The 57,671-nt window shown below is 50.3% G+C and carries 55 protein-coding genes and 1 other RNA gene (2 of these 56 running past the window's edge); 26 read left to right on the top strand and 30 right to left on the bottom strand.

Translation table 11 applies throughout. From position 1 onward, the window contains the following. From K7B67_RS05445 to rnpB, 13 genes are all read right to left on the bottom strand, one after another. Nucleotides 1-484, bottom strand: partial view of a D-alanine--D-alanine ligase gene (locus K7B67_RS05445; RefSeq protein WP_276576718.1) — the 5' end (the start) only. The gene continues 569 nt to the left of window position 1, outside the view; the window shows 484 of its 1,053 coding nt (coding positions 1-484); its start codon is at nt 482-484; its stop codon lies off the left edge, out of view. A gap of 2 nt (nt 485-486) precedes the next feature. Next, nucleotides 487-1,974, bottom strand: a complete 1,488-nt coding sequence (gene murC / locus K7B67_RS05440; protein WP_252179351.1) for a UDP-N-acetylmuramate--L-alanine ligase — start codon at nt 1,972-1,974, stop codon at nt 487-489. Continuing rightward, a complete protein-coding gene (gene murG, locus K7B67_RS05435) occupies nt 1,964-3,064 on the bottom strand; it encodes an undecaprenyldiphospho-muramoylpentapeptide beta-N-acetylglucosaminyltransferase (protein ID WP_252179350.1) in 1,101 nt (366 codons plus the stop codon). The genes murC and murG overlap by 11 nt, the downstream gene beginning before the upstream one ends. Then, on the bottom strand, nt 3,061-4,248 hold the full coding sequence (gene ftsW / locus K7B67_RS05430) for a putative lipid II flippase FtsW (RefSeq protein WP_252179349.1): 1,188 nt from the start codon (nt 4,246-4,248) through the stop codon (nt 3,061-3,063). Before ftsW ends, murG begins: the two co-directional genes overlap by 4 nt. After that, nucleotides 4,245-5,600: a UDP-N-acetylmuramoyl-L-alanine--D-glutamate ligase gene (murD, locus tag K7B67_RS05425; RefSeq protein WP_252179348.1), complete on the bottom strand. Its 1,356-nt coding sequence runs from the start codon at nt 5,598-5,600 to the stop codon at nt 4,245-4,247. Before murD ends, ftsW begins: the two co-directional genes overlap by 4 nt. A 26-nt stretch (nt 5,601-5,626) precedes the next feature. Beyond that, entirely contained in the window at nt 5,627-6,709 is a 1,083-nt protein-coding gene (gene mraY, locus K7B67_RS05420; protein ID WP_252179347.1) for a phospho-N-acetylmuramoyl-pentapeptide-transferase, read from the bottom strand. Nucleotides 6,710-6,711: 2 nt separating this feature from the next. Beyond that, entirely contained in the window at nt 6,712-8,187 is a 1,476-nt protein-coding gene (gene murF / locus K7B67_RS05415; RefSeq protein ID WP_252179346.1) for a UDP-N-acetylmuramoyl-tripeptide--D-alanyl-D-alanine ligase, read from the bottom strand. Further along, entirely contained in the window at nt 8,184-9,710 is a 1,527-nt protein-coding gene (locus tag K7B67_RS05410; RefSeq protein WP_252179345.1) for a UDP-N-acetylmuramoyl-L-alanyl-D-glutamate--2,6-diaminopimelate ligase, read from the bottom strand. Before K7B67_RS05410 ends, murF begins: the two co-directional genes overlap by 4 nt. Next, nucleotides 9,707-11,488, bottom strand: a complete 1,782-nt coding sequence (locus K7B67_RS05405; protein ID WP_252179344.1) for a penicillin-binding transpeptidase domain-containing protein — start codon at nt 11,486-11,488, stop codon at nt 9,707-9,709. Before K7B67_RS05405 ends, K7B67_RS05410 begins: the two co-directional genes overlap by 4 nt. Beyond that, the gene (ftsL, locus tag K7B67_RS05400) at nt 11,485-11,781 is read right to left on the bottom strand and encodes a cell division protein FtsL (RefSeq protein WP_252179343.1); all 297 of its coding nucleotides are present in this window, start codon (nt 11,779-11,781) and stop codon (nt 11,485-11,487) included. The genes K7B67_RS05405 and ftsL overlap by 4 nt, the downstream gene beginning before the upstream one ends. Before the next feature lie 13 nt (nt 11,782-11,794). Continuing rightward, complete coding sequence (gene rsmH / locus K7B67_RS05395; RefSeq protein WP_252179342.1) at nt 11,795-12,727, bottom strand: 16S rRNA (cytosine(1402)-N(4))-methyltransferase RsmH; 933 nt, start codon at nt 12,725-12,727, stop codon at nt 11,795-11,797. A gap of 24 nt (nt 12,728-12,751) precedes the next feature. Next, on the bottom strand, nt 12,752-13,207 hold the full coding sequence (mraZ, locus tag K7B67_RS05390; protein ID WP_252179341.1) for a division/cell wall cluster transcriptional repressor MraZ: 456 nt from the start codon (nt 13,205-13,207) through the stop codon (nt 12,752-12,754). Between the two features lie 409 nt (nt 13,208-13,616). Further along, nucleotides 13,617-13,995: RNase P RNA component class A (gene rnpB, locus K7B67_RS05385), an RNA gene on the bottom strand. Nucleotides 13,996-14,191: 196 nt separating this feature from the next. On the opposite strand from rnpB, the gene ugpB reads away from it, so the two are divergent. From ugpB to K7B67_RS05365, 4 genes are all read left to right on the top strand, one after another. Continuing rightward, complete coding sequence (gene ugpB / locus K7B67_RS05380; RefSeq protein ID WP_252179340.1) at nt 14,192-15,499, top strand: sn-glycerol-3-phosphate ABC transporter substrate-binding protein UgpB; 1,308 nt, start codon at nt 14,192-14,194, stop codon at nt 15,497-15,499. 110 nt (nt 15,500-15,609) lie between these two features. Beyond that, nucleotides 15,610-16,491 carry a sn-glycerol-3-phosphate ABC transporter permease UgpA gene (gene ugpA / locus K7B67_RS05375; protein WP_252179339.1) on the top strand — a complete coding sequence of 294 codons (882 nt, stop codon included), beginning with the start codon at nt 15,610-15,612 and terminating at the stop codon, nt 16,489-16,491. After that, entirely contained in the window at nt 16,491-17,351 is an 861-nt protein-coding gene (gene ugpE / locus K7B67_RS05370; RefSeq protein ID WP_252179338.1) for a sn-glycerol-3-phosphate ABC transporter permease UgpE, read from the top strand. Before ugpA ends, ugpE begins: the two co-directional genes overlap by 1 nt. Continuing rightward, entirely contained in the window at nt 17,352-18,503 is a 1,152-nt protein-coding gene (locus tag K7B67_RS05365) for a sn-glycerol-3-phosphate import ATP-binding protein UgpC (protein WP_252179337.1), read from the top strand. Between the two features lie 236 nt (nt 18,504-18,739). Here the strand turns inward: K7B67_RS05365 and K7B67_RS05360 are convergent, their stop codons facing one another. Further along, a complete protein-coding gene (locus tag K7B67_RS05360; protein ID WP_252179336.1) occupies nt 18,740-19,360 on the bottom strand; it encodes a hypothetical protein in 621 nt (206 codons plus the stop codon). 255 nt (nt 19,361-19,615) lie between these two features. Between K7B67_RS05360 and K7B67_RS05355 the strand changes: the two genes are divergently transcribed. After that, on the top strand, nt 19,616-21,157 hold the full coding sequence (locus K7B67_RS05355) for a hypothetical protein (RefSeq protein ID WP_252179335.1): 1,542 nt from the start codon (nt 19,616-19,618) through the stop codon (nt 21,155-21,157). A gap of 6 nt (nt 21,158-21,163) precedes the next feature. Here the strand turns inward: K7B67_RS05355 and rsmI are convergent, their stop codons facing one another. Further along, complete coding sequence (gene rsmI, locus K7B67_RS05350; protein ID WP_252179334.1) at nt 21,164-22,000, bottom strand: 16S rRNA (cytidine(1402)-2'-O)-methyltransferase; 837 nt, start codon at nt 21,998-22,000, stop codon at nt 21,164-21,166. Between the two features lie 224 nt (nt 22,001-22,224). On the opposite strand from rsmI, the gene K7B67_RS05345 reads away from it, so the two are divergent. From K7B67_RS05345 to grcA, 5 genes are all read left to right on the top strand, one after another. Continuing rightward, nucleotides 22,225-24,138, top strand: coding sequence for a penicillin-binding protein activator (locus tag K7B67_RS05345; protein ID WP_252179333.1), 1,914 nt, complete (start codon nt 22,225-22,227; stop codon nt 24,136-24,138). Beyond that, nucleotides 24,110-24,496, top strand: coding sequence for a YraN family protein (locus tag K7B67_RS05340; RefSeq protein ID WP_256484736.1), 387 nt, complete (start codon nt 24,110-24,112; stop codon nt 24,494-24,496). The genes K7B67_RS05345 and K7B67_RS05340 overlap by 29 nt, the downstream gene beginning before the upstream one ends. A 170-nt stretch (nt 24,497-24,666) precedes the next feature. Further along, a complete protein-coding gene (locus K7B67_RS05335) occupies nt 24,667-25,251 on the top strand; it encodes a phosphoheptose isomerase (RefSeq protein WP_252179331.1) in 585 nt (194 codons plus the stop codon). A gap of 50 nt (nt 25,252-25,301) precedes the next feature. Next, entirely contained in the window at nt 25,302-25,874 is a 573-nt protein-coding gene (locus K7B67_RS05330) for a BON domain-containing protein (protein WP_252179330.1), read from the top strand. 154 nt (nt 25,875-26,028) lie between these two features. Then, nucleotides 26,029-26,412, top strand: coding sequence for an autonomous glycyl radical cofactor GrcA (gene grcA, locus K7B67_RS05325; RefSeq protein ID WP_346658257.1), 384 nt, complete (start codon nt 26,029-26,031; stop codon nt 26,410-26,412). Between the two features lie 88 nt (nt 26,413-26,500). On the opposite strand, the gene K7B67_RS05320 is transcribed toward grcA, so the two are convergent. From K7B67_RS05320 to K7B67_RS05280, 9 genes are all read right to left on the bottom strand, one after another. Next, nucleotides 26,501-26,713, bottom strand: a complete 213-nt coding sequence (locus tag K7B67_RS05320; RefSeq protein WP_252179329.1) for a YgdI/YgdR family lipoprotein — start codon at nt 26,711-26,713, stop codon at nt 26,501-26,503. 161 nt (nt 26,714-26,874) lie between these two features. Next, nucleotides 26,875-27,477, bottom strand: a complete 603-nt coding sequence (locus tag K7B67_RS05315; protein ID WP_252179328.1) for an NAD(P)H-dependent oxidoreductase — start codon at nt 27,475-27,477, stop codon at nt 26,875-26,877. 96 nt (nt 27,478-27,573) lie between these two features. Further along, nucleotides 27,574-28,035, bottom strand: a complete 462-nt coding sequence (locus tag K7B67_RS05310; RefSeq protein WP_346658256.1) for a ClpXP protease specificity-enhancing factor — start codon at nt 28,033-28,035, stop codon at nt 27,574-27,576. 100 nt (nt 28,036-28,135) lie between these two features. Then, the gene (locus tag K7B67_RS05305; RefSeq protein ID WP_252179327.1) at nt 28,136-28,771 is read right to left on the bottom strand and encodes a glutathione S-transferase N-terminal domain-containing protein; all 636 of its coding nucleotides are present in this window, start codon (nt 28,769-28,771) and stop codon (nt 28,136-28,138) included. Between the two features lie 244 nt (nt 28,772-29,015). Beyond that, on the bottom strand, nt 29,016-29,834 hold the full coding sequence (locus tag K7B67_RS05300; protein ID WP_252179326.1) for a MetQ/NlpA family ABC transporter substrate-binding protein: 819 nt from the start codon (nt 29,832-29,834) through the stop codon (nt 29,016-29,018). A gap of 38 nt (nt 29,835-29,872) precedes the next feature. Then, nucleotides 29,873-30,529 (bottom strand): methionine ABC transporter permease, encoded by a 657-nt coding sequence (locus tag K7B67_RS05295; protein ID WP_252179325.1) that lies wholly within the window; start codon nt 30,527-30,529, stop codon nt 29,873-29,875. Further along, the gene (locus K7B67_RS05290; RefSeq protein WP_252179324.1) at nt 30,519-31,550 is read right to left on the bottom strand and encodes a methionine ABC transporter ATP-binding protein; all 1,032 of its coding nucleotides are present in this window, start codon (nt 31,548-31,550) and stop codon (nt 30,519-30,521) included. The genes K7B67_RS05295 and K7B67_RS05290 overlap by 11 nt, the downstream gene beginning before the upstream one ends. Before the next feature lie 237 nt (nt 31,551-31,787). Continuing rightward, the gene (locus K7B67_RS05285) at nt 31,788-32,510 is read right to left on the bottom strand and encodes a sulfite exporter TauE/SafE family protein (RefSeq protein WP_252179323.1); all 723 of its coding nucleotides are present in this window, start codon (nt 32,508-32,510) and stop codon (nt 31,788-31,790) included. Between the two features lie 88 nt (nt 32,511-32,598). Further along, entirely contained in the window at nt 32,599-33,186 is a 588-nt protein-coding gene (locus tag K7B67_RS05280) for a thymidine kinase (RefSeq protein WP_252179322.1), read from the bottom strand. 271 nt (nt 33,187-33,457) lie between these two features. Here K7B67_RS05280 and K7B67_RS05275 point away from each other — a divergent pair, with 271 nt between their 5' ends. Both K7B67_RS05275 and K7B67_RS05270 read left to right on the top strand, forming a co-directional pair. Further along, entirely contained in the window at nt 33,458-34,375 is a 918-nt protein-coding gene (locus K7B67_RS05275; RefSeq protein ID WP_252179321.1) for a pseudouridine-5'-phosphate glycosidase, read from the top strand. Between the two features lie 95 nt (nt 34,376-34,470). Then, entirely contained in the window at nt 34,471-35,319 is an 849-nt protein-coding gene (locus K7B67_RS05270; protein WP_252179320.1) for a S1-like domain-containing RNA-binding protein, read from the top strand. Here K7B67_RS05270 and mmsB read toward each other — a convergent pair. Beyond that, entirely contained in the window at nt 35,316-36,272 is a 957-nt protein-coding gene (gene mmsB / locus K7B67_RS05265) for a 3-hydroxyisobutyrate dehydrogenase (RefSeq protein WP_346658272.1), read from the bottom strand. The genes K7B67_RS05270 and mmsB overlap by 4 nt on opposite strands. Nucleotides 36,273-36,509: 237 nt before the next feature. On the opposite strand from mmsB, the gene hpaR reads away from it, so the two are divergent. Then, nucleotides 36,510-36,932: a homoprotocatechuate degradation operon regulator HpaR gene (gene hpaR, locus K7B67_RS05260; RefSeq protein WP_256484735.1), complete on the top strand. Its 423-nt coding sequence runs from the start codon at nt 36,510-36,512 to the stop codon at nt 36,930-36,932. Nucleotides 36,933-36,977: 45 nt separating this feature from the next. On the opposite strand, the gene K7B67_RS05255 is transcribed toward hpaR, so the two are convergent. From K7B67_RS05255 to K7B67_RS05240, 4 genes are all read right to left on the bottom strand, one after another. Then, a complete protein-coding gene (locus tag K7B67_RS05255; RefSeq protein ID WP_252179317.1) occupies nt 36,978-37,184 on the bottom strand; it encodes a hypothetical protein in 207 nt (68 codons plus the stop codon). 118 nt (nt 37,185-37,302) lie between these two features. Next, nucleotides 37,303-38,121, bottom strand: a complete 819-nt coding sequence (gene djlA / locus K7B67_RS05250; protein WP_252179316.1) for a co-chaperone DjlA — start codon at nt 38,119-38,121, stop codon at nt 37,303-37,305. Then, nucleotides 38,118-38,792 carry an N-acetylmuramate alpha-1-phosphate uridylyltransferase MurU gene (gene murU / locus K7B67_RS05245; protein ID WP_252179315.1) on the bottom strand — a complete coding sequence of 225 codons (675 nt, stop codon included), beginning with the start codon at nt 38,790-38,792 and terminating at the stop codon, nt 38,118-38,120. The genes djlA and murU overlap by 4 nt, the downstream gene beginning before the upstream one ends. After that, entirely contained in the window at nt 38,789-39,826 is a 1,038-nt protein-coding gene (locus tag K7B67_RS05240; RefSeq protein ID WP_252179314.1) for a phosphotransferase, read from the bottom strand. Before K7B67_RS05240 ends, murU begins: the two co-directional genes overlap by 4 nt. A 288-nt stretch (nt 39,827-40,114) precedes the next feature. Here K7B67_RS05240 and K7B67_RS05235 point away from each other — a divergent pair, with 288 nt between their 5' ends. The 11 genes from K7B67_RS05235 (at nt 40,115) to K7B67_RS05185 (ending at nt 54,170) form a co-directional block, all read left to right on the top strand. After that, nucleotides 40,115-42,958 carry an LPS-assembly protein LptD gene (locus tag K7B67_RS05235; protein ID WP_252179313.1) on the top strand — a complete coding sequence of 948 codons (2,844 nt, stop codon included), beginning with the start codon at nt 40,115-40,117 and terminating at the stop codon, nt 42,956-42,958. A gap of 2 nt (nt 42,959-42,960) precedes the next feature. Next, entirely contained in the window at nt 42,961-44,250 is a 1,290-nt protein-coding gene (locus tag K7B67_RS05230; RefSeq protein ID WP_252180529.1) for a peptidylprolyl isomerase, read from the top strand. Between the two features lie 129 nt (nt 44,251-44,379). Then, nucleotides 44,380-45,366, top strand: coding sequence for a 4-hydroxythreonine-4-phosphate dehydrogenase PdxA (gene pdxA, locus K7B67_RS05225; protein ID WP_252179312.1), 987 nt, complete (start codon nt 44,380-44,382; stop codon nt 45,364-45,366). Between the two features lie 88 nt (nt 45,367-45,454). After that, nucleotides 45,455-46,261: a 16S rRNA (adenine(1518)-N(6)/adenine(1519)-N(6))-dimethyltransferase RsmA gene (rsmA, locus tag K7B67_RS05220; protein WP_252179311.1), complete on the top strand. Its 807-nt coding sequence runs from the start codon at nt 45,455-45,457 to the stop codon at nt 46,259-46,261. A gap of 33 nt (nt 46,262-46,294) precedes the next feature. After that, on the top strand, nt 46,295-47,101 hold the full coding sequence (locus K7B67_RS05215; protein WP_252179310.1) for a symmetrical bis(5'-nucleosyl)-tetraphosphatase: 807 nt from the start codon (nt 46,295-46,297) through the stop codon (nt 47,099-47,101). A 79-nt stretch (nt 47,102-47,180) separates the two neighbouring features. Then, nucleotides 47,181-48,398 carry a type II secretion system F family protein gene (locus tag K7B67_RS05210; RefSeq protein ID WP_252179309.1) on the top strand — a complete coding sequence of 406 codons (1,218 nt, stop codon included), beginning with the start codon at nt 47,181-47,183 and terminating at the stop codon, nt 48,396-48,398. A gap of 222 nt (nt 48,399-48,620) precedes the next feature. Beyond that, the gene (locus tag K7B67_RS05205) at nt 48,621-48,920 is read left to right on the top strand and encodes a type II toxin-antitoxin system RelE/ParE family toxin (RefSeq protein WP_252179308.1); all 300 of its coding nucleotides are present in this window, start codon (nt 48,621-48,623) and stop codon (nt 48,918-48,920) included. A gap of 3 nt (nt 48,921-48,923) precedes the next feature. After that, a complete protein-coding gene (locus K7B67_RS05200) occupies nt 48,924-49,205 on the top strand; it encodes an addiction module antidote protein (protein ID WP_252179307.1) in 282 nt (93 codons plus the stop codon). Nucleotides 49,206-49,480: 275 nt separating this feature from the next. Beyond that, nucleotides 49,481-50,875, top strand: a complete 1,395-nt coding sequence (locus tag K7B67_RS05195) for a hypothetical protein (protein WP_252179306.1) — start codon at nt 49,481-49,483, stop codon at nt 50,873-50,875. 99 nt (nt 50,876-50,974) lie between these two features. Further along, nucleotides 50,975-52,438 carry a hypothetical protein gene (locus tag K7B67_RS05190; protein WP_252179305.1) on the top strand — a complete coding sequence of 488 codons (1,464 nt, stop codon included), beginning with the start codon at nt 50,975-50,977 and terminating at the stop codon, nt 52,436-52,438. 103 nt (nt 52,439-52,541) lie between these two features. Further along, entirely contained in the window at nt 52,542-54,170 is a 1,629-nt protein-coding gene (locus K7B67_RS05185) for a hypothetical protein (protein WP_252179304.1), read from the top strand. Nucleotides 54,171-54,246: 76 nt separating this feature from the next. On the opposite strand, the gene K7B67_RS05180 is transcribed toward K7B67_RS05185, so the two are convergent. After that, nucleotides 54,247-55,971, bottom strand: coding sequence for a hypothetical protein (locus K7B67_RS05180; RefSeq protein ID WP_252179303.1), 1,725 nt, complete (start codon nt 55,969-55,971; stop codon nt 54,247-54,249). Between the two features lie 585 nt (nt 55,972-56,556). Here K7B67_RS05180 and K7B67_RS05175 point away from each other — a divergent pair. Further along, complete coding sequence (locus K7B67_RS05175) at nt 56,557-57,390, top strand: hypothetical protein (protein WP_252179302.1); 834 nt, start codon at nt 56,557-56,559, stop codon at nt 57,388-57,390. 128 nt (nt 57,391-57,518) lie between these two features. Continuing rightward, a protein-coding gene (locus tag K7B67_RS05170; RefSeq protein WP_252179301.1) for a hypothetical protein crosses the window boundary here: on the top strand, nt 57,519-57,671 show its 5' portion. It continues 678 nt past the right edge of the window; the window shows 153 of its 831 coding nt (coding positions 1-153); it begins with the start codon at nt 57,519-57,521; its stop codon lies beyond the right edge, outside the window.

Below are 57,671 nucleotides of genomic sequence, written 5' to 3'. Positions count from 1 at the left end.
AAGCCGGTAATATCTCCGCACAGCTATCCAGGTTTTCGGACTGCTCAATCAGCATAAAATCCGGGGTGGGTAAACCAACGGCCTGCCAGAGCAGCTTGCTTCTGTATTTATCCATAGCCAATGCGGAAGACATAATGTCACTGCCCGCATAGGGTATATCCATTTGATCAAGCAGCCCCTGCACCGTACCATCCTCACCACGGGGACCATGCAGGGCGATAAACACGCGATCAGGTTTCTGTTCAACCAGCTGACTAACCAGCCCGTCCACCGGATCAATAAGGCAACAATCTATGCCAGAGGCTTGCAAGGCTTCGAAGATGCGTGCACCTGATGCGAGACTCACCTCCCGTTCAGCCGAACAACCACCCAGCAGTACCGCTACTTTGCCGAATATTTTTCCAAGCTCATGGCTGTCCACAAGCTCAACAAGCTCATGGCTGTCTGTATCAATAACTGTCTGCCCCTGTTTCTGGCTATACATCTTCAAGCTACCCTTCCATCCTGAGTTGTGTCATCCAGTTTTTCACCCAGCTCTGTCGTCAGCCTCACCGCCAAAGCACCAATGTCTCCAGCACCCTGGGTCAGAACAAGGTCATTGTCTTCTACCACACCTTGCAGAACAGTACTCACTTCTTCAGGACTGGAGATAAAAACGGGCTCCAGCTGACCTCTCTGACGAATGCTTCGACAGAGGCTTCGTGTATCAGCACCTGGAATGGGTTCCTCTCCCGCCGGATAGACTTCCATCAAAAGCAGGACATCCACCTGGGACAGCACCTCCACAAAATCTTCATAAAGGTCCCGGGTTCTCGAATAGCGGTGTGGCTGATACACCATAACCAGTCTCTTGTCTGGCCATCCGGCGCGGATAGCCTGGATCGTTGCCGCCACCTCTGTCGGGTGATGACCATAATCATCAACGAGCATTACCCGGGCGGATTCAGCCTGAAAATCCCCCTGCACCTGGAATCGTCTGCCGACGCCCTGGAACTGCCTGAGCCCTTCACAGATCACTTCATCAGGCATACCTTCATCCGAGGCGACGATAAAAGTAGCCAGGGCATTGAGAACATTGTGACGACCAGGAATATTCAGCTCAACTTTTACCTTTTTATTGTCTACCTTTTTATTGTCGTGAGATTTCCGCTCCAGTTCAAAACAGGTCTTCATACCTTTTTGCTGAATATTAACCGCTCGGAAATCGGCCCCTTTACTTTCACCATAAGTGATGACCTGTCGTTTAATCGATGGTAACAGTTCTTGCACGACAGGACAGTCTGTACAGACCACAGCCAGACCATAAAATGGCAGGTTATGGAGAAAATCCACAAAGGTTTTCTTCAGCTTGCCAAAGTCCCCTTCATAGGTCGCCATATGATCTGCATCAATGTTGGTCACAATAGAAACCATCGGTTGCAGATGCAGAAAAGATGCGTCTGACTCATCCGCTTCTGCCACGAGGTAACGACTGCCTCCGAGCTTGGCATTGGTACCGGCAGAGTTCAGGCGACCACCAATGACAAAAGTAGGGTCCAGGCCACCATGACCCAACACCGAAGCCAGCAGACTGGTTGTCGTTGTCTTGCCGTGCGTACCTGCCACAGCAATACCATGACGGTAACGCATCAGTTCGGCCAGCATCTCTGCCCTGGGAACCACCGGTACACGCTGCTCTCTCGCTGCAACCACTTCTGGATTTTCCGAAGCAACTGCCGTTGAAGTGACCACTACATCCGCCCCTTCGACATTACCGGATTTATGGCCAATGAAGACAGTAATCCCCTGATCTTCCAGACGCTGGGTTACCGGTGAGCGCCTGATGTCTGACCCTGAGATCTGGTAGCCCTGGTTCTTCAGCACTTCAGCGATACCGCACATGCCTGAACCACCTATGCCAACGAAATGAATGCGTTTTATACGACGCATTTCTGGTATAGGAGCCACAGGAAAAATCGGTTTATCAGCAAGCATGAGCCACCTCCAGACAATGATCAGCGACTTCCTCAGCTGCCGTAGGCTTGGCAACACTGCCCGCAGCCTCGGCCATGGCAAGCAGCTGCTCAGGATTGCCCACAATATTCTCTAACATGTCCGTCAGACAGTTTTCATTCAGATCTTTCTGCTGCACCATCATGGCAGCGCCCTGGTTGACCAGGTACTGACCATTGACGGTCTGATGATCATCAACAGCATGGGGATAAGGCACCAGTATGGCGGCCCTGCGGGCCATTGCCAGCTCTGAAACCGTCAGGGCACCCGCACGGCAAATCACCAGATCTGCCCACTCATAAGCACTGGCCATATCCTCAATAAAGGGCTCTACCCGACCCTCAACACCCAGAGTACGATAAGACTCACGGGTCGCATCCAGATTATTCTCGCCAGTTTGATGCCATACCTCGATGTAACCTTTAAACCGGGTGAGCACTTTTGGAACCAGCTCGTTGATGGCTACAGCCCCCCTGCTGCCACCGACCACCAGCAACTTTAAAGTTCGGTCATTCAGTGGCGAGGGAATATCCAGATCGGCAATATCTGTTCTGACCGGATTACCCGTCAAAACAAGTTTCCCGGAGCGCTTCATTGAGCCAGTCATGGCACCAAAAGCACCGGGAAAAGCCAGTAATACTTTGCAGGCAATTCTGGATAACACCTTGTTCGTGAAACCAGCAATGGCATTCTGTTCGTGAATCACCAGCGGAACACCCAACAAACGGGATGCGATCCCGCCGGGACCCGTCACAAAACCACCCATTCCCAGAACACAGACAGGGTTGCAGCTTCGAATCACTTTCAAGGCCCGGACCAGTGAAACAGTCAGTCTCAAGGGAGCTTTCAGTAAAAAGCTCAAGCCTTTACCCCTCAGTCCGGTAACCGGGATAAAACTGATTTCAAAACCATGGCGCGGTACCAGTTCGGCCTCCATACTGTTGGCCGTACCCAACCAGCGAACAGCGTAGCCACGCTGCTCAAGTTCCCTGGCGGTGGCCAGTGCAGGAAAAATATGCCCACCCGTACCACCGGCCATAATTAAAACAGTAGGTTTATCAGCAGCACTCATGACACCTCCCTGTTTTTGTTATCTTTTTCGACATTAAACCGCCGTCGTTCATAATCAATTCGCAACAATAATCCAAAAGCCAGGCAGTTGATTAACAGGCTGCTGCCTCCATAACTGATCAGAGGCAAGGCCAACCCTTTTGTGGGCAGTAATCCGGTATTTACCGCAATATTGATCAACGCCTGACTGCTATATAACAAGCCAACCCCATAAGCAACATAGCCGTGGAACAGTAATTTTTTGGCTTCTGCCCGGAAACCGATTTGCAAAGCTCTCCAGGAAATAAACAGAATCAAAGTCAGGACAAAGACTGCCCCAAGAACACCAAACTCTTCCGCCAGAACGGCAAAGACAAAATCGGTATGAGCTTCCGGTAAATAGAATAGCTTTTGCAGACTGTTACCCAGCCCTTCACCAAACCATTCACCCCGCCCAAAGGCAATCAGGGACTGAGTTAACTGGTAGCCACTGCCAAAAGCATTGGCCCAGGGATCCATATAAGAAGCCAGACGAGCCATGCGATAAGGCTCAAAAACAATCAAGCCGGCAATACAACTCACCAGCAGCAGGATCAGAATAATAAACTGCCAGAGTCTGGCACCCGCCAGAAAGATCATACCCATAGAAGCGCCCATCAATACCACAAGCGCGCCAAGATCTGGCTCCATCAAAAGCAGTACGGACGAAACAATAAGAATGGCCATTGGCTTGAGAAAGCCAGTCCATTGAGTTCTGACTTCGTCCAATCGACGAACCAGATAGGCTGCCAGATATACGACAATCATCAATTTAGCCGCTTCTGATGCCTGAAGGCTAAAAGGGCCCAAAGGAATCCAGCGAACACTGCCGTTGACCTCACGACCCACAATCAGCACAGCCAGCAGCAGACCCAGACCACCAAAAAGAGAAAGCCAGCTGTATTTCTCCACCGTTTTAACCGGAACCACCAGCATGGCACACATCAGGAACAGGCCAGCAAAAACAAAGAAAGCCTGCCTGTTCAGAAAGTGAAATGGATCAGAGTAATCACTGCCCGCCACTCCCATGGAGGCGGAGCTGACCATAATCAGGCCTATTACCATAAGCACCAGCACAGCTCCCAGCAGTGGCAGGTCAAGAGCACTGCTACGGTGGCCGGTAAAAGGTGATCTTATTTCACTGAGAAGCTTCTGGTGTAGCGTCATACAAGGCGCTCCCTGACCAGAGTCGTAAAGACATCGCCACGCTGCTCAAAACTCTTGAACATATCAAAACTGGCGCAGGCGGGAGCCAGCAGGACAGCATCACCACTTTCACTGACCTCACAGGCATGGTCTATTGCCGCCGCCAGGTCCTTGGCATATTGAACCGGGATCACACCACTGACGGCAGCATCAATATCAGGTGCGTCACGCCCTATCAGCACAACTTTCCGACCATATTTTTGTAACGGCTGTTTCAGCTGATTAAAATCCGCCCCCTTGCCATCGCCACCGGCAATGAGAACAATTTTTCCGGCAAGAGTCTCACCCAGACCTTCGATGGCCGCAACCGATGCACCGACATTGGTGGCTTTGGAATCATTAATCCATACCACACCCTTTTCTTCAGCCACCCACTGGCATCGGTGAGCAAGGCCGGTAAAGCGTCTCAAGGTCTCCAGCATAGGCGTCATCGGGATGCCCACTGACTCACCAAGAGCCAGGGCAGCCAACGCATTCAACTGATTGTGACGACCCGGTAACTTCATGGCCGCCGCCTGCTGGAGCCTTTCAACCCCCTTACAAAGCCATACCCCCTCTTTATCCTCAATCAGACCATAGTCGTGCAAATCCGGCTTAGCGGAAGTAAACGCTGTTGCTGGTACAGTCTGAGGAAGAAGCGGCACAGTCAGGGCATCCTGTTTGTTGTAAACCGCATGTTTACAACCACGATATATACGCTGCTTGGCCTTGTGGTAGTCCATCATGGACTCATAGCGATCCATGTGGTCAGGACTGATATTCAGGACTGTCGCGGCAGCTGCGCGTAAAGAATGAGTGGTTTCCAGCTGGAAGCTGGATAATTCCAGGATATAGAGGTCAACATTTTCCCTCTCCAGCAGTTCAAGAGCTGGAGTGCCAATATTACCACCGACGGCAACATTCAAACCGGCCTCTTTTGCCATCTCTCCCAGCAGAGTTGTCACCGTACTCTTGCCATTAGAGCCGGTAATGGCAACAACGGGTTTATCCACCTCACGGCAGAACAGCTCGACATCACCAATCGCCTGGGTACCTTTACCGACAGCTTCAGCAATCTCAGGCGTAGCCAGCGCAATACCCGGACTGAGAATCAGCTCATCCGCATCATTCAACCACTCCGGATTCAGGCCACCCAGATGAACAGGGACATCCGGATAAATGGCTTTGAGTTCATCAATGCCGGGAGGGTTCTCCCGGGTGTCCATCACTTTGAACGAGCGTTGTCTTTCAGCAAGATAGCGCGCACAGGACAGCCCGGTCTTGCCGAGACCGACGACTACTCTTGTACGATTTGAACTTATCAATGCTGACACGCGTATTTTTTCCCGTGCAAACTGCGTTAACGAATCTTCAGTGACGCAAGACCAATCAGAACCAGAATCAGGGTAATAATCCAGAAACGGACAATCACCCGGGGCTCAGGCCAACCCTTTAATTCAAAATGATGATGCAGTGGCGCCATACGGAATATTCTGCGCCCGGTGAGCTTGAACGAAGCCACCTGCAGAATTACCGACACCGTCTCCATCACAAAAACCCCGCCCATAATGACCAGTACGACTTCCTGACGAACAATAACCGCCAGCACACCCAGTGCTGCACCAAGCGCCAGAGCACCCACATCCCCCATAAAGACCTGGGCGGGGTAGGTATTAAACCAGAGAAACGCCAGACCCGCGCCGCCTATAGCAGCACAAAAAACCACCAACTCCCCTGAGCCTGGTACAAAGGGAATAAACAGATACTGGGCAAAATTCGCATGGCCACTGGCATAGGCAAAAACAGCCAGTGCAGAAGCCACCAGCACCGTAGGCATGATCGCCAGCCCGTCCAGGCCATCCGTCAGATTGACGGCATTACTGCAACCGACAATGGTCAGGTAAGCCAGCACAATAAAGAAGGGACCAAGATCAATGACGACATGTTTGAAGAAGGGCACAATCAGGCTGGTCTCAACCGGTGATTTAGCGGTAGCGTAGAGGAAAACGGCCGCACCCAGCCCACCCACCGACTGCCAGAAAAACTTCCAGCGTGCAGGCAACCCTCTTGAGTTTTTTTCCACTACCTTACGGTAGTCGTCCACCCAGCCAACAACCCCGAATACCGCTGTCACCAGTAAAACCACCCAGATATAACGATTACTCAGATTGGCCCATAACAGCGTACTGACCGCGATACAAATCAGGATCAAAGCCCCACCCATGGTAGGTGTTCCAGCTTTGCTGAGGTGTGATTGCGGACCATCATCACGCACTGACTGCCCTATCTGGTGATAGCTCAGCCGACGAATCATATAAGGTCCCAGCCAGAGCCCCATGCCCAGCGCCGTAAGCACACCCAGGATAGCCCTGAGTGTAAGGTATTTGAAAACGGCAAAGCCGTGATAGTATTGCGACAGAAAATCCGCAAGCCAGAGCAGCATTATCAGCGCTCTCCCTTATATTCTGATCCCGTCAGGGATCTGACTACATCCAACATATTCATTCCATTCGATCCCTTAACAAGAACCGTGATGGGACAATCCGCCTGTTGCTCTCTGAAACTCTGTATCCGGGTTCTTACCCAGTTCGAGAGCGCTTCTTTATCATAAAAGTGCTGTGCTTGACCGCCATGAAGCTCATTTTTAAACGCTTCAACAGCAGCAATAGACACTTGACCGTAAGCAGCAAAACAATCAATACTTCTGACTGCTGCATACTCGCCCACATCAACATGCCGGGCTTCACTCACGCCACCAAGATCCAGCATATCCCCCAACACCATAATGGTTTTACCCCCACAGTCTGCCAGTTGATCTATGGCAGCCAGAGTGGCAATCGGACTGGCGTTATAACTCTCGTCAATGACCAGAACACCATTCGACAGAGGGTAACGGGTACCTCTTTGTTGATAAGGACGGGCATTTTCCAGCCCTCTGGCAATAATGTCCAGTTCCAGACCGACGGCAGTCGCTGCGGCGGCGGCGCAACAGGCATTTTGAACCTGATGCTTACCCCAGAAGGACAGATTGATGCTCGCCTGCTTTTCAACATCACCCTGAACAACATGCAACCTGAACGTCATACCTTCAGGCACTGAAGACACTTCAGAGGCAAACACATCAGCTTCCCGCTTATTCAGGCTGAAGGACAACACTTTTCGACCAGACTGTTTCAGAGCTCTTTCTTGCCAGCGCTGAAAGCTGGGATCATCGAAATTCAGTACAGCAGTACCGTTTTGTTTGAGCCCCTCGAGAATAAAGCCCTTCTCATGAATCACTCCCTCAAGCGTTAACAAATCCTTGAGATGATTCTCTGAAGCATTGGTGATAATGGCAACATCCGGCTCAGTCAGACGCGTGATGTAATCAATCTCACCAGGAGAACTGGTGCCTAACTCTATCACCGCATGACGATGATCTTCTGCCAGCCTGAACAGCGTCAGGGGCACACCATAGGCGTTATTCAAATTCCCCCGGGTGGCCAGAACCTCGCCAGCCTGCTCGAAAACAGCGGCCAGCATCTCTTTGACCGATGTTTTTCCACAAGTGCCCGTCACTGCCACCACTGGCTCATAAAAGCATTCACGATTAAACTGCCCCAGCCGCCCAAGTGCTTTATCCGTATCCTTAACCTGAATCTGGGGAATGGTCAGCCCCTCAACAGACTCCTGAACCACAACGGCAATAGCACCGGCAGACTCAGCCTTGACAGCATAGGCATGGCCATCAAAACGGGGCCCCTTGATGGCAACAAAAAGATTACCTTGCTCCAGGGTTCTGGTATCAATACTGATACCGGTTATGGTGGCACTATCTATGGTGGCACTATCATCAAAATCATCAAAATCATCAAAATTGCCCGCCAGAAGAGTCCCCTGAAGCACATGGGTCAGCTCAGCAAGGGTAAATGGACGAATCATGCCACCCCCTCGCTGACTGAAGTTACTGACGGCTGCCAGAGATCCAAGGCTTTTCTGGCCTCTTCACGGTCATCAAAATAATGCCTGACGCCATTGATCTCCTGATAATCCTCGTGCCCTTTGCCGGCGATCACAACCATATCGCCAGCAGCAGCCTTGCAGACAGCCTGACAAATAGCATCGGCACGATGAGTGACAGAGGTCACAGGTATACTGGCGTGATCAAGCCCTGCCAAGGTATCTCTGATGATGGCTTCAGGATCTTCGCTTCTGGGGTTATCGCTGGTCACCACCACTTCATCTGCGCCCTTGATGGCAGCGCGGGCCATAAGCGGCCTCTTGCCCCGATCACGATCACCACCACAACCAAAAACACAGATTAATTTTGCAGCGCCGTGCTCTCTCAATGCTTTCAGGACACTCGTCAGAGCATCGGGAGTATGAGCATAATCCACCACAACCACTGGCTTGTGACCACCACCGAACCGTTGCATTCTGCCCGGCACAGTGCTCAGTTGTGGTAGCTTTTCAAGCACCCGCTCCAGAGAATAGTCCTGACAACACACAGCCCCGATAACCGCCAAAAGGTTTTCAAGGCTGAAACGGCCCAGCTGAGACGTTTTCAGCAGGCCTTTACCCCAGGGCGTATCCAGATCAGCCTTAACGCCTTCCCCATCCAGGAGAATATTCTGAGCGGTAATATCGGCTTTATCCGAGGTCAGAGAGAAAGTAAACACTTCAGTATCACTGGCGCAACTGGACAGCATCAGTTCGCTGTAGTCATCATCCAGGTTAATCACCGCTTTTTTGGCACGACCATCGGCAAAGAGCAGAGCCTTGGCTTTGGCATAGTCGTCCATTGTCTTATGATAATCAAGATGGTCACGACTGATATTCGTGAAAACGCCTACTTCAAACGTTAACTGATCTGCCCGCCCCTGATGCAAACCATGGGAAGAAACCTCCATCGCCATAGCAGACACATCTCCTGCCACCAGCTCAGCCATAAAGCTCTGTATCGACACAGGGTCTGATGTGGTATTCAGGCAAGGCTCCAGCTCTGGAGGAACCCCTTTACCCAGGGTTCCCATCACAGCACAAGGCTTACCCATAAGAGAAAGTAACTGCGCAGCAAACCAGCAGGCTGAGGTTTTGCCATTGGTTCCGGTCACCCCAATCAGTTTCAGCTTTGAAGATGGCTGTCGATAAAATCGATCGGCAAGATAGCTAATATGCGCTTTTAAATTTTCGATAAAAATAACAGGCTTGCCAGCCAGAAATTCCGTTTCAGAAGGTGACTCCCGGCCTGAATCAGCGAGCACTGCCGAGGCACCCGCGTCCAGAGCTGCATCAATAAACTTGCGACCGTCAGAACTCAGACCCGGCACAGCCAGAAACAACTCGCCCCCGAGCAGCCTGCGACTGTCGAGAGCCAATCCTGTGAGCATTATATCTTTATCCAGCGGCGCTTGATTCAGCTCCGCCAGCACTTCATTTAAAGACGTCATTGGCGACGAGGTCATGTTCCATCCTGTTTCAATTTTGTCTCTCCAGTCTGCTCCAGACCAGGTCTTTTGGCGGTCAGTATTGGGTCCTCACTGGGTCTGACACCCAGCATCCGCAAAGCCTGACCCGTGACACTGGAAAATACCGGGCCAGCGATCACACCGCCGTAGTAATCTTTTCCTGCCGGATCATCAATGATCACCACCGTGACAATGCGTGGATTTTCTACCGGTGCAATACCGGCGAACAAGCTGACATAACGATCTTCCAGGTAGCCACTGCTCCCCACCTTCTTAACCGTTCCCGTTTTGCCTCCTACATCATAAGACTTCACTGCACCACGGGAGCCTGTGCCACCTTTTTCGACGACTTTGCCTAACATGGACACCACTTTATGAGCCACCTCTTCATCCATGACCCTGATACCATCAGGAGCGACATCACGCTTAATCAAAGAAACTGGCCGGAGTATGCCGCCAGAGCCCAGCACAGAATAAGCCTGTGCTAACTGCAACGGTGTCAAAGTCAACCCGTAACCGAAAGACAGGGTAGCCACCTCAATATCACTCCAGCGATCCCGGTAGGGTAGAAAGCCTGCCCTTTCCCCGGGAAAGCCGGTTCCGGGGCTTTGTCCAATACCTACCCGGCGCAATAGATCAACCACTTTATCAACACCAATATCCAGCGCCATCTTCGCGACACCGATATTGCTGGACTTGGTTAAAACCGTTTCGACATCAATGGTGCCAAAACCCAGGACATCCCGAACGGCGTTTCGCCCAACACGCAGATACCCCAAACCGGTTTCGATCTGGGTATAGCGGTCATACTCTCCAGACTCCAGGGCAGCAGCCACAGTAAAAGGTTTAATGGTTGACCCCGGCTCAAGCAGATCGGTCATAACCCGGTTTCTCATCCGAAAAGGCTGTAACCCGGTTCGGTTATTCGGGTTATAGGATGGCTGGTTAACCATGGCCAGAACTTCTCCTGTCTGGACATCCATCATCACCAGCGAACCCGCTTTGGCCCTGGCCTTTTCTACGGCGCTCTTCAACTCTCGATAAGCCATGTACTGGAGTCTGGAATCAATACTGAGCATCAACTCCTTTCCGGGTTGGGCGCTTTCTACCAATTCTGCCTCTCTGGCAAGATGACCCCGGCGATCTTTCAGCACCCTGCGAGCGCCCTCGGTACCGGTCAACCAGTGATCGTATCCCAGCTCCAACCCTTCCTGGCCTTTGTCGTCAATCCCGGTAATACCCACCAGATGTGCCGTCACCTCTCCCATGGGGTAATAGCGTCGCTGCTCGTCAAGGATATGCACGCCCGGCACCTTCAACGCTTTGACTTTTTCACCCTGCTCCGGTGTCATCTGACGCTTGAGGTAGATAAACTCTTTGGCCGCGTTCTTTTCTACCTTGTTTGCCAACCAGCTTTTTTCCAGCTTCAGGGCGAAGGCCAATTCACTCCACCGCCCCGGAGCCTTAACCAGATCCTGAGGATCAGCCCAGACGGTCATCACTGGCGCACTGACCGCCAGAATTTTTCCGTTTCGGTCAAATATGACTCCACGGTGAGCCGGTATGGACTCGTGGCGGACAGAACGTTTATCACCTTCGTTCTGAAGAAAATGGTGATTCAACACCTGAAGATCAACAAGGCGATAACAAATCACCAGCCCAACTGTGATAAACAACAGCTGCAAAAGCTTGACTCTCCAGCGGTAGGGCATAACCGCCTTCTCGCCAGTCGGTTTTTTTCTGCTGGCACTGGCTGGCCTTGCTGAAGTTTTCACGGCCCCACCATTTTTATACGTCCAGCCTCAGGCACTTCCATGTCCAACTCATCCCTTGCCATTTTTTCCACTCGCACCGGATTGGTCAGGGAGCTTTGCTCCAAAAGCAACTTACCCCATTCAACCTGGGCCATATTCCTGTGCTCGAACGCCTGTTGAAGCTCATTATGAAGCCGCCTGTTTTCATGCCCGACAAAACTCACTGCAATGCCGGACACAAGAACACTGACCAGCAACAGAGCAGTGACTAAATTAGACTTCTGAAACAACGCCAACAGTGGTTCTTTATCCATTTTTTCAGCCTTATCAGCTCAGCTTCTCGGCAATTCGCATAACGGCACTCCTCGCTCTTGGATTGGCTTTAACCTCTTGTTCACCCGGCTTGATCGCTTTACCAATGGGCCGCATTCTTTTATTCAACTGGTCTTCCGTCACTGGCATCCAGCGCGGCAGCTCATCGCCTTTGGCCTGTTTTCTGATAAACCTTTTGGCGATCCGGTCTTCCAGTGAATGAAAACTGATCACCACCAGACGCCCACCCGGTTTGAGCACCTCCAATGCGATATCCAGGCCATCCACCAGATCGTCCAGTTCGCGATTGACATGGATACGAATGGCCTGAAACGCACGGGTAGCCGGATGCTTGCCCTTCTCTCTGGAAGGACTGGCTGAGGCGATAATGGCCGCCAGCCGCTTCGTCGTCGTAACAGGCTCTGCTTCTCGTTCCCTGACAATAGCCCTGGCAATTCTGCGCGAAAAGCGATCTTCGCCGAACTCCCAGATCACCTTGCTGATTTCCTGCTCTTCGGCTCGATTAATCCAGTCTGCCGCACTTTCTCCCCCGGTAGTGTTCATCCGCATATCCAGCGGGCCATCCTGCATAAAACTAAAGCCCCGCTCAGCGTTGTCAAGCTGAGGTGAAGAAACCCCCAGATCCAACAAAACCCCATCCACCTGCTGACCCGTAAGAGCCTCTTCCAACTCTGTAAAAGAGCCGTGGTATATGGAAAAACGGCTATCCATTCCGGCCAGCTCCTGTGCTGCGGCAATCGCCCTCGGATCTTTATCAATCCCTATCAGCCTGCCTTTGTCAGACAGCATTTCCAGAACTGCACGACTGTGTCCGCCCCGGCCAAATGTTCCGTCAACATAGAGACCGTCCGGGTCTGTCACCAACGCTTCAACCGCTTCCTTTAACAGCACGGTAATGTGCTGATCTGATTGCTCTTGCAATGTCATCTATCGTGCCCGGGCGTATACCCATTACAGGGACAAAGACTGGAGCTCAACCGGCACTTCAGTGGATTCACTGGCCTCTTGAAGATAATCGTCTCGCCGCTGGTTCCAGCAGGCTTCATCCCAGAGTTCAAACTTTTTGCCCTGCCCCAGCAGAATGCAGCGTTTATTCAGGCCTGCATAATCCCTGAGCAAGGGAGGTACTAAAACTCGGCCACTGCCGTCCATATCAATGTCGGTGGCGTGTCCGATAAGAAGTCTTTGTATTCGGCGTGTCATCGGATGAAAACTGGGCAGGGCTTCAATCTTTGCCTGAATGGACTCCCACTCATCCTGCGGATAAATCAATAGGCAGGGCTCGTCGGTATCGATGGTTGCCACCAAGCTGCCTTCACAACGATCCTTCAATACCTGCCGATAACGGGTAGGTACTGCAAGACGCCCCTTGGCATCGAGGTTGATGGCATTAACCCCTCGAAACAAACCGATTCCCCCAAGTCAAATCAGACAGAATGGCAGGCTGCAATCCGAAGAGAAAAAGTGTTCACCGACACCCTTCATCCCCACATCATGCTCATTAAACTCCACATTTATCCACTTTACTCCACTGAAGCACACTATAGGAACCTGAAAAACCCACGTCAAGGTCAGAATCTGTCTGACGAGTCAAAGAATTGACTTATCCGGAAAGCCGATAACCAGTGCCCTGCATCAAAAAAGTGCATAAAAATGAGCAGCTTGGAGAGAAGAATTGTTTAAGCCCATGAAGCATAAAAGCCGCCTGAAAAAATTGTAAAAATTTTAGACAACGGCCGACTCTGATGGACACAACCCCAACTATGACAAAAAAGGCTGCTGTGGTTCCGGGAATAGAAAGAGGAAGAAAAAGAAAGTCTCGAGCTGGCCTGTAAGCCGGGTTCTGTCCAACCTGTCAACAGGTCTGGGCAATCATTCATCTGGGATGTCTGTCACCAGACACCTCAAGCAACCTACCCGAATCCAGTGCGGGTCACACCTCAGGATTCCTATTTGGTCTTGCTCCAGGCGGGGTTTACCATGCCATGAACTGTTGCCAGCCATGCGGTGCGCTCTTACCGCACCCTTTCACCCTTACCGGTCACCGGATGGCGACTTAGGCGGTCTGCTCTCTGCTGCACTTTCCGTAGGCTTTCGCCCCCCAGGCGTTACCTGGCGCCTTACCCTCTGGAGCCCGGACTTTCCTCCACCAGCTACTGAAAACAGCATCTGACAGCGACTGCCCGGCCAACTCGAGGCGGCGAATACTACCGAATGATTTCCTTCACTGCAATTCATTCATTTCGCACTCTTAAAACATCAACAAAATATCAACCGGATGGCATTGTCATATTTCTGTAACCAACCAGTGTCATATTTCTGCAACCAAAATGTCATCTTGATTATTTACTGTTCACTTTTCTATTCACTCTGTAAAAGGAATCATTACTTATGGCCATTAAACCCCTCGCTGGCCTCGCCGTTGCAGCGGCACTGATCAGCACGCAGGCACAAGCCAAAACAGAGATTGAGTGGTGGCACGCCATGGGCGGTGCGCTGGGCACCAAAGTCAATGAGATTGCCGCAGACTTTAACGCCAGCCAGTCAGAGTATGAAATTAAGCCTGTCTTCAAAGGCAGCTATGCAGAAACCATGACCGGCGCCATCGCCGCCTTCCGGGCAAAAGAACAGCCAGAAATTGTGCAGGTATTCGAAGTTGGCACCGCCACCATGATGGGCGCGAAACAGGCGATTTACCCGGTTCACCAATTGATGGCGGACACTAAAGAGCCTTTTAACCCGGATGATTACCTTTCCGCTGTCACCGGCTACTACACCACTAACGAAGGCAAGATGCTTTCTCTGCCATTCAACAGTTCAACGCCCGTGCTTTATTACAACAAAGACATGTTTGCCAAGGCCGGTGTAAAGCAACCACCCAAGACCTGGAAAGAGATGGAAGCAGTCTCTCGCAAGCTACTGGCCTCTGGTGCAACCTGTGGTTTTAGTACAACATGGCAGTCATGGACCCAGATCGAGAACTTCGGCGCACGTAATAACATTCCGGTAGGCACCAGGAACAACGGCTTTGCGGGGCTTGATGCGGAACTGAAGTTCAACGACTCAAGGTTCGTTAACCATATCGATCGAATGGGTCAGTGGTCGAAAGAAGGCCTCTTTAAATACGGCGGTCGCCAAGATGAAGGTATGCCGCTGTTCTACACCCAGCAATGTGCAATGACCATGGGCTCTTCAGCCAGTCTTGCGGGCATTCAGGAGAACATGAAAGACGTTGATGTCGGCGTTGCCCAATTGCCTTACAATTCGGAGCTGGTTGCCAAACCACAAAACACCATTATTGGTGGTGCCTCGCTTTGGGTGCTTCGTGGCCACTCAAGTGAAGAGTACAAAGGTGTAGCCAAGTTCTTCAGCTATCTGTCAAGTCCGGAAGTTCAGGCCGACTGGCACCAGTTCACAGGCTACCTGCCCATCACCAAAGCCGCTTACGAGCTGACGAAAAAGCAAGGCTTCTACGAGAAGCATCCGGGCACCGACGTAGCGGTTCTGCAAATGACCTCTACCGAGCCAACGGTGAACTCAAAAGGTATTCGCTTCGGTAACTTCCTGCAAATCCGTGACATTATCAACGAAGAGCTGGAAGCGGTATGGGCGGGTGATGCCACCGCCCAGGAAGCCCTGGACAATGCTGTTCGTCGTGGTGGTGAGCAACTGCGCCGCTTTGAACGCACGCAGAAATAGCGAGCTTTGATGCGCTGAGTTTTTTCTCACTTTTTTCTCAGATACGCATTTTCCCCACCCTCATCCGGTGGGGAACTCGTTCACACACCCTGCTTGATTTTGGTATTTGAATGTCTTCACCCGTTGTTTTTAAGCACAAATGGCTTCCGGTTGCGCTCATCGCGCCTCAGCTGGTGATCACCCTGGTGTTCTTCATCTGGCCGGCAGGACAAGCCGTTTTCCAATCTTCACAACTGGAAGATGCCTTCGGCATGAGCCGTCAGTTTGTCGGCCTGGAGAATTTTATAAGGCTCTTTCAGGACCCACTTTATCTGGATTCATTGCTGACCACGCTGCAATTCAGCATCAGTGTTGCCGTACTCGCACTGGTCAGCGCATTGGTGCTCTCCGCCTTTGCCGAGCAAATCACCCGTGGTGCCACCACCTATCGCACCTTCCTGATTTGGCCTTATGCCGTTGCCCCGGCTGTGGCTGGCTCATTATGGCTGTTCCTGTTTGATCCAACCATCGGTGTCATCGCCGAAATCCTGAACCTGTTTGGCGTTGACTGGAATCCCACCCTCAATGGCAGCCATGCGATGTGGATGGTGGTGATCACCTCGACGTGGAAGCAAATCAGCTATAACTTCCTGTTCTTCCTTGCGGCGCTTCAGTCGGTGCCAAAATCCCTGCACGAAGCGGCAGCAATTGACGGCAGTGGTCCCATAAAACGCTTTATCACCATCAGCTTCCCACTGATTTCGCCCACCAGTTTCTTCCTGCTGGTGGTGAACTTTGTGTATGCGTTCTTTGATACCTTTGCCATCATCCATGCGATGACCCAGGGCGGTCCGAGCAACAGCACTTCGACGCTGGTTTACAAAGTCTACAACGATGGCTTTATTGGCTTGGATTTGGGCTCATCAGCCGCACAGTCGGTCATTCTGATGATCCTGGTCGCTTCCCTGACCGTTATACAGTTTAAGTATGTTGAGAAGAAGGTGGCGTACTAATGGTTGAAAGAAGACCGCTTTTTAATCTGTTTTGCCATGTCATTTTGATTCTTGGCATTGTCTCTATTGCGATTCCGGTCTGGATTGCGATCGTTGCAACCACTCACGAAAACAGCGCATTCGCCACCGGCACCCCCCTTTGGTTTGGGGACCTGGGCTTTAGTGTTTTTCGCGACTTGCTGAGCAACAGTACTGATAGTAACTATGCCTTGCCCATGAATGCCCTGCCCATTGGCAGCATGTTACTCAACTCTTTTATTATGGCGATGTGCATTACCATCGGTAAGCTGACCATCTCTCTTATGTCCGCTTATGCCGTGGTATTCTTCCGTTTTCCGGGTCGGATGCTGGCGTTCTGGATGATCTTCTTTACGCTGATGCTGCCCGTTGAAGTACGGATCATGCCGACGTTTGAGGTGGTCACTGACCTCAATATGCTCAACTCGTTCTACGGCTTAACCATCCCGCTGATTGCCAGTGCCACGGCGACTTTCCTGTTCCGCCAGTTCTTTCTGACGGTGCCCAATGAGTTGGTAGAAGCCGCACGAATTGATGGCGCAGGACCGATCAAGTTCTTCTTCGATATCCTGTTGCCACTGTCCCGCACTAACATCGCTGCCCTGTTCGTGATTACCTTCATTTATGGTTGGAACCAATATCTATGGCCACTGCTGATCACCACCGACGCAGAGTACTACACCATCGTTATGGGCATTAAACAAATGCTGAGTGTCACGGATGGCGTAGTGGAATGGAACAAAATCATGGCCACCACCATTATCGCAATGCTGCCACCTGTCCTTGTGGTTATTGCCATGCAAAAAGCCTTTGTGAAAGGTCTGGTAGATTCGGAGAAATAAATGTCCACATTAACTCTTTCAAATATCGCTAAATGTTATCCGAACGGCTACCAGGCGATCCAAAAACTGAACCTTGATATCTGCGACGGTGAAATGGTCGTGCTGGTAGGCCCCAGCGGCTGCGGTAAATCCACCCTGCTTCGGATGATTGCAGGCCTGGAGGAGATCAGTTCGGGTGAGCTGAAAATCGACACCACCCGGGTTAACGATCTGGAACCCAGTGAGCGTGATATCGCGATGGTCTTCCAGAACTACGCCCTGTACCCGCACATGACGATTTACAACAATATGGCTTACGGTCTGCGCAACCGCAAAACCCCCAAAGCTGACATCGATCGTTTGGTTCATGAAGCCGCAAAGATGCTGGAGCTGGATCATCTCCTCGACCGCAAACCGGGTCAACTGTCCGGTGGACAACGTCAACGTGTCGCCATGGGCCGTGCTATCGTGCGTGAACCCAAAGTGTTTCTATTTGACGAGCCGCTGTCCAACCTGGATGCCAAACTGCGGGTTCAGATGCGTCTGGAGATCAAGAAACTTCAGCGCCGCCTGGGGACCACATCCATCTACGTAACCCACGATCAGGTTGAGGCGATGACCCTGGCAGACAAGCTGGTAGTGCTCAACAAAGGTAACGTGGAACAGGTTGGTACGCCGCTGGAGATATACGACAACCCTGCATCTTTGTTTGTTGCGACGTTTATTGGTTCACCCTCGATGAATATCCTGAACGGTGATGTAACGACCAACGGCATTGCAATAGACGGCGCTCTGCTGCCTACCTCCACGGCGAAGCTGGACCTGGGCAAGGTAAAACTGGGACTTCGTCCAGAGCATTTAGAAATCAGCGAAGATAACCCATGGTTGCAGGTAGAAGTGGAATTGATTGAATCCCTGGGTGCCGACTTGCTGCTTTATTGCTGCACAGAGGGTAGCGAATCTCAGAAGTTAGTCGTTCGTGTTGAAGGACACACGCCGGTTCAAATAGGCGACAAACTCGGTCTGGCGATCAAACCAAAGCATGTTCATTTGTTTGATGCTAACACTGAAAAACGCATTGAGTGTGCCCTGACTTCGTCGACTCAAAACGTGAACTCTGCTGATGGAGCAGTTAACCACAACGAAAACACACAGGGCTCGGTGGTTGCCTAGTACACGATTTCAATGTAATTGACGGGCTCCCTCTATCAATGGCTCCCAGACTCCGTTCACCCTTAGCGGAGTCGAAGGGTGGTTGGCACGATCTTTATTGTTGGTTCGGAGTCCACATCCTTCGACTCCGCTCAGGATGAACGGGGTTTGGTTGCTCAGGACGAACAGGGTTTGGATGCCATTTGGCGATTCAGGGGCTGCACGACGCATATCGTATGTATGGCAGGGCTGCTGAACTACAAATTCTGATAAGCTGCCCTGTGGCGACGTTTGTAAACCAGGTAGCACACTGAAGCAATTGCACCCATCAAAGCAAAAGCGGTAACTTCTCCAATTATCCCTTCTACGATGGAGCCTGCAGGATGTTTACCCGAATGTTTTGGGCCAGGTTTACCTCTACAACCAGGCATACAGCCTTTAGGTCTGCAAATCACAAATTTGCCGCCGGTCAACGACGAATTAGACCACTTATACTGGGCTGAACAAGATTTGCATGTAATAAAATCGAGCTTTCCGTCATAATCCATTTCATCAGAATTAAAAACGCACGAAGAGTAGAATGTACATTGCTCTTTTGACTCAGGGTTAACGCAGGTCCCATTGACCTCAATACCTGCACTCCCTTCTGGTGATACAATTCCACTACAATTGTATATCCCCCTTTCCCCGCAATGAAAATAGTACGTCTCGTTAGCCCTCGGACACCTTATCACAGACGGTTGATAGGGTAAGTTATCAGCATTGTCTTCAGTATTTTCTTCAGCAAAAACAGGGTATTTGGAAAAATTAATGATGAAGAGAAAACAAAAAATAACGTTACCAATTCGTTTTTTTAACGAGCATTGTTTAGTTTTCATCAAAATACACTCCCGCCCCGACAAAAGCGTAGGAGACACGATAGAAGCGATGACCAAGTATAGCTCGTAACCCTTGGCTTAAACTGAAAACCTGAGCAAACTTCAAGGCATAAATTCACCGGATTGGATTACATAGAGCTAATCTACCACGAAGATTTCCAAACCAGAGAGGCGACTAAGCAGGTGATATGCTTAACTTGCGAGGTTTTGCCACACTCTCTCAGAACCTGAGAAATTATTCCGAGAGCTCTAGACATGACCAAATTGCAAAATCATCTGACCCGGTTATTCGCTCCTTTACTCCTGTTACAGGCTCTGAGCCTGCATGCTCAAACGACTCAGCCTGGCACACCGCCCCCTGCAACGGTACCGTGCGACACTCTTTCAGGAAACACGACAGGGGTTCAGCAACGACTAAACCAGTACAACGGCCTTATTTACGGGCGGGATTGTGTTGTTCTCAGTGCCGACCCAGCAGAAGATATAGCCCAGTTGATCAATGGGATGGCTGAAAACACCGTGATACTGCTCTCCTCCAACACGGTACCCTCAGTGACGACGCCTCCTCTAGTCGCTGACTCTGTGACGGGTAAAACCCCGGTTAACTACCTTATTGGCAATGAAATCGTTTTGAAGAACGGCCAGCTCATTATCGGGGCTGCTGATGACGGTTTTGAAATCGTCATCTCGGTCCAACAATCTTATCCAAAAGAACAAATGGTCAGGGTTGGAACCCCTGACCATTTCCAGTTTGGGGAAACAAAAGACTGTCATATAAGTCACGTTACTTTCCTGCCATTTGAACCTAAGGGCCTAATCCCCGTTACCGCCATTGTTTTAGCAGAATGCTATAACCGAAGACTGGTTATAGAGAACAACATATTCCGCATTCCTTATTGGACTGCGGTTGACCTTAATTGCAAAAAACCGCTGGATGCATCAAACAATGAGACACGTACCGGCCCGGGTCTACTGTTCACTAACAATACCGTCATAGGTAAGGCTATCCCAATGCTTGTGGGTGGTGAGCTTACTCCCAGCTTAGGGATACATATCAGTCTCCCTGCCATTAAGAACCAGTTTCGGAGGCTCGCTATTATTGGCAACACATTTCTCGGGAAAATGGCAGAAGCAGGTGAATTTATTCTTGGACCCGGAACCCGTCTCGATGTCTTCAGAAACATAATCAAGGCATCTAATGCTGGAGTTACCTATCTTGTTCTCGTTATGGGAGGATATCCACTGCAGGGGGGGCTCGCTTTTTTAGGTCACAATGATACCGACGTCGAACCTCCTCTCTTTAATCTGGCAGGCAATCAGATCCAGGTAACAGCAGACGCTATCATCGTCAATGCTTCCCTGCAACTGGCTCTGGCCTGTAACCACCTGCAGGCCGTCAGTCCATGGAAGCAACTGCCACAACTCTTCGGCCTGAAAGCCGTTAATCCATTACCACTGGGAGCTGAGTGTGAAGAACCAACAAACTCATCTATTGTTATGCCAGCAACCACTCCTTATAGCATCAACCAGATCGTTAATACCTGGGCAGCCATCAATAACTCCACTGCCACCGCCTGCAGTGGACTGGCCAACCTCGTAGGTCAGTTCTTCTTTGAATCAGAAAACTGCTCAATAATCCCTACACCCTGTATTACTGATAGGAACTACGACGCCGCCTCCAGTGCTCCTGTGGCTTCTATCAGTGCTCCTGTGGCTTCTATTTCACCGGCGCTTAAACCCATAGCGATTTCAGGGTTGGGGGTCATAATAACTCTGGCGATCTTGTTGATCCTATGAAATCACTTACTTCATCGTCAGCGACAACTCATAAAGCTGCTTCTTACGATAGCCGGACACATCAGCGATCACTGCGGCGGCTTTTTTAGCGGGTAACTCCTGCAACAGCCGTTGCAGTAATTTAACGGTTTCAGGATCAACCGCCTCTTCCTTCTGCTCTTCAGCCCCTTCAACCAGAACCACAAACTCGCCGCGACACTGATTAGCGTCTTCCTGTAAGATTTTTTCCACCACGGCCACCTTGCCTGCAAGCACCGTCTCAAAGGTTTTGGTCATCTCTCTGGCCAGCACGATATATCGATCTCCGCCCAACACTTCCCGAAAATCGGCAAGGCTGTCCAGAATTCGGTGCGTGGATTCATAGACAGCCCAGGTATGAGTCATCGAACCCAACGCTTCCAACCTTTTCTTTCTGCCAGAGGATTTGGCGGGTAAAAAGCCTTCAAAATAGAACCTGTCTGTTGGCAGGCCACTGACCGACAGAGCCGCCACCAGCGCACAGGCACCGGGAACAGGCACCACTTTAATCCCCTGCTCCCTGACTCTTCGCACCAGCACAAAACCCGGATCTGAAATCAGGGGCGTTCCGGCGTCACTGATCAGGGCCACGGAGTCGCCCTGCTGCAATCGGGCCAATAACACCTCCGCCTGATGCTTTTCATTGTGCTCATGGCAGGGAACCATGGGAGTCTCAATCCCAAAGTGATTAAGCAGCTTCCGACTGTGACGGGTATCTTCTGCGGCAATCACTGACACCTGCTTCAATACTTCAATGGCTCTCGGCGTCATATCATCAAGATGACCAATGGGGGTTGAAACAATAAAAAGGGTACTTTCAGACATATCCTGCCAGCCAGTTGTTCCACTATGAAGGCTGTTCATAGTCGGGAAAATTAAAAGTCAAACGGCCGGAAGTGTACCCTCTTCAAAGAGCCATTGACAAAATACTTCACAACCGAATCCCTCTACTCTTTCCCATCAGGCTGACGCACAGGCTATGTTGGGGTAGAATGCACAGATCAACAACAGTTCGGTCGACTCCGATTTTTATGAGCCAGAACTTTTCTATGCGCCAGGGCCTCTTTATGCGCCAGGGCTTTTCCAAGCGTATCCTGATCACCGCACTGCTAATCAGCGCCGTGCTGACAGGATGCTCAACACAGCCCAGCAAAGTGGTTGAACTGCCTTCACCCGCCTATGAACTCACCCCGGAAGAAGCAGCAGATCAACTGCTGGAACGAGCGAAACGCAGCTCATTTCCAGAAAGCGCCAGACTCAAAATCCAGGCTGCCAGACAGCTGACCGATGACCAGACAGTCAGGGCACAAGCGATTCTGGACAGCCTGAATTACGACGAACTGCCTGAACCTCTGAAGGCAGAAATGGCACTGGCAAGAGCCCGCATTGCTGAGCAAATGGGACAGAACCGGGAAGTTTTCTTCTGGCTGGATCGTGCCTCCGTCATTAACAGCAGCAACATCCAGCTTCAGGATCAAAGCCATACTCTCAAAGCCAGAGCCTACAATCGCTACCGAGAATACGCTGCTGCCCTCGATGAATGGAGCATGCTGTCTGACATCAGCAGGCTCGACCAACAGCCTGAAGACCGCGACGCCTTTTGGGAAACTCTGCTTAATGCACCAAAGGAACGCCTGACCGACCTGGCCAGCGAAACCAACAATCAGGCCATGAAAGGTTGGCTGCAAATCGCTCTGGTTTATCGCCCTGGCAAATCACTGGAGCAACAACTCGCTGACCTGACCAGCTGGCGCACTCGCTGGCCGGAGCATCCGGCAACAGCCTATTTACCAAAAGACATCGCCGCGCTTCAGATAGCCAGCACTCAACAACCCGACAAAATGGCGCTTCTTCTTCCGGTCAGCGGCCCTCTGGCCTCTGCGGGTCGAGCCATTCGAGACGGCTTCCTCGCCGCTTACTACCAGAACTTGTCTGATGCCCAAAAGCCCCTGCCCGAAGTGAGCATAATAGACACCCACGGCAAAGACGTTGTCGAACTGGCTAACGAAGCTAAAAGCAAGGGCATCACATTGATCATCGGCCCCCTTGATAAAATTAACGTGGGCCTGTTAAAAGAAAACACACCTGAAGGCGTTACCGTCCTCGCGCTGAATACGCTGGCAGATAATGAGGAAGACAATGGCAGCCAGCCAGCTCAAAACGACAACTTCTTCGAGTACGGCCTATCCACTGAAGATGAAGCCAGAGCCGTAGCCCGCAGGGGTATACTGGACGGTCATCGTCGGGTATTGATACTGCGTCCGGAAACGTCATGGGGTGACAGGGCAACCAACAGTTTTGTCAGCGAATGGACAAAACTCGGTGGCGAGGTGGCCGGTGTTTCTGAATTCAACGAGAGAACCGAATTCAGCCAACTGGCGGGTAAGGCTCTGCTGGTTGACGACAGTCAGAAACGAGCCAGGGAGCTGAGCCGGGTGCTGAGGGAGCCGCTCGGCTTTGCACCCCAAAGAAGACGTGATGTCGACATGATCTACATGCCCTCCAATGCCAAGGAAGCCCGCCAGCTCAAACCTGCCCTTTCTTACCAGTACGCTGGCAAGCTCCCTATTTATGCCACTTCCAGTGCATACTCTGGTAAAGTCGATCCCAGCAGGGATCAGGATCTGGACAACCTGAGAATCCCCTTGATGACCTGGTACCTGCCTGACCAGAAAGGCAGTCTTGAGTCCAATATTCGCGCCACCTGGAGCAACTCAAGAGGCCTGTATGGCAGCCTTTATGCCATGGGTGCCGACGTTTTTAAGCTGTCCCCCCGTCTGCAACAACTTGCCAACCTGCCCGGTAGTCGCCTGAAAGGGCTAACAGGCCTGCTCAGCATTAACAGCAAACACCAGGTGGAAAGAGAACTTTCCTGGCAGGTCTTCCGAGGTGGTCGACTGAAACCCCTGCCCATCCCAGCACAAGATAAAGCCGATGTTCTGGCAATTAAAACTTCAGAATAAACAGGGGCTTTCTGCAGAAAACCGGGCTTTGAGCTATCTCAAAACCCGGGGGATGCAGCTGGTCAAGAGAAACTATGCCTGCAAAGCAGGAGAGATAGATCTGGTCATGCTCGACCGGGAAACGCTGGTTTTTATAGAAGTTCGCTCCAGATCACCCTCACAATTCGGCTCTGCCGCCGAGTCCATTACCATCCACAAGCAGCATAAAATCAGAAAAGCGGCTGGCCATTTTCTGGCCCTTCACTCGCAGCATCAGCACAGGCTTTGCCGTTTTGATGCTCTTTTACTCAAACATTCATCGACACACCGTGACGAAAACTCCGAAGGGGATATAGAATGGATTAAGGGGATTTTTTAGACCCAACGACATAAAAAAGATAAAAAGCGGTAATGAAAAAAAAATCACGGTAAACTAACCTTTTCTACTTCTCATAAATTCATAAGGCTTTCACGATTTTCAAATGCCCTCAACAAAAGAACATGCCTATTGCGAAAGACACGATGTCGAACCATTCGGGATTTTGAAACATGCATGAGCGCATTACGCAACATTTTTCAGACAGCATTGACGCCAAGATCCGTGCTGCCGACAGCCTGCCCCCGCTGATCGCCCAGGCCTCCGAGATGATGGTGCAATCCCTTCTCAATGAAGGAAAAATCCTGACCTGTGGCAACGGTGGCTCCGCTGGCGACGCCCAACATTTCGTTTCCGGGCTGCTCAACCGCTATGAACGGGAAAGACCTTCACTGCCAGCCATGTCCCTGTGTGCCGACAGCCTGACATTAAGCTCCATTGCTAATGACACCAGCTTTCACGAAGTCTTCTCAAAACAAGTGCGGGCACTGGGGCAACAGGGCGACATCCTTTTGGCCATTTCGACATCGGGCAACAGCCCCAATATCGTCCAGGCCATTCAGGCCGCTCATGACCGGGATGTCCATGTCATTGCCCTGACGGGTAAAAGCGGTGGTGATATGGCGAGACTGCTGCACCCGGAAGACATTGAAATCCGGGTGCCTGACAATAGCTCTCCGCGTATTCGGGAAGTTCATACACTGATCATTCATTGCCTGTGCGATCTGATTGATGAATACCTGTTTTCCGGAGAGTAACGTTCAGCACAAGACTCCATTCAATAAATCACCGGTCAGGAGATAACAAGGTGAAGCGTTTATGCGCCCTTATTTTAGCCAACTCACTGTTTCTGCTGGGGGGCTGCTCGACCATCGTAGGCAGCGTCAATGAAGACCCCATCCGTGCAGACCCCACCGAACGTTCGTGGGGCAACCTAATAGACGACCAAACCATTGAAACCATATCAGCTGTTAACATTCAAAAAACCGATGAGCGCTTTAAAGACAGTCGAATTAAAGTGGTCAGCTTTAATGGCACCGTTCTGCTCATCGGCCAGGTAGCCAGCAATGAGCTGAAGCGCCTTGCAGAAGAAACCGTCGGCAATGTGAGTGAAGTTGACAAGGTTTACAACGAGCTCACTTTAGACAGTAACGCCAGCCTGCTGGAACAGAGCAATGACTCCTGGCTAACGACAAAAGTGAAAGCGAACCTGATCAAGAGTGAGGAGGTTTCTGCGGACCGCATCAAGGTCAATACAGAAAAAGGCACTGTCTACCTGATGGGACTGACCACTCCCGCACAGGCTCAGGCGGCGGTTGATATTGTCAGAAACACCGGCGGTGTTCAGAGAATAGTTAAAGTCTTCGAATACATTCAGTAGTCCCATCATTTGAGCTGGCACAGTCACACCAGTCTGTGACACATTTAATAAGCTAAGTAATATTGCTTACTTAATATGCTTGATGAGATTGATATGATGTAAACCAATTTCTCCAACTTGCATAACGCAAGATCATTAAGGATTAAGACGTATCATGAAAGGCATCCAAATCACCTCCTGCGAAAATGAAGCTCTGGTCAACTCCATCTGGCTGATCGATGAAGCCAGTAAAGAGGCCCGTCTGATTTGCTCCAAAGGCGATGAGCTAGAAAACGACACCGTTCTACCGGTAGAAAAACTGGGTACGTTCGAAAGTCGCGAGATTGAACTGACGTTTGAAGAAAAAACCATCCGGGAAGGTGGGCAGCACCTGAACGTTAACGTTCTGTCCCGGGAGAAACTGGAAGAAGCCGCAGCCAATCCTGAGAAGTACCCCTCTCTGACCATTCGGGTTTCCGGTTACGCTGTTCGTTTCAACTCCCTGACACCTGAGCAACAGCGCGACGTGATTACCCGCACCTTTACCAGCGAGATGTAAACATCTCCCCAGAGGAAAGCTCCGCTTTCCTCTGCTTTGCAATCCTTCCTTATGCCATCTCTTTCATAACAATCTTTTGAGAAAAAGATTATTTTTGATGAATTTCGAGGACTTCATCACCATTCACGCTAGCCTCAAGACCATCCAGCGTTTCATACTGATAGAATCCGTCAGGTTTCATACGGGGAGTATCTTTCGTCGTGATTGAACGACCGTCTTTAAGGGTAATAACGTGAGGGCTGGCACAGCCAACCAGAAGAACGGTGATGATTAAAACAAGAATCAGGTTAATGCGCTTCATAAAAAAACTCCTGCTAAACCATCATCACAGCTTAGGAAAAGATTTCGGGTCTGCAACCAGAAATCCCGATTTTCTTGTCAATCAAGCGCACATTTCGGCAACAGAAGCACTATTTCGAAGGGGAGAGAAAGAGAGCGCAATCAGCGCCCTCTGAATGGGGCTTACATGCCGTTTCGAAAAGTCTTATGGTCAATAACGCCGCTATCTCGCACACTTTTCAAGCCAACTGCATACTCTTTCAGGACAGCAAGGCTGTAATCCATACGGTCTTGCATATGCTGATCAGCTTCTGCATTTTCACCGGTCATCACAGAAGCCACATGGCGGACAATAAGATGGTCTGGAATGTAGCAGAGGCGACAGTTCTTGTAGCTGCTTGAACGCAACTCCACGACAGGGTAAGAGCCACCCTGTCCAGCAGACACCGCAGCAATCAGAGCCGGCTTATGCCCTAATTGCTGAGGACCAAAGAACAGGAAAAAGTTTTTCAGGCCGGAAGGAACCATGCCGTTCCACTCCGGTGCCACCACAACGATGGCATCACTGGCATTTAAAGTAGCCCTCCAGGGAGCCAAAAGGGACTTCCATTCTTCATTGCCAGACCAGATGGACTCATCCCACAGCGGCAGAGGGTTTTCTGCCAGATCAAGGATATCCACCTGATCAAACAGCGCCAATGTTTCTACACGCTTTTTGAGTACATGACCGATACGAGTACTCTGAGATTCCTTACGATGGCTGCCACAGATAATTGTCAGGTTCATCAAGACCTCTTTTAAGCATTCCGATTATTAGATACCAGGAAATAATAACGAAAACATGCCACTGAAGCGAAGCCATTTTAGCTAATGAGACTTAACTTACTTAATGACTTTCAGGTGTGACCTGCCAGGCTTACGGGGCGTTTTGTCAGCTTTTTCTTCTTTACCAGAAGCTTTCTGAGACTTGGGACCCGATACAGCCTCTAACTCAAGGTGAGGAGCCACGCCCTCTTCCGACTCAGCAAAGGGTTCAACTTCAAATACCATACCCTGGCCGTTCTCGCGGGCATAGATCGCCATCAATGCTTCAATAGGAACCACTATGGTCAGTGCCTCACCGCCAAACCGACCATCAAAGGTAATCATGTCATTCCCCATATGCATGGCTCGCACCGCTGCCGGAGAAATATTGAGTACGATCTGACCGTCGTTAACGTACTCCCTGGGCACCTCTACCCCTCTACAGGCCGCATCCACAAGGATGTAAGGGGTGCAGTCATTTTCAAGAATCCAGTCATACAAAGCTCTGGCAATGTAGGGGCGACTGCTCGTCATTGTCATATTCTTTCTCCGTCCGGGCCAACTTCCGACAGCTGAGTACTTATGCTGCCTGGCCAGACTCTTTAGCCCCGGCAGTGGTGCTGCCGGGGTTCGCCTTATATCAAAGAGTGTCACGCATCTCTTTTTCAATTTCAGACAAGCTGTCCTTGAAGGATTCACGCTCAAACAAACGTTCAGCATAATCCAGAATGGCCTGACCCTGCTTGGGCAGTTCAATACCCATCGCTGGCAACCGCCACAGGATTGGGGCCACACAGCAGTCCACCAGGGTAAATTCATCACTCATAAAGAATGGCTTTTCAGCAAAAATAGGCGCCACCGACAGCAGGCTCTCACGCAGTTCTTTACGAGCACGGGCCGCGGGCGTCTCTTTGGTTTTTGGATCGGTAATAATATCCACCAGACTGCACCAGTCTTTCTGGATGCGGTGCATCATCAGACGACTCTGGGCACGGCTGACCGGATAAACAGGCAACAGGGGAGGATGAGGAAAACGCTCGTCCAGATACTCCATCATAACGCTTGGTTCATACAGCACCAATTCACGATCAACCAGGGTTGGAAGACTGTTATACGGATTGAGATCAGACAGTTCCTGAGGCAGGTTTTCAGGGTTTACATCCTGAATATCCACCGCGACCCCTTTTTCGGCCAGAACAATACGAACCCTGTGACAGTAATGGTCAGATGGGTTCGAGAAAAAAATCATGGATGACTTTTTGGCAACTACAGCCATGAAGTACCCCCGCCTCATGCAAAGGAAATGAACTCCCGAGCGAGCCAGCCTGCTCATTCGATCCCATAATTCGAATGAGTCACACTGACCTGACGGGCCGACACCGGAAGCCTGTCGGACTTAAGACCGCCCTACTGGCTCCCAGAAAATAACGGGATATCTTATCAAACTTTACGCCCTGCGGAATAGGCGCTCCGGAAACTTTCGCGATAAAGCCCGACAAAATCACCGGGCTTTCCCGAAATTACTTCCAGCCAGGAATGGCACTACCCTTGAACAACTCCTTAGCTTTCTCTTCCACAGCCGGTGTATGGTAAGACTCGACCAGCGCCTTGATACGGGGATCGTCTTTATTGTCCTCACGCGCCACAATCAGGTTAACGTAAGGGGAGTCTTTACCTTCAACCAGCAGTGCATCCCGCTCTGGCAGAAGACCGGCTGGCACTGCATAAGTTGAGTTGATAAAAGCCAGATCGACGTCATCCAGAGAGCGAGGCAATTGGGCTGCATCCAGCTCGATAAACTGGAGTTTTTTCGGATTTTTAACAATGTCAGCCGGTGTCGCCTCCAGATTGTTAACGTCTTTCAGCTTAATTAAGCCCTTTTTATCCAGCAGGATCAGCGTACGACCTTCATTACTTGGGTCGTTAGGAATCGCCACTTTGGCACCCTCTTTAAGCTCACTGATATTTTTGATTTTTTTGGAGTATGCGCCAATCGGATAGATAAAAGTATTGCCAACCGCTGCCAGCTTGAAGCCACGATCATGAATCATGCTGTCCAGATAAGGCTTGTGCTGAAAGGCGTTAACATCAATAGAACCGTCAGCCAGAGCCACATTGGGAGAAACATAGTCAGAAAATTCGACCAGTTCAACATCCACACCATGGTCTTTTTTGGCGATGTCTGCTGCGACTTTCATGACATCCGCTTCCGGGCCCGCCATAACGCCCACTTTCAAAGGACCTTCTGAGGCATTCTCAGAGCCACAACCGGTTAACAGGACACTGGCGGCCACCAGCGCCGCACCTGCCAGGGCTTTTATTTTATTGACTGCAAACATTCTTCACTTCTCCATTCAATGATGTAATTCGCCAGCAATCAGCGAGTTCTGTCGTAATAATTTTGCAAACGGTCGCCAATGCTCTGTATCAGCTGCACCAGCACAATAAGAACCACTACAGTGGCGAGCATGATGACCCCATCAAAACGCTGGTAGCCGTAGCGAATCCCCAGGTCACCGAGACCGCCACCACCAATGGCACCTGCCATAGCCGAGTAGCTGACCAGGGTCACCAGAGTAATGGTCATACCATTAATCAGTCCGGAACGCGCTTCAGGCAGCAATACCCGACTGACAATTTGCAACGGTGTGGCGCCCATGGACTGGGCGGCCTCCACCAGCCCCGAAGGCACTTCATTAATGGCACCTTCAGCAATACGGGCAACAAATGGGATGGCCGCCAGGGTCAGGGGCACAATGGCAGCGGTTGTTCCGATCGAAGTGCCTACCAGCAGGCGAGTCAGAGGAATGATCGCCACCAGCAGTATAATAAACGGCACCGAACGTGTAGCGTTAACGATAGCACCCAGCACCGAATTCAAAGCCGCATTTTCTTTAATCCGTCCCGGTCGGGTAATGTAAAGCAACACACCAAGAGGAATACCAAACAGGAAGCTGAGCCCACCCGATACCGCCGTCATATAGACCGTTTCCCAGAGTGCCTTGCCCAGGAGCAGCCAGGAATCAGCAGACATATCCCGCCACCTCCACCTGTACATTGTCTTTAAGAAATTTCATGGAGGCCTCAACGTCTGGCTCTTCACCCATAATTTCCACCATCAGAAAGCCCATGGATTTGCCATTAACGGTTTCAATGTCGGCCTGCAGAATGACAAAATCAGTACCAAACTGCTTTGCTGCCCGGGTAATCAAGGGCTGTACGACCCGCTGCCCAATAAAGGTAATCCGTACCACTGGCCTTGAGCCTTCAGTGGGTTCTGATTGAAAACGGCTTTCCACTTCAGCTACCGGCTTTTCATGAATGGCACTGCGGACAAATTCCCGCGCCAGTTCCGTTTTTGGATTCAGGAAAAAGGATTCAACATCGTTCTCCTCAATCAGTTGACCATGGCTTAATATGGCAACCCGATCGCAAATCGTTTTCACCACATCCATCTCATGAGTAATAATCAGCACCGTAATCTTTAACTCACGATTAATATCTTTCAAAAGCGCCAGAATCGATCGCGTCGTCTGAGGATCCAGGGCGGAAGTCGCTTCATCACACAAAAGCACCTTAGGCTTACTGGCCAGGGCTCGGGCAATGGCCACCCTCTGCTTTTGGCCACCTGACAGCTGGGAAGGATAACTGTCCCGCTTTTCTTTCAAGCCGGTCAAATCCAGCAGTGGCAACACCGCTGCTTCAATGTCCTGCTGGCTGGCACCGGCCAGCTCCAGTGGCAGCGCAATATTCTGGTAAACCGTTCGGCTCGACAGTAGATTGAAGTGTTGGAAAATCATTCCTATGTTGCGACGAGCCAGACGAAGCCCTTTTTCAGCCAGCTGAGTAAGCTCCTGCCCGTCCACAACTACCTGACCTGAGCTGGGACGCTCTAACAAATTGACACAGCGTATCAAGGTACTTTTGCCAGCACCACTTGAGCCAATCACACCGTAGATGGATCCTTCAGGCACACTGAGATTAATGTCATCCAGAGCCTTAACCTCCTTACCTCCTGCCGTAAACACCTTGGTAAGGTTTTTCAGTTCTATCATCGTTTCTCCTGGCTGATTCAGATCCAATCAGCGGATGTTGCCTGAGCTTTACTTTTTCATGGGCAAAAAAAAACCACCCTGCGCTAAACAGAGTGGTTTTTTTACGAATTCGTTCACAAACCCTTCTTTTAGCCGAATTTCTAGTGCGCCCGCAAGCCAAGACAAATCGGCGCATTTTCGCGAAGACTAAACGACGCAAAAAATAAAGTCAACTGCAATTCCCGGCAAAAAGACCGGCTATCGAACACCCGAAGCAATAGCAGTGACACCGGCAATACTGCACAGCACCAGCAAAGCATTACGAATAACTCTTTGATCAATGCGGTGGGATACATGAGAAGCGATTTTACTCCCCAGCAATACGGCTGGAAGCAGCACCAGGGCATTCTTAACGTCATGAACACCCACCATGCCACCGGCTGAGAGAAATATCAGTGAGATAAAACTACTGAACACGAAATAAATAGATAGACTGGCCCGAATTTTGTCCCCGGTTTCATTCTGCATGACCAGGGCCACCGGAGGTCCGCCAATAGAGGATGTTGTACCTGTCACACCCGAAACAACACCCGCAACAAACAAGCTGAGTTTAGTCGCTCGAACTTTTACGGAAAACAGACTGGCAAACACCGCCATAAGCACAGCAGCGCCTATAAAAAGACTCATGTGATCTTTGGAGGCCACCAGCAGAAGATAAGCCCCCAGCAACGAACCCGGAACCCTGCCAGCCACAGCATACTTCATTTCTGCCAGGTCCAGCGCCCCCCGATACTTTCTGGCTGTCAGCAGGGACAGAAACAAAGCCATACAGATCAGGGTACCCGGCACCAGAGAAGGTGCAACGATATAGAGGATGGGTGCAGCTACTATCGCCATACCGAAACCGATCATGCCCTGAACCAAAGAGCCCAGGAAAACAACAAGCATGGCTATTAAAAGCTGGTACAGGCTCAGGTCCATAACAAAGCTGCAATATCCAATCTATCGGAAGGGAGCAATAATATAACTGTTTACCATGAGCAGAATCCACTGCCATTTGTACCCATAATCACACCCGACGACCAAACAGCTCTTTGTAATGCTTCCTACAAACTGAAAGATAACTGTCGTTGCCACCAATCTGAACCTGACTGCCACTGTTGACAACATTGCCATCGGCATCCAGACGCACCTGCATACTGGCCTTTTTCTCACACTTCTTGCAGATACTTTTCAATTCACACAGTTCATCAGCCACCGCCAGAAGCACACCGCTGGCCGGGAAAGCCTGACCGAAAGCATCGGTACGCAAACCAAAACAAAGCACCGGCAACCCCAGGTCATCAACCACATCACTGAGCTGCCACACCTGTTCTTCCGTCAGGAACTGGGCTTCATCAATCATGACACAGGACAACCTTTGCTCTTCGTGCTCACGGGTTATCTGCTGAAGAAGGTTATCTTGCTGAGCGATGGCCAACGCATCTTTCTGAAGGCCAATTCGGGAGGTAATCCTCCCTCTGCCAAACCGGTCGTCTACCGCTGGCGTCAACAAAAGCACCCGTTTACCAGCCGACTGGTAATTATGCGCTGCCTGCAGCAGATAAGTACTCTTTCCCGAGTCCATGGACGAATAGTAGAAATAGAATGAGGCCAATTTCAGAGCACCTTTGTCAATTTACATTGACAGCATACAGCGATATGCCGCTGTCAGGCGATAAGCAAATATTCGGTATTTGAGACAGCCAGACTCATCTCCCGAAGCAGGTTATCAACAAAAGAGAGGTGACCCATATCTCCAACTAAACTGTGATTGATCTGGCTCACGGGATCGGCAATACCAGAATACCCACTCATTTTTATGCCTCAAACCCACGTCGTCAGAAAAGACTCCGGTTTTTCTTTCATCCAATTCAGGGCATTTTATCGTGAATAACTTTCTTGATATCCATCCAGATGTTAGTTCTGCCCTAACCTCTGGCACTCCTGTTGTAGCCCTTGAGTCCGTCGTTATTTCCCATGGACTGCCCTTCCCCCAAAACCTCGAAATCGCTCTTGAGCTGGAAAAAATACTGCTGGACCAGGGCGTTCAACCGGCCACCACCGCCATCATTAATGGACGGTTAAAAGCAGGCCTTTCGAAAAAGGAGTTGGAATTTATCGCATCTGAGAACAAATCCCTCCACAAGGCAAGCCGAAGAGATTTGGCAGGTTTGATAAGTCACCAACGGTCAGCAGGCACCACCGTAGCGGCCACCGTGGTGATTGCGGCGATGATAGGAATACCAATAATGACCACCGGCGGCATCGGTGGTGTCCATAAGCACGTCGAAAAAACACTCGATATTTCTGCTGACCTGATTGAGCTGGCTCGTACTCCCGTTGCCGTGGTCTGTGGTGGCCCAAAAGCCATTCTGGACCTGCCAAAAACTCTGGAGTTTCTGGAAACCCGGGGCGTTCCTGTTGTTGGTTATCAAACCGACAAACTGCCCGCCTACTACAGTCACGAATCTAACCTTTCGGTCGATTTCAGAGTCGACTCTCCAGAACAGACCGCTCACCTGATTGAGTGTCAATTAGCCCTGCCAGCCTGTGGCGGCTTACTCATTTGCAATCCGCTTCCCAAGGCAGATGCCCTGCCCTGGGAAGAGATTGCTCCCAAAATTGACGATGCTGTTTTTCATGCAGAGAAACAGGGTATCCACGGTAAAGCCCTGACGCCTTTCCTGCTTCAACATCTCTTTCAAGACCATGGCGAGCAGTTGCTGCAAGCCAATTTATCGATGTTAAGGCACAACGCTCAACTGGCAGCAATGATTGCCCGACATTTCAATAACCCCCTTTGACACAGAGCCTGATCAGACTGCTATCCATTTAAGGCTCTTCGTGCAAGAATACCCACCCTGCTCAGCCTTCCCTCCTGTCACCCAAAGGAACAAATATGCTTGAAAAATACGTTAAAGTTGGCCAGAAAAATCGTCTGAAAGTCGTCGATAAAGCAGGCTTCGGCGTATTTCTGGACGGCAGACAGTTCGATGAAATCCTGCTACCCAAAAGGCATGCGCCTGCAGACTGCACGGTCGGGGATGAACTGGATGTCTTTGTCTACCTGGACTCAGACGAGCACCTGATCGCAACGACAGAAACACCACTGGCCTGTGTTGGTGAGTTTGCCTCCCTGAAAGTCAAGGAAGTGAATCAGGTAGGCGCCTTTCTGGACTGGAACCTTGGCAAGGATCTGCTGGTGCCGTTTCGTGAGCAAAAAGCCCCTATGCGTGAAGGTGGGCGCTATGTCGTTTATCTCTATCAGGATGAAGCAACAAGACGTATCGTCGGCTCCTCAAGACTCCACAAGTTTATTGATCGCTCAGCAGACGAGTACCGAAACAGCCAGCCGGTCTCTCTTTTGATTTACGAAAAAACCGATCTTGGCTACATGGCCATTATCAATAACAAACACGAAGGACTGCTTTTCAGAGAAGAAGTACACGACACAGTCAAACTGGGTGACAAGGTGCAGGGTTATATCAAGCGTATCAGGCCGGATGGGAAAATTGACCTCTGCCTGAAAAAACCCGGCTTTGATCGAAAGGCAATGGACTCTCTCAGCCAACAGATTATGGACAAGCTGGCTGCGGCAGGAGGTTTTCTTCCTATGAACGATAAAACGGATCCTGCTGAAATCAAGCGAGTCTTCGGAACTAGTAAACGCGCCTTTAAAATGGCGCTGGGTGGCTTATACAAACAGCGCCTGATTCAAATGGAAGCATCGGGTATCCGCAGCAATTAACTTTCTGGCTGGAGATTTTGGATGGCCTGGAAGATGCTGGAAAAATCTTTCTTACCCATACCCTGGGAAACATGGCGGTTATAAAGGGCACAGGCAAGGTCACCCAAAGGCGTCACGACCTTGCTATCGCCGGCAGCCGCCATTGCCAAGCGCAAATCTTTCAACATCAGTTCGCTCATAAAGCCTGGCTCATAGCCCTTGGAAGCCGGGGCATTTGCCATCAGGCCGGGACATGGGTTATACCCTTCCAGCACCCAGTTTTTTCCTGAGCTGGCCAGCATGATGTCGGAAAGTACGGCAGGGTCCAGGCCATTTTCAGCGCCAAGGTTAAGGGCCTCTGAGGTGCCAATCATCAGGATAGACAGCAACATATTATTGCAGGCTTTAGCCACCTGACCGGCACCTGGACCACCCGCGAGAAAGACATTTTTGCCCATATCAAGCAGCAATGGCTTCACCTTCTCAAACACTTCGGGATCGGCCACCCCACACATAAACGACAAAGTGCCTTCAACTGCACCGGCAACGCCACCGGACACGGGCGCATCCACCATGGACTTCCCTCGCCCGGAAGCTGCAACGGATAACTTTCTGGCGGTATCGGCATCAATAGTGCTGGTGTCAACAAGAATGGCAGAAGCTGGAACCAGGTTCAGCAAGCCCTGTTCAAGATAGAGACTTTCAACATGCTCGCCAGCAGGCAACATGGAAATAACAAACTCGGCCCCGGAACAGGCCTGCTCGGCACTGGCTGCGGCTTTTGCCCCCTGGGCTGCCAGAGAACGGACTGCCTCAGGAACAAGATCAAATACATTCACGTCGTGACCACGCCTGACCAGGTTGGCCGCCATGGGAGCGCCCATATTTCCAAGACCGATAAACGCAACTGTTGCCATGATCTGCACTCCAAAGTATTTGTTATTATTATCAACCGACCATTTAGATAGAGGCATCATTATATGCAACATTCAGGATAAAACTACAACCGATGGGTTCCACGATTGAAAGCAATACCTCTCTGAAAAAAGCATATTCCGGCGACATACTCTTTTAGAGGTACAGATGCAGTGACGGTGAGTTTTGTCCAGTACGAGTAAATACCATAGGATTAATTGCATCATTGGCTTGATTATCCAGAGCAAGATGCACACAATCCACCCTTCATAGTTATTAGCTGTAAACGGAACACGATGCGCAAGTACGAAGACTCTCTTCCGCTCAAATTACTCAAAGCCAGAGAGGCTGCCATGAGCTTCTTTCGTCCCATGCTGCAAGAGCACTCTATTACTGAACAGCAGTGGAGAGTAATGCGAGTTCTGAACGATGCCGATGAGATGGAAACCAAGCAGCTGGCCGATGCCTGCTGTATCCTGAGCCCCAGCCTGACAGGTATTATCCAGCGTCTTGAGCAACAGGATTATATTAGCCGCCGGAAGTCATCAGAAGACCACCGACGTATTTTAGTGAAAGCCACCCCAAAAGCCAGAAAGCTGCTGGATGAGATGACCCCTATGGTGGAGGACAGCTATCGCCGCCTGACCCAGGGTTTGAGCCAGGAAAAGATGGAACGACTGAAAAAGCTGCTTGATGAAGTCAGCCTGTTGACCAACTAAAGCGCAAACACCGCTCAACGACCATCAGTCATGGTGAGGTCCTTCTCAACAGCTCAGTTCCACTTCACGATCCCGGATCGTTTTTGCAATGGGATCATGAAAGACTCTGAGAATGTACTTGATGACATTTTGTTGCCTTTTCACCCGCTTAACCGGGTAGAAGCAGTAGACTTCTCCACGCTCTCTTTTCAAAGTAATCCGGCATGTTGGCGGGATATGCCAATACATAAACCGCTTTCTGACCATATACATGGGTGAAGCTCCTGTGGGGGAAAGCGTCCTTTCCGATACAACAGGCACTCCATGCTCTGCAATTGAGTGGAGCATTAGTCCACTCACTTTCAGAAAAGTTCCCGACAACATAACAAAATTATTTACCCTTGCGATGTTCCCGAACCTGATCGTAAGCTGCCTGAATTTCCTGGGTTTTCTGCTTGGCGACTTCCATCATCTCTTCGGGCAGACCTTTGGCCACCAGCTTGTCGGGGTGATGCTGGCTCATCAGCTTTCGGTAGGCTCTTTTCACTTCACTGTCCGTCGCAGCAGGCTCGACACCCAGTACTTCATAAGCTTTGGCAAGACTTTGCCCACTGTCCGGGCGCGCCCAGCCGCCGCCCTGCTGACCCCCTGCCTGATAATACGCTCTCTGGGCCTGAAACCTTTTATGAAGTAACTCAAAACTGATCTGGCTGACACCCAGTTGCTCACATATCTGCCTGAAAACAACCCGTTCAGCCTGAGTCAGGCTGCCATCGGCATAGGCAGCCTGCAACTGAATCTCAAGAAACAGAGGAATCAGCGTACTGGAACCTGCCACCCTGCGAAACTCAGCCAGGGCCGCACTGATATCAGCATTGGGCTGTTTACCCTGGTTAAAAAGATTGATCGCAGCCTCACGCTGATCCGGCGATAACCGCATCTGATTCATAATGGCTGATGCCATTTCAATCTCATGCTCACTGACTCGCCCGTCAGCTTTGGCCAACCGGCCCATAGCCAGAAAAGTGGCCTGAAAAAATGCACTCTGGGCGCGCTGACGATCAAAATACCCACGGGGACCACCACCGGCCCGTTGGTTAGGATTAATGTAATTCCGATTGATCCAGGCACCCAGAATGCCACCAAATACTGCCCCGAAAGGTCCTCCAGACATAAAACCGATGAATACACCGATCAGAATTGCTGTCATTTTACTCTGCTCTGATTTAAATGTTTTTCCAGACTCTGCAATCGTTCCACTGTGCCGACATCGGTCCAGAGTCCGCAATAATGTTCGCCCGTTACTTTGCCCGAGGCCATGGCATCAATCAACAGAGGTGCCAGCCTGAACGCTCCGGATTTACAATGCGCAAAGAGTTCGGGTGACAAGACACTCATTCCACTGAAAGTCAGCTTGTTCTGACCATCTGCCTGAACCCGACCGAGAGAGTCCAGGGCAAAGTCCCCGACTTCCTTGAAGTCAGGATTATCCACCAGCACCAAATGGGCCAATCCCCTGAGTGAACCTGACAAAGAGTGAAAGGCGTAGTCGGTATAAACATCGCCATTAACCAGCAGAAAAGGATCATCGCCCAACAGCGGCAATGCTTTGAACACACCGCCACCGGTTTCCAGGGGCTCAGGCTCCGCTGAATAGTCAATGTTCAGCCCCCAATGGCTCCCATTGCCCAGGGCCGCAACCAGTTTTTCTCCCAGCCAGGCGTGGTTAATCACGATATCGGTGAAGCCACTCCCGGCCAGTTTTTCCAAATGATGCACGATCAGTGGTTTACCGTTCACTGGCACCAGTGGCTTGGGTTTTTCCAAAGTCAGCGGTCTGAGCCTTTTTCCCAGGCCGGCAGCCAGAATCATTGCTTTCATTGTTCAGCCTCTTTCCTTGTCGCCGTAATACACTCTTCAAGAATGGGTGCCACAGACTGCCTGAGCCATTTACCATGAAAAGCCAGCTCTTCGTAGCGGTCACAGACATCCATAACATAGGCGAATGTTGCTGGAATCTCCGGCAGGTATTGGGGCTTGTTATCCCGAAACCAGAGTCGGGAGAATATTCCGAGGCACTTGAGGTGTCTTTGCAGTCCTATCCAGTCAAACCATTTGAGACTGGTTTCAAAGTTCAGCTCTTTCAGCCGGGGGTGAGACTGGATAAACATTCTCAGCCAGCTTTCTACCTTTTGCCTGGGCCAGCTGATGTAACAATCCTTCAGCAAAGAGACAACGTCGTACAATACGGGACCATGAAGGGCTCCCTGAAAATCAATGACGCCCAGGTTCCCTTCGGCAAGCACCATCAGATTTCTGGAATGAAAGTCACGGTGAACAAACCCTTTGGGTTGTTGCAAGGCTGCCCCGGTCAGCAGTTCAAACAACTGGTCGAGCTGCTGGCTGGAATTGCTGTCAATATCCAAACCCAACAGTTCTTTTAAAAACCACTGGGGATAAATGTCCAGCTCAGTCATTAACAACTCACGACTGTAGGGAGGCAGAGTATCAGGCTCACAACGCTGGATTTGCAGAATAATAGCCAGAGCTTTTTTGTAGAACTGATCCGCATTGTTGTCGTCCAGGGCTTCCAGCAACAAGGTGTCGCCAAAGTCATCCACCAGCATAAAGCCGGACTGATAATCCACCGCGTGCACATCCGGCACACAAATGCCCTGAGCCTTGAGCAAACCGGCGATAGCGACAAAAGCACGGGAATCTTCGGTTTCCGGCGGGGCGTCCACTGCCAGTAATGAGCCTTCTGGCACCTGCACTCGATAATAACTCCTGAAACCTGCATCACCACCTACAGGATTCATCTGAGCGGCCTGGGTGGGTAACGTCTGACCCGGTGCTAAAGTTTTATACGCCCATTGTTCCAGTTGCTGGAGACGATCGTGAGCAGAAGTGGTCACTTGCTTGCATATCCTGTGTTAAATTCGAGCTGAACGACTGAAGGCTTAACATCAATGTGTGAAATGTATTGCACTGAAAGACAGAGTAACACAGACTAGTAAGGGTGATAACTGAGCCTTAAACCATGCACAGAAACCAGCATCCTTCTGAAACAGTCAGCCGGACCATAAGTCATGGTAAACAGCCATTAACCATGGTAAATCGATTTATCTCACTCCGACTCAAACCGGAGTCAAGGAAAAACCCTCAAATTATGGTAATAAGAACGGCACGGGATAGTTGAGCTCATGGAGAAACACCCTCTACCTTTCAAACCAAGGACATTACCCCTGGCGATTGCTGCCGTGTTGCTTGCCAGCCAGCCTGCCACCCGGGTTTATGCCGAATCCTCGCTGTCACCTGATGATCAGTGGAGCTGTAAAGCCAACCCTGATGGTTCTGGCTGGCAGTGTTCAGTCGAACCCGTCAAGCCAACGGTTATGAAACGGGCGTCTCGTCCTGCTGCACAGGTTGTCACCGAGCCCACTGGCGACAAAAGCAACCGTCAAACACCGACGGTAGCCACCAGCAACAGCCGCGCCAACCTCCGGACAACACTGGATTGGGTACCTAAATCCCAACTCAGCAGGAAAGAACAGAAAGCTCTGGATCAGACAACGCCCTGGTGTACAGGTGACTATTCAGAGCCTCCCCGCCCGGGCAAACACTTCAAAGGGGATCCTGACTCAGCTCCCATCATTGCCGAGTCCGATGAATCCTCCTATGACCAGGACGAGACAGCGACCCTTACCGGCAATGTTTCTATCAGACAGGGCAATCGCCAGATTCAAAGTGATATCGCCAGGGTGAATCGTGCTACCCATTATGCCGAGTTTGAAGGCAACGTGGTTTTCCGCGAGCCTGGCACCCTGCTGGTGGGTGATTATGGCGATATGCTGCTCGATACTGGCCGGGCTACCTTCGAAAATGCCAGTTACGCCCTGCATGGAGCCCATGCCAGAGGAAGCTCCAAAGAAATCATCCGGAACGAGGACTCTTCACTGGTACTGGAAGATGCCTCGTACACTACCTGCCGCCCCGGTGATGAAAGCTGGCTGCTGACCGGCAAGAATGTCACCCTGGATCACAATACCGGTTACGGTACGGCGCGTGACGCCGTTATCCGGGTTGAAGGGCTGCCAATCTTCTACGCCCCCTACCTGTATTTCCCGATTGATAGCCGCCGTCAATCCGGCTTCCTGTACCCGAGCATAGCCGTAGATGGTGAAAGCGGTATGGACTTAACCCTGCCCTATTACTGGAATATTGCCCCGAATTACGATGCCACCATCACGCCTCGCATTATCACCAAACGAGGCCTGCTGCTGGAAAACCAATTCCGCTACATGAACAAAAGTGGTGAAGGCGAAGCGGGCATTGCCGGGCTGATCGGCAAAGACAAGCTGGAAAAAGAAAACCCTTATTACGATCAGGAACGCTGGCTGGCTAATGTACGCTACCAACAGCGTTTTTCTGAACGCTGGACTGCTGAGCTCGACTACGCCGATGCCAGCGACAAAAACTATATTGAGGACTTTGGTACTAGTCTGAACCTGTCCAGCACCGGTCCACTGAATCAAAAGGTAGGCACCCAGTATCTGGGTGGCAATACCTACAACAACTGGACCTTCAGTCTGAATGCTCATCAATTCAAAAACATGAATCAGACTGCGGACGACCCCTATAACAAGCTTCCACAGCTGGTCTTCAGCGGCAACTGGCAGGCCGGTGAAACATTGAAGGTCAGCTACCTGGCGGATTACACCCAGTTCAGCCGGGCTGATGACTGGCGCTTTGTCAGAGAGGTTGAGCACCCGGATTTTGATGACCCGGATATCAGGCAAAGTGTTTACGATGAAGGCTACGGCGTCAAAAAAGCCGAAGGTGGTCGGGCTTATGCTCAGGCGGGTGCCAGTTATCCAATGCAGACTATCTGGGGTTTCCTGACACCTGAAGTAAAAGTTCGCAGTGTTAACTACAACCTCAGCAATCTGGTGGCCAGTGAAGTTGTCAACGATCTTCAGGGAGCCTACGGCGAGTCTGTTATTGGCCCGGATGACTTTACCAAGTCTCCAAGCACCACAGCCGGTTCTTTCAGTCTGGACAGTGGCCTCTACTTTGAACGCTTTACTAACCTGTTCGGCACCGACTTTACCCACACTCTGGAACCCAGGGCCAAGTACCTCTACGTGCCTTATGTCGAAAACCAGGAATACAACCCGACTTTCGACACCGCCGCCATGGGCTTCACTTACAGTTCGCTATGGCTGGATAACCGCTTCAGTGGCTATGATCGCATTGGCGATGCCAACCAGCTCTCGCTTGGGGTCACCACCCGCCTGATTGAGGACGATGGCTTTGAACGAATGCGCTTTGGTATTGGCCAGATTGTCCATTTTCGGGACCGTGAGGTCTATATAGCGACCAATTTAGGTTTCGAGAAAGTGCCAATCCGGGACATTGAGGAAAACCATGCGGCCATGGACGACAGGCTCAGAAGTGAGCTGACCGATCCAACGTCGCCCCTGGCCTCGGAATTCATCTACAATTTCAATCGCGCCATGAGTGTGAGACAGGATTTCTCCTGGAATACCAACGAGAATCGTCTCGACAACTACGGTCTGTATTACCGCTGGAAGCCTGAACAGCGCAAGACGTTAAACCTGGGTTTCCGCTTCAGGGATCAGGTTGATCGCTATGTTCAAGATGAAGATGGCCATAACGTGCTTATCGACCCCACCGATCCCGGCAAAGGTTTCCAGACCCATGGTAATAACCTGAAACAGACCGACCTGTCTTTTGCCTGGCCGATCCCCATGACCACCAACTGGGTGGGTCTGGGTCGCTGGCAATATGATTTAACCAATGAAAGGAACCTTGAGAGCCTTGCTGGTGTCGAATACAACAGTTGCTGTTATCAGGTTCGGTTTTTCTGGCGTTCATGGATCGAAACAGACGATAATATTGACCACCCTGATCCGAAGAGCGGTATTTTCTTCCAGTTCATCCTTCGTGGACTGGGTAATATCACCGGTAGCTCCGGAACGGAATACTTGCAAGCTATCCAAGGTTACGAGATTCACGAGAAGTAATGATGAAGGGATTGAAAAATCTGTTCTTTGCCGCCTGCTGCGCTCTGTCAGTGGTCGGCGGTACGGCTAACGCCAAGCCGGTACCACTGGATCGCATTGTTGCCGTCGTCGACAAAGACGTGGTAATGGAAAGCGAACTGAATAACCGTATCGAAGCTGTACAGCGTCAGTTGGGCAGCCGTGATATTCCCATGCCTCCTGACAACATCCTCAAGAAGCAGGTCCTGGACCAGCTGATCCTTGAGAACCTGCAATTGCAGATGGGTCAGCGTGGTGGCATCCGTATTGATGATTGGACGTTGAATGACGCCATCAGCAAAATCGCCAAACGTAATGGCATGTCGGTCGAGGAATTCAAGAAAAATCTCGAATTAGACGGCTTGTCATACGCCGATGCCAGGGAGGAGATTCGTCGCGAGATGATTATCAACCGCGTGCGTCAGCGCCAGATTGCCCAGCGCATCCAGGTCAGCGAGCAGGAAGTGGATAACTTCCTCAAGTCGCCAGAGGGTCAGGCCAGCATGCAGGTGGAATATCGTCTGGGCCATATTCTGATTGCCACACCGGATAATCCGACACCAGACCAGGTTCGGGAAGCTGAGAAGAAAGCCAACAACATTTCTATTCAGCTTGATAAAGGTGCCAACTTTTCCGAAATGGCGCTGACTTACTCCAGCGGCCAGAGCGCCTTAAACGGGGGCGACCTCGGCTGGCGCTCTGCTGACCAACTGCCCACCCTGTTTGCCGAACAGGCGCTGAAAATGAAAGACGGAGAAGTATCGGCACCGATACGCACCCCCGGTGGCTTTCATATCTTCAAGCTGATCGACTCTCGCGGTAATGAAAAGCACATTCAACACCAGATACACGTTCGTCATATTCTGATCAAGCCCAACGAGATTCGCAGCGATCTTGAAGCGCAGATGCTGGCCAAAAGCCTTTATGACCGCATCGAACAAGGTGAGGATTTTGCCGAACTGGCCAAGGCCTACTCTGACGACACCGGCTCAGCTTTGAATGGCGGCGACCTGAACTGGGTTTCTCCCAAGTCTCTGGTTCCTGAATTTCAGAAAGCCATGAAAGAGACGCCTGAAAAAGTCATCAGCGAACCCTTCAAGAGTTCTTACGGCTGGCACGTACTGCAAGTACTGGGCACCCGTAATTCAGATATCAGTGAACAGGTCCGCAGGAACAAGGTGCGTGAAATCCTGGGCAACCGCAAGTTTGAAGAAGAACTTCAGGTGTGGTTGCGTGAAATCAGAGATCAGAGTTACGTAGAAATTCGTCTCTGAGGCACTCTTCACCTTAAAAACGTTCACCTTAAAAACGTTCACCTTAAAAAATTAACGCCCCGGTTCTCTGGGGCGTTGCTTTTTTATAGACTCGGTGAACTGCCTATTCCCTGACTCTATGGCTGACTTATGAAAAGCAACCCACTGCCCAGACTGATTATTACCTCAGGTGAACCTGCGGGTATCGGACCCGACCTCTGCCTGCAACTGGTGCACCAGACTTTTCCAGCACACATCGTGGTCGCTGCCGACCCTGAGCTTCTGGCAGAGCGTGCGGACACCTTGGGAATGGATGTAACCTTTGAATTATTCAACCCCGATAACACAGAACCCACTGCGGCAGGTACGCTTCTCGTTGCGCCCTTCTCTTTACCCAAACCCTGCTCTGCCGGGCAGCTGGATACAGCCAATAGCTCCTACGTTCTGGACATGCTGAGCTACGCCGTTGCAGGCTGCCAGAGTGGCCTGTTTGACGCCATGGTCACCGCCCCTGTCAGCAAGGAAGTGATCAATAATGCTGGTATCCCCTTCAGTGGTCACACTGAATTTCTGGCTGAGCAAACCGACACTCAAAAAGTCGTTATGATGCTGGCAACAGAAGGTCTCAGGGTCGCCCTGGCTACCACCCACCTGCCCCTTAAAGAGGTCTCGTCTGCCATCACAAAAACCTCTCTGGAAGAAGTCATCAGGATTCTTCACAGGGATATGGCGACAAAATTTGCCATTGAGCATCCCAGGATTCTGGTCTGCGGTCTTAACCCTCACGCTGGAGAAGGCGGCCACCTTGGCATGGAAGAAATTGAAACCATTATTCCGGTTCTCAATCAGTTAAATCGCGAAGGTATGAATTTAGTAGGCCCCCTGCCAGCAGACACACTCTTTAACCCCAAATACCTTGAAAAGGCCGATGCTGTTCTGGCGATGTATCACGACCAGGGCCTGCCGGTTCTCAAGTACAAAGGCTTTGGCAATGCCGTCAATATCACCCTGGGTCTGCCCATCATTCGCACCTCTGTCGATCATGGCACAGCACTGGATTTGGCGGGTAAAGGAAAAGCTGATGCGGGCAGCTTGTTTACCGCTATTCGTTATGCGCTCGATATGCGCTCGGTATAGCTCGGCGATATAGTTCGGCGATATGTTCGGTAGCCAAAAGAGTGATCTGTCGCTATCATAGCGCCCCCTTTATTAATCGAAAGAAAGCATGGCTGAGATTCCCTACCACAAGGCCCGTAAACGATTTGGTCAGAACTTTCTGCACGATCACGGTGTCATTCAACGGATTATCCGTTCCATACACCCAAAAGCGGGCGACCGAATTGTGGAAATTGGCCCCGGTCAGGGTGCACTGACCGAGTTTCTGCTGGACGGTGCCGGGCAACTGGATGTGGTTGAGCTGGACAGAGACCTGATCCCGACTCTGAAGCTCAGGTTTGGCCTGAACCCTGAGTTCAGGATTCACGAAGGCGACGCTCTCAAGTTCGATTTCTCCTCTCTTATTAAAGAAGGTGAAACACTGAGACTGGTGGGCAACCTGCCCTACAATATATCCACTCCGCTGATTTTCCATCTACTTGAGTTTCAGGGACTGATCAGCGACATGTATTTCATGTTGCAAAAAGAAGTTGTGGAAAGACTGGCAGCCCAGCCCGGTGAAAAGCACTATGGGCGACTGGGCATCATGGCTCAGTACTATTGCAAGGTAGACAACCTGTTTATTGTGGGGCCGGGCTGTTTCAAACCGGCTCCCAAAGTTGACTCCGCTATTGTAAGGCTTGAGCCTTATAAGGAGCTGCCTTACCCGGCAAATGACGTCAAACTGTTGGAAAGGGTGGTTCGTGAAGCTTTTCAGCAACGTCGCAAAACCATGCGAAACACGCTGAAAAAACTGATTTCTGCCGATGAACTGACTGAACTGAGCATCGACCCCACGAGTCGTCCTGAGACGGTGACTCTGCCTGAGTTCGTTGCTATCGCCAATTATCTGCATGCATCAGCCAAAAACAACTAAAATAATTTTTTGATCATCGGGAGATTATTGTTAATGACCGTATACGCCGTAGGTGATATCCAGGGATGTTACGAGCCTCTCAGGCGCCTGCTCGACAAAGTGCAGTTCAAGCCTGGCCCTGACCAGCTGTGGGTGGCAGGAGATATGGTCAACCGCGGCCCTGACTCATTGGCCACGCTGCGCTACCTGAAAAGTCTCGGTAGCGATTGCACTGCTGTTCTGGGCAATCACGACCTGCACCTGCTGGCTGTTGCTGCACAGGTTCGTCGACCCAAAAAAAAAGATACGTTAGCCCCCCTGCTCAGTGCCCCCGACCGGGACTCACTGATTGACTGGTTAAGGCACCGACCACTGATACATCGTGATAAGCAACGTAAAGTCACCATGGTGCATGCCGGAATTCCTCCCATCTGGACCCTGAAACAGGCCTGCCTGTACGCAGGCAAGCTGGAGGAAGTGCTTCAGGGAGAAAACTATCGGGAGTTTCTTCAGTTTCTATTCAAATCAGATGCCATCAGCTCTATGGAAGAAGCTTATACCCGTCGAGCCAAACTCAAACTGACCGCAACTTATCTGACACAGATGCGCTTTTGTGACCGATATGGTCGGCTTGATCTTGATAACAAGACCGCCTCTGCCAGAAAGACATTCGCTCCCTGGTACAGTTTTCCTGATAGCCCCATCTATAAAAAACGCATTATTTTCGGTCACTGGGCAGCCCTGGAAGGTAACAGTCAGCGCAAAAAAATGCATGCTCTCGATACCGGATGCGTTTGGGGACGCTGCCTCACGGCCCTGAATCTGGACGACTACAGTACCACTTCAGTGGACTGTTGCTAATTTTGCCCAAGTTTCCCTAAGGTCTCACACACTACTCGCCGACAAAGCCATTAGCGCTATTAAACGGAACTGGCTAGATATGGCACGCAAAAAAACAAAAACAGCCACGTTTGTCTGGGAAGGAAAAGACAAGAGTGGCAGGAAGACCAAGGGAGAACTCCAAAGTAGCAGTATTGCCCTGGTCAAGGCCGAACTTCGTAAACAGGGAATCAACTCAACAAAAGTCAGAAAAAAGGGTATGTCGCTGGGCACCAAAGGCGGCAAAATCAAGCCCATGGACATTGCCCTGTTTACCCGCCAGCTAGCCACCATGATGAAAGCGGGTGTCCCCTTGCTCCAGGCTTTTGATATCACTTCTGACGGTATCGAAAAGCCTGCCATGAAAGACCTCATTGGCAAAATCAAGACGGATGTCGCCGGTGGTTCCACTCTGGCTGACGCCTTGAGAAGCCATCGACTTTATTTTGATGACCTCTATTGCAACCTCGTTGCTTCCGGTGAGCAGTCAGGTTCACTGGAGTCACTTCTGGACAGAATTGCCACCTATAAAGAAAAAACGGAAGCCCTCAAGGCAAAAATCAAAAAAGCGATGAAATATCCCATTGCGGTTGTCGCTGTTGCCATGATCGTAACCGGCATTCTACTGATCTATGTAGTGCCTCAGTTCGAGGAGGTATTCCAGGGATTTGGCGCTGAACTGCCCGCGTTTACCCAGCTGGTTATCGGTATTTCTGAAGCAGTTCAGAGTTCATGGCATATAGCAATAGCCGCGCTTATTGTCTTTGGATTTATATTCAAAAAACTGTTACAGAAGTCCAAAGCCACCAGAGACAGAATGGATCGAATCACTCTTAAGATCCCGGTGCTCGGTGAAATTCTTGATAAATCAGCGGTAGCCCGGTTCGCCAGAACCCTGTCGACGACCTTTGCCGCCGGTGTTCCCCTGGTGGATGCCCTTGAATCGGTGGCTGGGGCTTCAGGTAATATCGTCTATTTCGATGCCACCCAGCAGATTAAGGAAGACGTATCCAGCGGTCAGCAGCTGCAATTTGCCATGAGAAATTCTGGCATCTTCCCGGCCATGGCCATCCAGATGGTAGCCATTGGTGAAGAATCCGGTTCTCTGGATGAAATGCTCAACAAAGTCGCCACCTTTTATGAGGACGAAGTCGATAACATGGTGGATGGCCTGACCAGCTTGATGGAACCTATGATCATGTCGGTTCTTGGGGTATTGGTCGGTGGTCTTATTATTGCTATGTACCTGCCTATCTTTCAGTTGGGGTCTGTGGTTTGAGTTATTTTTGTTAAGGGGGATTAAAACTGTTTACAGATGGATCAAAATATCGACACGAAAACAGCTTGTTAGTCTACAGCCCTTGTTTCATGGGGCTGTCTGTCAGCACTCTTAATCCACTCACATTCAGAAAACGGGTATGTGTAAACAGTTTTAATCCGTCTTAACAGAAAACAACCCTTGAGGTTTGCAAATTAGTAGCCTTCTGACTACGATCCTGTCATGAAGTATGAGATTATCCGCACCCGGGAATTTGACCGCTGGGAGTCCCGACTGAAAGACCGGCAGGTGCTGAGAGCTATCACCATGCGTCTGGCTCGTGCAGAGGCTGGCAACCTCGGTGATGTAAGATCCGTGGGTGGCAATATCAGTGAAATGCGGATATTTGTCGGCAAAGGCTACCGGCTTTATTTCACTGTCCGTGGTGGGCGACTGATCATCCTATTGTGCGGTGGGGACAAATCCAGCCAGCCCCGGGATATTGAAACAGCCAGGGAGATACTGCAAAATCTGGAGGAATAAACTGTGAACGAATCGTTGAAACCTTACAACCCTTTTGACAATGCCCTGACCGATGACGACATTCCCTGGTTTCTGACAGAAGCCTACCGGGATAATGACCCCGGTGTTTTTATTGTGGCCCTTGGGCATGTGGTTAAACATAAAGGCGTGGCACAACTGGCTGAACAGACCGGCCTGAACCGGGAAAGCCTGTACAAAGCCTTTAACGGCAAGGTTCAGCCCCGTTGGGATACTGTGCATCGACTGCTTAAAGCGCTGGGAGTTCAGCTGGAGATCGCCGCCTGACAGTCAGGCTCGCGCCAGTGCATCTTCGCCGGAATTGCTAACCATGTTGACTCCCTGCCCAGAACAAGGAACGAATGTCTCATTAATGGACTCAGGCCGTCTGTCGAGCCCGAGCCAAGTACCCGTACTCCTCCAGTTTGTTTAATAACGAGAAATGAAAGAAAAGTGATAAATAATGATCCGCCTACCAACCCCCTCAAAAAACTCCAACCTCTCCCCAGATTTTGACTAACCTGATTTCTCAATAAACATTTCAACGACTGGTAAGCCAGACCTTGCAACCCAAAAAACCATTGATTTTGACCTTGGTTATTGCCTTTTCTGTGCATTACTCTCATGGCCACGCTCAGGAAAACAGGTTGCCTTTGCTCTTCGCTTTGGCACTTCAGCCTGATGATAACCTGAAAGTTGGCCTTCACTTCTTGGGCGTCGAAGCTAAGGCTTACTGTCGAGCCGCCTCTGATGAGGGTTCTGGCAGTGAAGAGAGCGGAGGGACCGATGAAAACAGCGACAACCATTCAGACGAAGACGAAGACGAAGATGAAGATGAAGATGAAGATGAAGATGAAGATGAAGATGAAGATGAAGACGAAGCTGATACTGATGCTCAGTGTGTAAATACGACACCTGACCCTTTTCGGGCACTAAACGAAATCAGTGAGTATTGTGCGACTCTGTGCCAGAAAATGATTAACCAGGAGTCCATTTCAGGCGGTGAAATACCCACTGAGTCAGAAGCAGAAGTGACAGAAGCAGGCTCTGCTAACACCCCGGAAATCAGCCCACCTGCTTACAGCACCGACCACATGGGTCACCTGAAAACACACAAACAGACCCACCTGCCTATCGACCAGAGAGCCAAAAGACGCAAGGTGCACCAGTGTGACCATAAGGGCTGCAACTACAGCAGCAATCAGGCGTGCAATCTGAAAACGCACAAACAGACCCACCTGCCTGCCGACCAGAGAGTAAAAAAAACCAAGGTGCACCAGTGTGACCATGAGGGCTGCAACTACTGCACTGACCGCAAGAACAATCTGAAAAATCACAAACAGACCCACCTGCCTACTGACCAGAGAGAGAAGGTGAGCCACTGTGACCATGAGGGCTGCAACTACAGCACCAGCCACATGGGACAACTAAAAATGCACAAACAGACCCACCTGCCTGCCGACCAGAGACCCAAGGTGCACCAGTGTGACCATGAGGGCTGCAACTACAGCACTGACCGGACGAGCAGTCTGAAAGCGCACAAACAGAGCCACCTGCCTACTGACCAGAGAGACAAGGTGAGCCACTGTGACCATGAGGGCTGCAACTACAGAACCGAGCGGATGTACAACCTGAAAGCGCACAAACAGACCCACCTGCCTGCCGACCAGAGACCAAAGGCACACCAGTGTGACCATGAGGGCTGTGACTTCAGAACCGAGTTCATGGGCAGTCTGAAAACTCACAAACAAACCCACCTGCCTCCTGACCAGAGAGCCAAGAGACCCAAGGTACAACAGTGCGACCATGAGGGCTGCAACTACAGCACTAGCTACAAAAGCCATCTACAAAGGCACAAAAAGACCCACCTGCCTGCCGACCAGAGATCTAGGAAAACCAAAAGGAAAGACTATGACCAGCCGCCACCTAACAAGAAAAGAAAGAAAAGTGATAAATAATGATCCGCCTCCCAACCCCCTCAAAAAACTCCAACCTCTCTCCAGATTTTGACTAACCTGATTTACCAATAAACATTTCAACGACTGGTAAGCCAGGCCTTGCAATCCAAAAAACCACTGATTTTGACCTTGGTCATTGCCTTTTCTGTGCATTACTCTCATGGCCACGCTCAGGAAAATAGGTTGCCTTTGCTCTTCGCGATGCTTTTTATTGAGGTCTCATCCACAAAAAAAGTTTACGTTAGGGAGGCTAATGCCCTACCACTCCCTGGCACACAGTGTTGGCACACTGAAACACCGCAAGAACAAGTGTGCTTTGGAAATAACCAACTCACCCGGATAAGACTTCTGGCTGACGCTAACCTGAAGATTGGCCTTCACTTCCCGAGCGTCGATGCTAAGGCTTACTGTCGAGCCGCCGCTGATGAGGATTCTGGCAGTGAAGAGAGCGGAGCGACTGATGAAAACAGCGACAATCCTTCAGGCCAAGACCAAGACGAAGCTGATGCCGAAACTGATGCCGAAACTGATGCTCAGTATCTAAACACGACACTTAACCCTTTTCGAGTATCCAATGAAATCAATCAGTGTCGTGCGACTCTGGAACTGAAAAAGATTAAGCAGGAGCCTGTTTCAGACAGTGAAATACCCACTGAGTCCGAGGTAGACGAGTCAGAAGCAGACTCTGCTAACCACCGGGCGGGCCATCTGAAAAAACACAAACGAACCTACCTGCCTGCCGACCAGAGACCCCAGGTGCACCAGTGTAACCATGAGGGCTGCAACTACAGCACCCATCGGATGTACAACCTGAAAGCGCACAAACAGACCCACTTGCCCGCCGACCAGAGAGCCAAAAGACCCAAAGTGCACCAATGTGACCATGAGGGCTGCAACTACATCACCAGCCAGGTGAACAATCTGAAAAGGCACAAAGAGACCCACCTGCCTGCCGACCAGAGAGTCAAAAGACCCAAAGTACACCAGTGTGACCATGGGGGCTGCAACTACATCACCAACCAGCTGAACAATCTGAAAAGGCACCAACAGACCCACCTGCCTGCTGACAGGAGACCCAAAGTGCACCAGTGTGACCATGAGGGCTGCAACTTCAGCGCCAACCAGGAGGGCGACCTGAAAAAGCACAAACAGATCCACCTGCCTGCTGACCAGAGAGCCAAAAGACCCAAGGTGCACAAGTGTGAGCATGAGGGCTGCAACTTCAGCACTGACCGCAAGAACAATCTTAAACAACACAAACAGATCCACCTGCCTGCCGACCAGAGACCCAAGGTACACCAGTGTGACCATGAGGGCTGCAACTTCAGCACTGACTGGAAGAGCAGTCTGAAAAAGCACAAACAGACCCACCTGTCTACTGATCAGAGAGACAAGGTGAACCACTGTGACCATGAGGGCTGCAACTACAGCACCGATCGGATGTACAACCTGAAATTACACAAACAGATCCACCTGCCCGCCGACCAGAGATCCAGGAAACCCAAAAGGAAAGCCTGTGACCAGCCGCCATCTGACGAGAAAAGAAAGAAAAGTGATAAATAATGATCCGCCTCCCAACCCCCCTCAAAAAAAACCTTCAACCTCTCTCCAGATTTTGACTAACCTGATTTCTCAATAAACATTTTAACGACTGGTAAGCCAGGCCTTGCAATCCAAAAAAACATTGATTTTGACCTTGGTCATTGCCTTTTCTGTGCATTACTCTCATGGCCACGCTCAGGAAAATAGGTTGCCTTTGCTCTTCGCTCTGGCACTTCTGCCTGACGATAACCTGAAAGTTGGCCTTCACTTCCCGGACGTCAAAAACAGGCTGCTACTGACGTTTGTTACAGATCCCCTTTTCCTAGTCCGGGATGTACTACCGGAACTCGACTCTAAAGTTAAAACGATCGCCACTGAGATACAGCAAGGCGACGATCAGCAACGTCAAATCATTGAAACTGCCAAACAAAGAGGCAGCCTGATGCTCTCTCGCTTTAGAGACCGGCTTGAAGAACCAGGAGAAGAGAGCATTGAAGAAGAGAGCGAGGCCATTGACTGGTGGGAGTTGAAGCAAGAACCCGAGGCGAACCACTCCGATATGCCAGAAGTTTGTTTTGGTGATGACATCCTCTTAAAGCCAGACTCTCGCTATTGCTTTTCTCCTGACTCTGGCGTCGAGATTATGGCTTATAGTCGGGCAGCCTGTGATGAAGGTTCTGGCAGTGAAGACAGCGGTAGCTCTGATGAAAATAGCGACAATCGTCCTGACGAGCGCGAAGCTGAATCTGATGTTCAGTGTGAAAACACGACACTTGATCCTTTTCGGGCATTAATCGAATTCAGTCAGTTTTGCGCAACTCTGAGACAGGAAATGACTAACCAGGAGTTCATTTCAGACAGTAAATTACTCACTGCATCAGAAGTAGACGTGACAGAAGCGGACTCTGCTAACCAGAGAGCCAAAACAGCCAAGCTGCACGAGTGTGACCATGAGGGCTGCAACTACGGCACTTATCGCAAGGAGAATCTTAAAAAGCACAAACAGAACCACCTGCCTACTGCCCAGAGAGACAAGGTGAGCCACTGTGACCACGAGGGCTGCAACTACAGCAGCAATCAGGCGTGCAATCTGAAAACGCACAAACAGACCCACCTGCCTGCCGAGCAGAGAACCAAAAGACCCAAGGTACATAAGTGTGACCATGAGGGCTGCAACTACTGCAGCGATCAGGCGTGCAATCTGAAAACGCACAAACAGACCCACCTGCCTGCTGACCAGAGAGTCAAAAAACCCAAGGTGCACAAGTGTGACCATGAGGGCTGCAACTACAGCACTGACCGCAGTAACAATCTTAAACAACACAAACAGATCCACCTGCCTGCTGACCAGAGAGAGAAGGTGAGCCACTGTGACCATGAGGGCTGCAACTACAGCACCGAACAACCGAACAATCTGAAAAAGCATAAACAAACCCACCTGCCTGCTGACCAGAGACCCAAGAGAACCAAGGTATACCGGTGTGACCATGAAGGCTGCAACTACAGCTCCTACTATTTGGGCACTCTGAAAGCGCACAAACAGACCCACCTGCCCGCCGACCAGAGAATCAAAAAACCCAAGATACACCAGTGTGACCATGAGGGCTGCAACTACAGATCCAACCATTTGGGCACTCTGAAAGCGCACAAACAGACCCACCTGCCCGCCGACCAGAGATCCAGGAAACCCAAAAGGAAAGCCTGTGACCAGCCGCCATCTAACGAGAAAAGAAAGAAAGCTGATAACGACTGATCCGCCTCCCAATCCACCTAAAATAAACCTCCACCCTCGCAGAGAGGGTGTCGCAGAGCGTGGGAACGAGGGAGTTTTAATCCCTCTTAACAGCAGGTGTCGGCTCACAAAAGGAAAGATCACACCGGAGAGAAATCCTGCCCTGAACGCCGGAAGACTGTGGCAAATGCGAAGGCTCTGTCGTCTCACAAAAGAAAAAATCACACCCCAGAGCCAACCTGCCCCGTGTGCCAGAAGCCCCTGCCAAACGCGAAAGCCATGCCGGTTCACAAAAGAAAAGATCACACCTCAGAGCCATCCTGCCTTGAGCGCCAGAAGACCCTGGTATATCCGAAGGCCCTGTCGGTTCACAAAAGAAGAGATCACACCTCAGAGCAAACCTGCCCTGCGTATCAGAAGACTCTGGCAAACGCTCAAGCTCTGTGCAGGACATATCCTGGCCTGAGTTTTTTTGCCGACCAGCACGGGTACACTGCTTTGGCCTTGCTCCCGACTGCAAGTATCTGTCAGTGGTTGAGCCAGGGGAGCTGGCGCTAACACCAGAGGCATTTTGGCCGCTATCAACCTGCCGGAAAGAATCAGTAAAGGTGTTTGCATTGTCGGCAATTATTTCGTTGGAGGTATTATCATTGTTTCTGGCTACAGACCCCTGCGCTGAAGGCTCTTCTGTAGGAATGCAAGGCAGCAACAATGTACACAGTCTATTTGAGAAGCGCATTAATTCATTGGACGACGGGTGTAGTTCAAGTTGTGTAAGGGTATCGCGAAAAGGGATGGAAAATGTCAATGATGGTGCAAACATCAGAATATCACGGATTATGACTGGATCTGGTATTGCCCTTAACAGTTCACAAATGGATTCAAGTGGATTCGAATAAAGCAGGAATAGCTGCACAAAGTACTCAGTAAGGCAACGTTTTTCAAACTGTCCTATAGGTGGCTGCCGGTCAGATTGATTGACCCTGTGGATGATGTTCAGAACGATCTTATGCAAAATCATCAGGTTGTTATTGCCAGCTTCGGGCAGTGACCAGTCAGGTGGAATCATCGGTTGCAGTGAAGACAGAATGTCAGGGTCATTCAACGTCCGTGTTTCATCACTTGTGGCCTCTATCAGCTGTTCGAGAAACCGGTTGCGCAATGAATCCTCATTGAAAGAACGCTGTAGTTGCAGTATTGCCTCAAGCGGAGTGACAGTCTCCCCTATGGAGTTTGTGCTTTTTGTTACCAGAACCTGCAAACGCTGAGGCGTGTCCAGGTCATCCAGTATTTGCCTCAGCTTAAAAACGGCATCGGGATCGCCGCTTTCAATGATGGCTATAAGCAGGTTTGCAAGTGCCTGAAGTTCTTGAGTCGAAGCATTATTTTCACTCTCTTCTCCATTGTCGTCTTTTCTGTTGTTACCATCCCCGCTGCCATTATTACCGTCTCCCGGTGATTGGCTCTCCTGGTCTTCAGGTTCTTCTCTTTTCCCCTTCTGATGGTGGTTATTTTCGTCCTTTGATCCTGCATCCGGTGGGCTACCAGAGGGTTGGCCATGCACATTACCTGCCTGCAGGCCAGTACGCTCAAGAAATTTAGACATTAGCCATGTGATAACGGGTTTCAGGATGACCAGGTCTATCTCGAATAATCCTGATGGCCTGCTACCTCCCCAGGGTGGCGGGGGAGGCGAAAAGAAAACACCCCCGTGCCCGCCCGGATTATGTCGATCCGTGATGGTTGTGGAGTGGCATAGCGGCACAAACAGTACAGCCAGCAGGAAAAGAACAAATGCTCTGAATAAACGGTAAAAATGCATTCAAATTTTTCTGAAAATCTTGTGTTAATAATGCCAACCCTGCCCTCCCTGTCTGATACAAAACGCCCGGACAACCTCTGCTGACCGATTGCTCTGGAAAAATGGAAGGGACAATATTGACCGGTTTTATTATTCGCAGGACAAACAGAGAATAGCCAAGAATTTCTGAATTGCTATGTGGGTTACCGGTTCTGTGATAGTACATCATTTCAATGAGTTTGATGTGAACAATCTACGTTCATCCTGAGCGCCCTTCGACTCCGCTCAGGATGCACGGTCGAAGGATGTGGACTCCGAACCAACAAGAAAGACCGTGCCCGACACCCTTCGACTTCGCTCAGGGTGAACGGAGTTTGGGTGCCATTAATACAGGGAACCCATCAATTACATTGAAACCGTGTACTAGTTTGCTAGGTGAGGTATGCATTCCCACGCAGAGCGTGGGAACGAGGGGTGTACGGATATCAAAGCTTGACTGCATTACTGACATCTCATTGTTATGTTGGCTGACCACTATGTTATGAACTTTATACAGGGCGGTGACTCTGAACAACACCTGTAAATAAAAGAAAAAGGACTTGCACCATGACAACACCGGTCAGCAATAGTTCAAATAACGGATTGCTCCCAACAACAGATATAGCCACAACACAAAACACGTCCGATGTACAAACACCTGGAGCAACGTGTTTTAACAGGTCTGTGAAGTGTATAAAGCCATCAGTATCTATAAACATTGATAGATCCGAAAAAAGAAAGATTACTTTCTCTGGATTTCATGCGAGTGGCTTGGAGAATAGAGTGGTATTAAAGTATATCCCTTTTGAAATAGACGGCAGTGTTTTTGATTGTATCGATGGCAATGAAAGAGATAATGAGCTGGCAGAAAAAATGATAGATATTAGTGATGACTGGCCAAGAACCTCTTTCTCTTTTACTATCAAAACACAAGATGGAAATCACGATTATAAGCCTTCACTTCTATGGCAAGAACGATTATTACGATGTATAAATGTAGGATTGCAATCTTTGTTCGATGACTGCCCTCCAGATAGAGTAGTCCCCTTGTTAGGAAATAAGACTGTTGCTGAGATTTATAAAGGTAAAAAAACCCCGGTAGTTTGCCATCAGTTTGTGAACTTTATGGAATTTAATTCAACTTCATTCCTAGATAAATTCAGCATCAAGTTTACAAACTTGAAAAGTTTAGATATAAACAACCAGTTCACTCCTATCACAATTTTAAAAAACAACGACATCGTTCATACGTTTATTCACATTGGAAATAATATTTGCATAAGTAAAGTGGGAGACGGGAATATTTTTTTCCATACCGCTGAAGATATATTGAGTCTTTATCAGGAGTATTTTGAAACCCCTTTGAGTTTGGCGATTGCAACCATTCAACCTTTACAGTAGTTGTGTGGCACCTAACGCTTGGGTTAGCCACCTCTCACTGTTAAATTGGCTGACCATTATGTTATGAACTTTATATAGGATAGTGACTCTGAACAGTATCAATAAATAAAAGAATAAGGAGTTGCATCATGACGACACCGGTCAACAGTAGTTCAAATAAAACATTGCTCACAACAACAGATATAGCTTCAACACAAAACCCGTGCAGCTCACAAACATCTGGAGCAACGTGTTATAACAGGTCTGTGGAATGCGCAAAGCCATCATTATCTATAAAAATT

Origin of the sequence: Endozoicomonas sp. 4G, from assembly GCF_023822025.1 — a bacterium.
Lineage (GTDB): Bacteria > Pseudomonadota > Gammaproteobacteria > Pseudomonadales > Endozoicomonadaceae > Endozoicomonas_A.
Note: the sequence above shows the minus strand (reverse complement) of the source record. Positions and strands in the feature narration are given on the sequence as shown.

Coding starts and splice junctions, on each gene's coding strand:
- K7B67_RS05315 (WP_252179328.1), bottom strand. CDS start 27,477: ATGAACCTGACAATTATCTGTGGCAGCCATCGTAAGGAATCTCAGAGT.
- K7B67_RS05270 (WP_252179320.1), top strand. CDS start 34,471: ATGCTTGAAAAATACGTTAAAGTTGGCCAGAAAAATCGTCTGAAAGTC.
- K7B67_RS05180 (WP_252179303.1), bottom strand. CDS start 55,971: ATGCATTTTTACCGTTTATTCAGAGCATTTGTTCTTTTCCTGCTGGCT.
- ftsW (WP_252179349.1), bottom strand. CDS start 4,248: ATGACGCTACACCAGAAGCTTCTCAGTGAAATAAGATCACCTTTTACC.
- ugpA (WP_252179339.1), top strand. CDS start 15,610: ATGTCTTCACCCGTTGTTTTTAAGCACAAATGGCTTCCGGTTGCGCTC.
- K7B67_RS05255 (WP_252179317.1), bottom strand. CDS start 37,184: ATGTATATGGTCAGAAAGCGGTTTATGTATTGGCATATCCCGCCAACA.
- K7B67_RS05175 (WP_252179302.1), top strand. CDS start 56,557: ATGACAACACCGGTCAGCAATAGTTCAAATAACGGATTGCTCCCAACA.
- K7B67_RS05335 (WP_252179331.1), top strand. CDS start 24,667: ATGCATGAGCGCATTACGCAACATTTTTCAGACAGCATTGACGCCAAG.
- K7B67_RS05290 (WP_252179324.1), bottom strand. CDS start 31,550: ATGATAGAACTGAAAAACCTTACCAAGGTGTTTACGGCAGGAGGTAAG.
- K7B67_RS05305 (WP_252179327.1), bottom strand. CDS start 28,771: ATGGCTGTAGTTGCCAAAAAGTCATCCATGATTTTTTTCTCGAACCCA.
- rsmA (WP_252179311.1), top strand. CDS start 45,455: ATGGCTGAGATTCCCTACCACAAGGCCCGTAAACGATTTGGTCAGAAC.
- K7B67_RS05210 (WP_252179309.1), top strand. CDS start 47,181: ATGGCACGCAAAAAAACAAAAACAGCCACGTTTGTCTGGGAAGGAAAA.
- rsmI (WP_252179334.1), bottom strand. CDS start 22,000: ATGTCTGAAAGTACCCTTTTTATTGTTTCAACCCCCATTGGTCATCTT.
- hpaR (WP_256484735.1), top strand. CDS start 36,510: ATGCGCAAGTACGAAGACTCTCTTCCGCTCAAATTACTCAAAGCCAGA.
- K7B67_RS05310 (WP_346658256.1), bottom strand. CDS start 28,035: ATGACAATGACGAGCAGTCGCCCCTACATTGCCAGAGCTTTGTATGAC.
- K7B67_RS05410 (WP_252179345.1), bottom strand. CDS start 9,710: ATGACCTCGTCGCCAATGACGTCTTTAAATGAAGTGCTGGCGGAGCTG.
- ftsL (WP_252179343.1), bottom strand. CDS start 11,781: ATGGATAAAGAACCACTGTTGGCGTTGTTTCAGAAGTCTAATTTAGTC.
- murG (WP_252179350.1), bottom strand. CDS start 3,064: ATGAGTGCTGCTGATAAACCTACTGTTTTAATTATGGCCGGTGGTACG.
- mraY (WP_252179347.1), bottom strand. CDS start 6,709: ATGCTGCTCTGGCTTGCGGATTTTCTGTCGCAATACTATCACGGCTTT.
- K7B67_RS05355 (WP_252179335.1), top strand. CDS start 19,616: ATGACCAAATTGCAAAATCATCTGACCCGGTTATTCGCTCCTTTACTC.
- djlA (WP_252179316.1), bottom strand. CDS start 38,121: ATGACAGCAATTCTGATCGGTGTATTCATCGGTTTTATGTCTGGAGGA.
- K7B67_RS05300 (WP_252179326.1), bottom strand. CDS start 29,834: ATGTTTGCAGTCAATAAAATAAAAGCCCTGGCAGGTGCGGCGCTGGTG.
- K7B67_RS05340 (WP_256484736.1), top strand. CDS start 24,110: ATGTTCTGGCAATTAAAACTTCAGAATAAACAGGGGCTTTCTGCAGAA.
- pdxA (WP_252179312.1), top strand. CDS start 44,380: ATGAAAAGCAACCCACTGCCCAGACTGATTATTACCTCAGGTGAACCT.
- K7B67_RS05215 (WP_252179310.1), top strand. CDS start 46,295: ATGACCGTATACGCCGTAGGTGATATCCAGGGATGTTACGAGCCTCTC.
- ugpE (WP_252179338.1), top strand. CDS start 16,491: ATGGTTGAAAGAAGACCGCTTTTTAATCTGTTTTGCCATGTCATTTTG.
- K7B67_RS05365 (WP_252179337.1), top strand. CDS start 17,352: ATGTCCACATTAACTCTTTCAAATATCGCTAAATGTTATCCGAACGGC.
- K7B67_RS05320 (WP_252179329.1), bottom strand. CDS start 26,713: ATGAAGCGCATTAACCTGATTCTTGTTTTAATCATCACCGTTCTTCTG.
- mmsB (WP_346658272.1), bottom strand. CDS start 36,272: ATGCCTCTATCTAAATGGTCGGTTGATAATAATAACAAATACTTTGGA.
- murC (WP_252179351.1), bottom strand. CDS start 1,974: ATGCTTGCTGATAAACCGATTTTTCCTGTGGCTCCTATACCAGAAATG.
- rsmH (WP_252179342.1), bottom strand. CDS start 12,727: ATGACATTGCAAGAGCAATCAGATCAGCACATTACCGTGCTGTTAAAG.
- K7B67_RS05295 (WP_252179325.1), bottom strand. CDS start 30,529: ATGTCTGCTGATTCCTGGCTGCTCCTGGGCAAGGCACTCTGGGAAACG.
- K7B67_RS05285 (WP_252179323.1), bottom strand. CDS start 32,510: ATGGACCTGAGCCTGTACCAGCTTTTAATAGCCATGCTTGTTGTTTTC.
- ugpB (WP_252179340.1), top strand. CDS start 14,192: ATGGCCATTAAACCCCTCGCTGGCCTCGCCGTTGCAGCGGCACTGATC.
- murF (WP_252179346.1), bottom strand. CDS start 8,187: ATGATTCGTCCATTTACCCTTGCTGAGCTGACCCATGTGCTTCAGGGG.
- K7B67_RS05205 (WP_252179308.1), top strand. CDS start 48,621: ATGAAGTATGAGATTATCCGCACCCGGGAATTTGACCGCTGGGAGTCC.
- grcA (WP_346658257.1), top strand. CDS start 26,029: ATGAAAGGCATCCAAATCACCTCCTGCGAAAATGAAGCTCTGGTCAAC.
- K7B67_RS05345 (WP_252179333.1), top strand. CDS start 22,225: ATGCGCCAGGGCCTCTTTATGCGCCAGGGCTTTTCCAAGCGTATCCTG.
- murU (WP_252179315.1), bottom strand. CDS start 38,792: ATGAAAGCAATGATTCTGGCTGCCGGCCTGGGAAAAAGGCTCAGACCG.
- K7B67_RS05230 (WP_252180529.1), top strand. CDS start 42,961: ATGAAGGGATTGAAAAATCTGTTCTTTGCCGCCTGCTGCGCTCTGTCA.
- K7B67_RS05235 (WP_252179313.1), top strand. CDS start 40,115: ATGGAGAAACACCCTCTACCTTTCAAACCAAGGACATTACCCCTGGCG.
- K7B67_RS05360 (WP_252179336.1), bottom strand. CDS start 19,360: ATGAAAACTAAACAATGCTCGTTAAAAAAACGAATTGGTAACGTTATT.